This window comes from Listeria weihenstephanensis, from assembly GCF_003534205.1.
Taxonomy (GTDB): domain Bacteria; phylum Bacillota; class Bacilli; order Lactobacillales; family Listeriaceae; genus Listeria_A; species Listeria_A weihenstephanensis.
The window spans coordinates 1,819,177-1,876,847 of the sequence record NZ_CP011102.1 but is presented as its reverse complement, the minus strand read 5'-3'; the positions used below and the strand labels follow the sequence as shown (position 1 = coordinate 1,876,847).

Annotated in this window: 56 protein-coding genes and 1 riboswitch (2 of these 57 only partly in view); of the genes, 39 read left to right on the top strand and 17 right to left on the bottom strand. The window is 41.0% G+C overall.

Annotated elements, in window-relative coordinates; translation table 11 throughout:
* The 10 genes from recO to UE46_RS09050 all read left to right on the top strand — a co-directional run.
* Positions 1–6: the final stretch of a DNA repair protein RecO gene (gene recO, locus UE46_RS09095; RefSeq protein ID WP_036061873.1), read on the top strand. The gene continues 774 nt to the left of window position 1, outside the view; only the last 6 of its 780 coding nucleotides appear in the window; its start codon lies beyond the left edge, outside the window; the stop codon is at positions 4–6.
* Positions 7–508: 502 nt separating this feature from the next.
* Positions 509–1,399 (top strand): glycine--tRNA ligase subunit alpha, encoded by an 891-nt coding sequence (glyQ, locus tag UE46_RS09090; RefSeq protein ID WP_036062039.1) that lies wholly within the window; start codon positions 509–511, stop codon positions 1,397–1,399.
* Complete coding sequence (gene glyS, locus UE46_RS09085) at positions 1,392–3,458, top strand: glycine--tRNA ligase subunit beta (RefSeq protein WP_036061875.1); 2,067 nt, start codon at positions 1,392–1,394, stop codon at positions 3,456–3,458. Before glyQ ends, glyS begins: the two co-directional genes overlap by 8 nt.
* Positions 3,459–3,494: 36 nt before the next feature.
* Positions 3,495–4,319, top strand: coding sequence for a pyruvate, water dikinase regulatory protein (locus UE46_RS09080; RefSeq protein WP_036061877.1), 825 nt, complete (start codon positions 3,495–3,497; stop codon positions 4,317–4,319).
* A gap of 110 nt (positions 4,320–4,429) precedes the next feature.
* Positions 4,430–4,876, top strand: a complete 447-nt coding sequence (locus UE46_RS09075) for a YaiI/YqxD family protein (RefSeq protein ID WP_036061878.1) — start codon at positions 4,430–4,432, stop codon at positions 4,874–4,876.
* Positions 4,877–4,880: 4 nt separating this feature from the next.
* A complete protein-coding gene (gene dnaG, locus UE46_RS09070) occupies positions 4,881–6,755 on the top strand; it encodes a DNA primase (protein WP_118907562.1) in 1,875 nt (624 codons plus the stop codon).
* Between the two features lie 163 nt (positions 6,756–6,918).
* The gene (rpoD, locus tag UE46_RS09065) at positions 6,919–8,040 is read left to right on the top strand and encodes an RNA polymerase sigma factor RpoD (RefSeq protein WP_036061880.1); all 1,122 of its coding nucleotides are present in this window, start codon (positions 6,919–6,921) and stop codon (positions 8,038–8,040) included.
* Positions 8,041–8,101: 61 nt separating this feature from the next.
* On the top strand, positions 8,102–8,797 hold the full coding sequence (locus tag UE46_RS09060) for a tRNA (adenine(22)-N(1))-methyltransferase (protein ID WP_036061882.1): 696 nt from the start codon (positions 8,102–8,104) through the stop codon (positions 8,795–8,797).
* On the top strand, positions 8,794–9,915 hold the full coding sequence (locus UE46_RS09055; RefSeq protein ID WP_036061884.1) for a Nif3-like dinuclear metal center hexameric protein: 1,122 nt from the start codon (positions 8,794–8,796) through the stop codon (positions 9,913–9,915). Before UE46_RS09060 ends, UE46_RS09055 begins: the two co-directional genes overlap by 4 nt.
* 21 nt (positions 9,916–9,936) lie before the next feature.
* Positions 9,937–10,266: a hypothetical protein gene (locus tag UE46_RS09050; protein ID WP_199897187.1), complete on the top strand. Its 330-nt coding sequence runs from the start codon at positions 9,937–9,939 to the stop codon at positions 10,264–10,266.
* Between the two features lie 56 nt (positions 10,267–10,322).
* On the opposite strand, the gene UE46_RS09045 is transcribed toward UE46_RS09050, so the two are convergent.
* A complete protein-coding gene (locus UE46_RS09045) occupies positions 10,323–11,318 on the bottom strand; it encodes a 4-hydroxy-3-methylbut-2-enyl diphosphate reductase (protein WP_036061886.1) in 996 nt (331 codons plus the stop codon).
* A 203-nt stretch (positions 11,319–11,521) separates the two neighbouring features.
* Between UE46_RS09045 and UE46_RS09040 the strand changes: the two genes are divergently transcribed.
* The 4 genes from UE46_RS09040 to UE46_RS09025 all read left to right on the top strand — a co-directional run bounded on the left by UE46_RS09040 (position 11,522) and on the right by UE46_RS09025 (position 15,577).
* Positions 11,522–12,841 (top strand): DEAD/DEAH box helicase, encoded by a 1,320-nt coding sequence (locus UE46_RS09040; RefSeq protein WP_036061887.1) that lies wholly within the window; start codon positions 11,522–11,524, stop codon positions 12,839–12,841.
* Between the two features lie 5 nt (positions 12,842–12,846).
* A complete protein-coding gene (locus UE46_RS09035) occupies positions 12,847–13,743 on the top strand; it encodes a deoxyribonuclease IV (protein ID WP_036061888.1) in 897 nt (298 codons plus the stop codon).
* 24 nt (positions 13,744–13,767) lie between these two features.
* The gene (locus UE46_RS09030) at positions 13,768–14,694 is read left to right on the top strand and encodes a manganese-dependent inorganic pyrophosphatase (RefSeq protein ID WP_036061890.1); all 927 of its coding nucleotides are present in this window, start codon (positions 13,768–13,770) and stop codon (positions 14,692–14,694) included.
* Positions 14,695–14,758: 64 nt separating this feature from the next.
* Positions 14,759–15,577 (top strand): GNAT family N-acetyltransferase, encoded by an 819-nt coding sequence (locus UE46_RS09025; RefSeq protein ID WP_118907561.1) that lies wholly within the window; start codon positions 14,759–14,761, stop codon positions 15,575–15,577.
* Between the two features lie 48 nt (positions 15,578–15,625).
* On the opposite strand, the gene UE46_RS09020 is transcribed toward UE46_RS09025, so the two are convergent.
* Positions 15,626–16,351 (bottom strand): tryptophan-rich sensory protein, encoded by a 726-nt coding sequence (locus tag UE46_RS09020; RefSeq protein WP_036061892.1) that lies wholly within the window; start codon positions 16,349–16,351, stop codon positions 15,626–15,628.
* 165 nt (positions 16,352–16,516) lie between these two features.
* Here UE46_RS09020 and UE46_RS09015 point away from each other — a divergent pair, with 165 nt between their 5' ends.
* The 4 genes from UE46_RS09015 (at position 16,517) to UE46_RS09000 (ending at position 19,313) form a co-directional block, all read left to right on the top strand.
* Positions 16,517–17,281 carry a metal ABC transporter ATP-binding protein gene (locus UE46_RS09015; protein WP_036061894.1) on the top strand — a complete coding sequence of 255 codons (765 nt, stop codon included), beginning with the start codon at positions 16,517–16,519 and terminating at the stop codon, positions 17,279–17,281.
* Positions 17,262–18,140, top strand: coding sequence for a metal ABC transporter permease (locus UE46_RS09010; protein ID WP_036061896.1), 879 nt, complete (start codon positions 17,262–17,264; stop codon positions 18,138–18,140). The genes UE46_RS09015 and UE46_RS09010 overlap by 20 nt, the downstream gene beginning before the upstream one ends.
* Positions 18,121–18,549 (top strand): Fur family transcriptional regulator, encoded by a 429-nt coding sequence (locus UE46_RS09005; RefSeq protein ID WP_036061899.1) that lies wholly within the window; start codon positions 18,121–18,123, stop codon positions 18,547–18,549. Before UE46_RS09010 ends, UE46_RS09005 begins: the two co-directional genes overlap by 20 nt.
* 164 nt (positions 18,550–18,713) lie before the next feature.
* Positions 18,714–19,313: a YdeI/OmpD-associated family protein gene (locus UE46_RS09000; protein WP_036061902.1), complete on the top strand. Its 600-nt coding sequence runs from the start codon at positions 18,714–18,716 to the stop codon at positions 19,311–19,313.
* Positions 19,314–19,522: 209 nt separating this feature from the next.
* Here the strand turns inward: UE46_RS09000 and UE46_RS08995 are convergent, their stop codons facing one another.
* Together UE46_RS08995 and UE46_RS08990 are read right to left on the bottom strand one after the other, a co-directional pair.
* Positions 19,523–20,122, bottom strand: a complete 600-nt coding sequence (locus UE46_RS08995; protein ID WP_036061905.1) for a 3'-5' exonuclease — start codon at positions 20,120–20,122, stop codon at positions 19,523–19,525.
* Between the two features lie 32 nt (positions 20,123–20,154).
* Positions 20,155–21,696: a glycine betaine uptake BCCT transporter gene (locus UE46_RS08990; protein ID WP_036061907.1), complete on the bottom strand. Its 1,542-nt coding sequence runs from the start codon at positions 21,694–21,696 to the stop codon at positions 20,155–20,157.
* Between the two features lie 290 nt (positions 21,697–21,986).
* On the opposite strand from UE46_RS08990, the gene UE46_RS08985 reads away from it, so the two are divergent.
* On the top strand, positions 21,987–24,026 hold the full coding sequence (locus tag UE46_RS08985; protein ID WP_036061910.1) for a heavy metal translocating P-type ATPase: 2,040 nt from the start codon (positions 21,987–21,989) through the stop codon (positions 24,024–24,026).
* A gap of 49 nt (positions 24,027–24,075) precedes the next feature.
* On the opposite strand, the gene ispG is transcribed toward UE46_RS08985, so the two are convergent.
* Together ispG and UE46_RS08975 are read right to left on the bottom strand one after the other, a co-directional pair.
* Entirely contained in the window at positions 24,076–25,188 is a 1,113-nt protein-coding gene (gene ispG, locus UE46_RS08980; protein WP_036061912.1) for a flavodoxin-dependent (E)-4-hydroxy-3-methylbut-2-enyl-diphosphate synthase, read from the bottom strand.
* Positions 25,189–25,433: 245 nt separating this feature from the next.
* Positions 25,434–26,222 (bottom strand): DUF1189 domain-containing protein, encoded by a 789-nt coding sequence (locus UE46_RS08975; RefSeq protein ID WP_036061914.1) that lies wholly within the window; start codon positions 26,220–26,222, stop codon positions 25,434–25,436.
* Positions 26,223–26,388: 166 nt separating this feature from the next.
* On the opposite strand from UE46_RS08975, the gene UE46_RS08970 reads away from it, so the two are divergent.
* From UE46_RS08970 to UE46_RS08955, 4 genes are all read left to right on the top strand, one after another.
* Positions 26,389–26,568: a hypothetical protein gene (locus tag UE46_RS08970; protein ID WP_143812878.1), complete on the top strand. Its 180-nt coding sequence runs from the start codon at positions 26,389–26,391 to the stop codon at positions 26,566–26,568.
* Positions 26,569–26,766: 198 nt separating this feature from the next.
* On the top strand, positions 26,767–27,057 hold the full coding sequence (locus UE46_RS08965; protein WP_118907560.1) for a GNAT family N-acetyltransferase: 291 nt from the start codon (positions 26,767–26,769) through the stop codon (positions 27,055–27,057).
* A gap of 180 nt (positions 27,058–27,237) precedes the next feature.
* Positions 27,238–27,846, top strand: coding sequence for a superoxide dismutase (locus tag UE46_RS08960; RefSeq protein WP_036061920.1), 609 nt, complete (start codon positions 27,238–27,240; stop codon positions 27,844–27,846).
* A 186-nt stretch (positions 27,847–28,032) separates the two neighbouring features.
* Complete coding sequence (locus tag UE46_RS08955; RefSeq protein ID WP_036061923.1) at positions 28,033–30,192, top strand: peptidoglycan D,D-transpeptidase FtsI family protein; 2,160 nt, start codon at positions 28,033–28,035, stop codon at positions 30,190–30,192.
* A gap of 88 nt (positions 30,193–30,280) precedes the next feature.
* Here UE46_RS08955 and UE46_RS08950 read toward each other — a convergent pair whose 3' ends face one another.
* The 7 genes from UE46_RS08950 to UE46_RS16300 form a co-directional block, all read right to left on the bottom strand.
* Positions 30,281–30,691, bottom strand: a complete 411-nt coding sequence (locus UE46_RS08950) for a hypothetical protein (protein WP_143812877.1) — start codon at positions 30,689–30,691, stop codon at positions 30,281–30,283.
* 234 nt (positions 30,692–30,925) lie between these two features.
* Positions 30,926–31,321, bottom strand: a complete 396-nt coding sequence (locus tag UE46_RS08945) for a hypothetical protein (RefSeq protein WP_051493002.1) — start codon at positions 31,319–31,321, stop codon at positions 30,926–30,928.
* Positions 31,322–31,470: 149 nt separating this feature from the next.
* The gene (locus tag UE46_RS08940; RefSeq protein ID WP_036061927.1) at positions 31,471–31,917 is read right to left on the bottom strand and encodes a PEX28-32 family peroxisomal membrane protein; all 447 of its coding nucleotides are present in this window, start codon (positions 31,915–31,917) and stop codon (positions 31,471–31,473) included.
* Entirely contained in the window at positions 31,904–32,410 is a 507-nt protein-coding gene (locus UE46_RS08935) for a hypothetical protein (protein ID WP_036061929.1), read from the bottom strand. Before UE46_RS08935 ends, UE46_RS08940 begins: the two co-directional genes overlap by 14 nt.
* Positions 32,411–32,452: 42 nt before the next feature.
* Positions 32,453–32,884 carry a hypothetical protein gene (locus UE46_RS08930; protein WP_036061931.1) on the bottom strand — a complete coding sequence of 144 codons (432 nt, stop codon included), beginning with the start codon at positions 32,882–32,884 and terminating at the stop codon, positions 32,453–32,455.
* Between the two features lie 66 nt (positions 32,885–32,950).
* Complete coding sequence (locus UE46_RS08925) at positions 32,951–34,564, bottom strand: glycoside hydrolase domain-containing protein (protein WP_051493003.1); 1,614 nt, start codon at positions 34,562–34,564, stop codon at positions 32,951–32,953.
* An 84-nt stretch (positions 34,565–34,648) separates the two neighbouring features.
* Complete coding sequence (locus tag UE46_RS16300; protein WP_051493004.1) at positions 34,649–35,146, bottom strand: peptidoglycan-binding protein; 498 nt, start codon at positions 35,144–35,146, stop codon at positions 34,649–34,651.
* A gap of 362 nt (positions 35,147–35,508) precedes the next feature.
* Between UE46_RS16300 and UE46_RS08920 the strand changes: the two genes are divergently transcribed.
* The 6 genes from UE46_RS08920 (at position 35,509) to UE46_RS08895 (ending at position 42,292) form a co-directional block, all read left to right on the top strand.
* Entirely contained in the window at positions 35,509–36,549 is a 1,041-nt protein-coding gene (locus UE46_RS08920; RefSeq protein ID WP_036061933.1) for an aspartate-semialdehyde dehydrogenase, read from the top strand.
* 28 nt (positions 36,550–36,577) lie between these two features.
* On the top strand, positions 36,578–37,801 hold the full coding sequence (gene dapG / locus UE46_RS08915) for an aspartate kinase (protein ID WP_036061936.1): 1,224 nt from the start codon (positions 36,578–36,580) through the stop codon (positions 37,799–37,801).
* 4 nt (positions 37,802–37,805) lie between these two features.
* Positions 37,806–38,687, top strand: a complete 882-nt coding sequence (gene dapA / locus UE46_RS08910) for a 4-hydroxy-tetrahydrodipicolinate synthase (protein ID WP_036061939.1) — start codon at positions 37,806–37,808, stop codon at positions 38,685–38,687.
* 19 nt (positions 38,688–38,706) lie between these two features.
* A complete protein-coding gene (locus UE46_RS08905) occupies positions 38,707–40,377 on the top strand; it encodes a ribonuclease J (protein ID WP_036061942.1) in 1,671 nt (556 codons plus the stop codon).
* Positions 40,378–41,067: 690 nt separating this feature from the next.
* On the top strand, positions 41,068–41,718 hold the full coding sequence (locus UE46_RS08900) for a hypothetical protein (protein WP_036061944.1): 651 nt from the start codon (positions 41,068–41,070) through the stop codon (positions 41,716–41,718).
* A gap of 67 nt (positions 41,719–41,785) precedes the next feature.
* Entirely contained in the window at positions 41,786–42,292 is a 507-nt protein-coding gene (locus UE46_RS08895) for a GNAT family N-acetyltransferase (RefSeq protein WP_051493005.1), read from the top strand.
* Between the two features lie 47 nt (positions 42,293–42,339).
* On the opposite strand, the gene UE46_RS08890 is transcribed toward UE46_RS08895, so the two are convergent.
* Positions 42,340–43,941, bottom strand: a complete 1,602-nt coding sequence (locus tag UE46_RS08890) for an ABC-F family ATP-binding cassette domain-containing protein (protein ID WP_036061948.1) — start codon at positions 43,939–43,941, stop codon at positions 42,340–42,342.
* 356 nt (positions 43,942–44,297) lie between these two features.
* A riboswitch (TPP riboswitch) is annotated at positions 44,298–44,405 on the top strand.
* A 77-nt stretch (positions 44,406–44,482) separates the two neighbouring features.
* Between UE46_RS08890 and thiT the strand changes: the two genes are divergently transcribed.
* A complete protein-coding gene (gene thiT, locus UE46_RS08885) occupies positions 44,483–45,043 on the top strand; it encodes an energy-coupled thiamine transporter ThiT (protein WP_036061951.1) in 561 nt (186 codons plus the stop codon).
* A gap of 134 nt (positions 45,044–45,177) precedes the next feature.
* Here thiT and UE46_RS08880 read toward each other — a convergent pair whose 3' ends face one another.
* Complete coding sequence (locus UE46_RS08880; protein WP_118907559.1) at positions 45,178–45,285, bottom strand: type I toxin-antitoxin system Fst family toxin; 108 nt, start codon at positions 45,283–45,285, stop codon at positions 45,178–45,180.
* 627 nt (positions 45,286–45,912) lie between these two features.
* Here UE46_RS08880 and UE46_RS08875 point away from each other — a divergent pair.
* The 6 genes from UE46_RS08875 (at position 45,913) to UE46_RS08850 (ending at position 53,238) form a co-directional block, all read left to right on the top strand.
* Positions 45,913–47,097 carry a betaine/proline/choline family ABC transporter ATP-binding protein gene (locus UE46_RS08875; protein ID WP_036061953.1) on the top strand — a complete coding sequence of 395 codons (1,185 nt, stop codon included), beginning with the start codon at positions 45,913–45,915 and terminating at the stop codon, positions 47,095–47,097.
* Positions 47,098–47,115: 18 nt separating this feature from the next.
* Positions 47,116–47,769, top strand: coding sequence for an ABC transporter permease (locus tag UE46_RS08870; RefSeq protein ID WP_036061955.1), 654 nt, complete (start codon positions 47,116–47,118; stop codon positions 47,767–47,769).
* 15 nt (positions 47,770–47,784) lie between these two features.
* Entirely contained in the window at positions 47,785–48,705 is a 921-nt protein-coding gene (locus UE46_RS08865; protein WP_036061957.1) for an osmoprotectant ABC transporter substrate-binding protein, read from the top strand.
* Positions 48,706–48,720: 15 nt separating this feature from the next.
* On the top strand, positions 48,721–49,392 hold the full coding sequence (locus UE46_RS08860; RefSeq protein ID WP_036061959.1) for an ABC transporter permease: 672 nt from the start codon (positions 48,721–48,723) through the stop codon (positions 49,390–49,392).
* 75 nt (positions 49,393–49,467) lie between these two features.
* The gene (locus UE46_RS08855; RefSeq protein ID WP_036061962.1) at positions 49,468–49,974 is read left to right on the top strand and encodes a kinase; all 507 of its coding nucleotides are present in this window, start codon (positions 49,468–49,470) and stop codon (positions 49,972–49,974) included.
* 93 nt (positions 49,975–50,067) lie between these two features.
* Positions 50,068–53,238 carry an ATP-binding cassette domain-containing protein gene (locus UE46_RS08850; RefSeq protein WP_118907558.1) on the top strand — a complete coding sequence of 1,057 codons (3,171 nt, stop codon included), beginning with the start codon at positions 50,068–50,070 and terminating at the stop codon, positions 53,236–53,238.
* Between the two features lie 48 nt (positions 53,239–53,286).
* On the opposite strand, the gene UE46_RS08845 is transcribed toward UE46_RS08850, so the two are convergent.
* Both UE46_RS08845 and UE46_RS08840 read right to left on the bottom strand, forming a co-directional pair.
* Positions 53,287–53,574, bottom strand: coding sequence for a hypothetical protein (locus UE46_RS08845; RefSeq protein ID WP_036061964.1), 288 nt, complete (start codon positions 53,572–53,574; stop codon positions 53,287–53,289).
* 72 nt (positions 53,575–53,646) lie between these two features.
* Positions 53,647–55,434, bottom strand: coding sequence for a glycerophosphoryl diester phosphodiesterase membrane domain-containing protein (locus UE46_RS08840; RefSeq protein WP_036061966.1), 1,788 nt, complete (start codon positions 55,432–55,434; stop codon positions 53,647–53,649).
* Between the two features lie 197 nt (positions 55,435–55,631).
* Between UE46_RS08840 and pyrH the strand changes: the two genes are divergently transcribed.
* From pyrH to UE46_RS08825, 3 genes are all read left to right on the top strand, one after another.
* Positions 55,632–56,360 carry a UMP kinase gene (pyrH, locus tag UE46_RS08835; protein WP_118907557.1) on the top strand — a complete coding sequence of 243 codons (729 nt, stop codon included), beginning with the start codon at positions 55,632–55,634 and terminating at the stop codon, positions 56,358–56,360.
* 2 nt (positions 56,361–56,362) lie between these two features.
* Entirely contained in the window at positions 56,363–56,920 is a 558-nt protein-coding gene (gene frr, locus UE46_RS08830; RefSeq protein ID WP_036061969.1) for a ribosome recycling factor, read from the top strand.
* Between the two features lie 567 nt (positions 56,921–57,487).
* A protein-coding gene (locus UE46_RS08825; RefSeq protein ID WP_036061971.1) for an isoprenyl transferase crosses the window boundary here: on the top strand, positions 57,488–57,671 show its 5' end (the start). The gene runs 575 nt beyond the window's last position; 184 of the gene's 759 nt are visible here — the first part of the coding sequence; its start codon is at positions 57,488–57,490; its stop codon lies off the right edge, out of view.

Below are 57,671 nucleotides of genomic sequence, written 5' to 3'. Positions count from 1 at the left end.
GATTGACTTTTCACTCGAAATGCGGTAAATTTTAAGATATGAACAATAGGTGCAGTGACGGAAAACTAGTATTAAAAAGCTCTTTTCAAAGCGAGTTCGGAGATGGTGGAAGCCGAACGTGAATCTTTTTAAGAAGGCCCTCCCGAGCACGAACGAAATCAAGGTGGGATTTGAGAGTACCCTTTCGTGAGATGCAAGGCTATGAAACGCCCGACTGGTTTTTATTTTTTAAATGGGTAGGACGTAAAACATGGCTTTACACAAATCGAGCGAAAGCGTTTGTATTCCAACGATTCCGTGGAATCCGGAAGCGGAGTGTACGATTGTACATGAGAACCGGAAGTCCGCGGAATCGTTGGTATGCGAGCGCTTGTCGCCGATTTACACCGGGTATGATCTATCCAAGTAGGGTGGAACCGCGAGATACTCTCGTCCCTATGCTTTTCTTTTTTTAGGAGGCATAGAGACGAGGGTTTTTATATGCCTAAAATTTATGGAGGTGGATTTGATGAATTTACAAACGATGATCCGAACGTTACAAGATTATTGGTCTGAACAAGGTTGTATTATGTTGCAATCCTATGATGTGGAAAAAGGTGCGGGAACAATGAGCCCGTATACATTTTTAAAAGCGATTGGTCCGGAGCCGTGGAAAGCGGGTTATGTGGAGCCTTCTCGTCGTCCTGCTGATGGTCGTTATGGGGAAAATCCGAACCGTTTATTTCAGCATCACCAATTTCAAGTTGTTATGAAGCCGTCACCTGATAATATTCAGGAGTTGTATTTAGGATCGCTTGAAAAGCTTGGAATTAACGCGTTGGAGCATGATATTCGATTTGTTGAGGATAACTGGGAAAATCCATCGCTTGGTTGCGCGGGTCTTGGTTGGGAAGTTTGGCTGGATGGCATGGAAATCACGCAGTTTACGTACTTCCAGCAAGTCGGTGGATTGGAATGTTCGCCTGTTACTTCTGAAATCACATACGGTTTAGAGCGCTTAGCTTCTTATATTCAAGAAAAAGAAAATGTATTTGATTTGGAGTGGACAGAAGGCATTTCGTATCGCGATATTTTCTATCAAGCAGAGTATGAGAACTCGAAATATGCGTTTGAGACGTCGAATGGCGACATGTTGCTATCGCTTTTTGATACGTATGAGCGTGAAGCGGGTCGTCAAATGGAAGAGGGACTTGTTTTTCCAGCGTATGATTATGTGTTGAAATGCTCGCACACGTTTAACTTGCTCGATGCAAAAGGTGTGGTTTCAGTGACGGAACGCGCGCAGTATATTGCTCGAATTCGGAACTTGGCGCGTCGCATTGCGAAGACATTCTACAATGAGCGTGAAAAACTTGGATTCCCACTAATGAAAAATAAGGAGGGCGCAGATCATGAGTAAAGATTTTCTATTGGAAATTGGTTTAGAGGAGATGCCAGCGAAATACATTACTGCGTCTGTCAAACAACTACAAGAACGTATTGAAAAATGGCTTGCAGAAAATGATTTGGAATATAAAACGACAGAAGTCTATTCAAGCCCGCGTCGTTTATCAGTGATCGTGAAGGATTTAGCTGAAAAACAAGCAGACCGCGTGGAAGAATCGAAAGGCCCAGCTAAAAAGATCGCAAAAGATGCAGACGGTAACTGGTCAAAAGCGGCACAAGGTTTTGCGAGAGGTCAAGGTGTTGATCCTGAAACGCTGGAATTCCGGGAAATTAATGGTGTCGAATATATTTATTTGGAGAAAGAAGTAAAAGGTGCAGCGACGATGGACTTACTGCCAGAGATGCGCCAAATCATTACTTCGATGACGTTCCCTGTTAGCATGCACTGGGCAGACTATGATTTGAAATATATTCGTCCGATTAAATGGTTGATCGCGCTGTTCGGTGACCAAGTGATTCCATTTGAAATTACGAATGTAGCGACTGGAAATGAAACACGTGGACATCGATTCTTGGGTGGTTCTGTGACGATTACGAATCCGGCTGATTATGAAGAAACACTTTTGAGCCAGTTTGTTGTTGCGGATGCATCGAAACGAAAAGCGGCGATTGTGAGCCAAATTGAGGAAATCGAAGCGGTAGAGAACTGGAAGATTCCTGTTGACGCGGGTCTTTTGGAAGAGGTTAATAATTTAGTAGAATATCCGACGGTCCTGCACGCTACTTTTGATGAGGCGTATTTGGAGTTACCTGAGGAAGTTCTGATTACGACGATGAAGGAGCACCAACGTTATTTCCCTGTGGTTGACGAGGCTGGCAAATTGCGACCGTACTTTATCACCGTTCGAAATGGAAATCATGAACACCTAGAAACAGTTGCGAAAGGTAACGAAAAAGTATTGCGAGCGCGCTTATCTGATGCGGATTTCTTCTATCAAGAAGATCTGAAAATCACGATTGACGAAGCTGTTGCGAAATTGAATAATATCGTTTTCCACGAAAAATTAGGAACATTGACGGAAAAAATGATTCGTGTGAAGAAGGTAGCGCTGATTATTGCAGAACAATTGAACATGACCGATGCACAAAAAGGGAAGATTGCGCGCGCTGTGGATATTTATAAATTTGATTTAGTGACGAATTTAGTCGGTGAGTTTCCTGAATTACAAGGAATCATGGGTGAAAAATATGCATTACTACAAGGTGAAGATGCGGAAGTGGCGACGGCGATTCGGGAGCACTATATGCCAACATCGGCGGACGGTGAGTTGCCACAAAGTGACATCGGTGCTTTGCTTGCAGTTGCTGATAAATTGGAAACATTGACTGGATTTTTCTGTGTGAATATCGTGCCTACTGGTTCGGCGGATCCGTTTAGTTTACGTCGCAGTGCGCTAGGAATTATGCGTATTATTCAAGCGAAAAACTGGGATATAAGATTGCTTTCTGTATTAGCGGATACGGTCGAAATTGAGCGTGCTGAAGGCTTGAATACAATCCCAAGTGAAGAAGTTTTCGAGCAGGTAGAATTATTCTTGCAAAATCGATTACGTGCAATTCTTTCTGATCAGCAAATTCGCCATGATATTATTGATGCGGTGGTTAAGGCGGGCAGCAATGTTGTACCCGAGTTAATCGAACGTGCGGAGTTGCTGAATAAAAATCGCGATGCGGAGTGGTTCCGTCCAACAATGGAAGCTCTTGCGCGTGTTGTTAATATTTCTAAGAAGCATCAAGGTAATGTAACTATTGATCCCGGTCTTTTCGAAAATGAGTCAGAACAGCAGTTATTTGATGCCGTTCAGAAGTTGAAAAAAGAGTATCCAACCTTGATTATTGTCGATAGACTGCGAGCTTTTGCGGCGTTACGGACAGCGATCGATGCTTACTTTGAGAATACGCTTGTGATGAGTGATGACGAAGCCGTGCGAAATAATCGTCTGGCGTTATTGTTTGAACTGGCGAGTTTTATTAAGGAATTTGCTCAAATCGAAGAAATAAACGTGAAATAAGAACGAGAAACTTTTTAATTAAAGGAGCTAATTACTATGACACAACCAGCAGTATATGTTGTTTCGGATTCAACGGGAGAAACGGCAGAGTTAGTAACGCGAGCGGCTTTGATGCAATTTGGTAAGAGCCCGCAATTCATTCACCGGTTCCATCACGTCGATACACCGGATATGATTGAGGAAATTGTGGATTTAGTAGCTGTAAACAATGGAATTATCGTGCATACAATCGTGGTGGAGGAAGTGCGCAATGAGTTAAATAAAACTGCGAAAAGTTTCGGCGTACCGATTATTGATATTTTCGGGCCACTTCTAGCTCAACTGGAAGAAACGTATCAGATCAAGCCACTTTCAGAACCTGGAATGGTGCGTTCACTTGATGAGGCATATTTCCGTAAAGTCGCTGCGATTGAGTTTGCGGTGGAGAACGATGATGGACGTAATCCGCGCGGCTTGTTACAAGCAGACTACGTTCTGATCGGCATTTCGCGTACATCAAAGACGCCACTTTCGCAATACCTGGCACTAAAAGGCTTAAAAGTCGCGAATGTACCGATCGTTCCAGAAGCGCAAGTTCCAGAAGAACTGTTTGAAATCGATCCAAATAAAATTATCGGTCTCAAAATCAGCAAGGAAAAATTAAATCAAATTCGTGAAAAACGCTTAGCTTCGATTGGACTTAGCGGCGTTGGGAATTATGCGAGTCATGATCGGATTGACGCCGAGCTTGAGATTTTTACCAAACTGACAGATAAACTTGGATGTTATGTGTTAGATGTAACGAATAAGGCGATTGAAGAGACAGCAAACGATATTTTAATGCATATTGGTGAAATTGTTGATGAAAATTTAGAATTATAGAAGGAAAAACGAATTTTGTGGCGAATATATATATTATAGCGGTTAAAAAATAGGTACCGCTATAATATATTTTTGTGCACACCTGCTTTTGAAGGAGGCTCAGTAGCGACATGACTCAAATTGTTATCGATGCAGATGCTTGTCCTGTGAAGGATGAGGTGCGTCAACTTGCGAAGCGATATGCGATTCCTTTAACATTTGTGGCCTCATACAATCATTTTTCGGTGAATTTACCAGAAGGTGAGACATGGATTTTTGTCGATACGGATAAAGAGTCTGCGGATATGAGAATACTTAACTTGGTTAAAAGTGGAGATATCGTGGTAACACAAGATATTGGTCTTGCAAGTATACTTATCGCCAAGAAAGTAGCGACCTTCTCTAACCGAGGAGAAGAATATCGTGAGGCCGAGATCGCGATGATGCTTGACATGCGTTATCTTCATGCGAAAGAGCGCCGGCAAGGTAAGTATAGTAAAGGTCCAAGAGCGATGACTTCTCAAGATAATGATAATTTTTTAGAGAAGCTGGATACGTTTATTAAAGCGAGGTTATAAATAGATGCAACGGATTCCAGAAGAAAAGATTGATGAAATACGTTCTCAAGCGGACATTGTGGATGTAGTCGGTAATTATGTGCAATTGAAGAAGCAAGGGCGTAATTACTCGGGGCTTTGTCCTTTTCATGGCGAGAAAACACCATCTTTTACAGTATCACCAGAGAAGCAGATTTTTCACTGTTTTGGTTGTGGTAAAGGTGGCAATATTTTTTCCTTTTTAATGCAGATCGACGGGCTTTCCTTTGTTGAATCAGTGAAAAAAGTAGCTGATATGACGCATATTCCACTCGATATTGAAATTTCTTCGGGGGATGGATCGCCTGCCAGTAGGCCTGATAGTCAAGAAGGTAAGATGATTGAAATTCACCAGTTAACAAGTAAGCTATATCACTATTTGTTAATGGAGACCGAGGAAGGGCAAGAGGCATTGCAATATTTGCTCGAGCGTGGAATGTCTGAACAAGAACTAGATCATTTTGAAATTGGTTTTGCACCAGCTCATGCATCGACTGTTACGACTTTTTTAAAGAAACGAGAGGTTGATTTGTCGTTGGCCGTGGAATCGGGCTTGCTTACAGAGCGTGATGATGGTAATATAGTAGATCGGTTCCGCAATCGAATTATGTTTCCAATTAAGAATGATCGCGGTCAATTAGTAGGTTTTTCTGGTCGGCTTTTCAACCAAGAGGATGGGCCAAAGTATTTGAACAGCCCTGAAACGCCGATTTTTAATAAGCGCCAAATCCTATATCATTTTTCAGATGCACGACAAGAAATTCGTAAGAAAGAAGAAATCTTGTTGCTGGAAGGTTATATGGACGTTATTTCAAGTGTTTCAGCCGAATTTAACAATGCCGTCGCTTCTATGGGTACATCACTCACCGAAGAACATGTGCAGATGATTCGGCGCGTTACAAACCGAGCGATTATTTGTTACGATGGTGATCGTGCGGGTATTGAGGCGAGTTTTAAAGCGGGAACTTTATTGGCAGAGCAACACAAGTTAGAAGTATTTGTATTGCAACTGCCAAATGGTAAGGACCCAGATGATTTTATCCGTTCGGAAGGTGTCGAGAAATTTACCGAAGTATACATGCATCAACGATTAACATGGACGGCTTTTAAATTACAGTTTTTGAGACGAAACCGTAATCTCCAAAATGAAACGGATAAAATCGCGTATCTTGGAGAGGCACTTGCTGAAATAGGCAAGCTTGATCAAGCTGTAGAGCGCGAACTTTATTTGAAACAGTTGGGTTCTGAGTTTGAACTTTCGATGGAAGCTTTGAAGCAACAGTTGCAGCAGTCGTTAGTATCGGCGAAACCGAAACCACGCGATTATGGAGGACCACCACCCGAGGATTATGGGGAATATCCAGTTTATGATGGTGGCGGTGGACCAGCTTACGAAGAATTTAGTTTCCAACAACCAACGCAGACGCCATCAGCAGGATTGACATCAGAGAAGCGTTTACTAAAGTATATGTTGGAAGATCGCGATGCATTTATCCAGATTCGAAATATGATGCAAGAGCAAGAAATCGATTTTTATCACGATAACTATAAAGCTCTTTATACCTATTTAATTGGATTTTATGCGACTGGGAATGATGCGAATCCGCTTGTGTTAATGGATCAGCTTCCCGATGATATGACGCGAAATCTCGTGAGCGAGCTTGAAATGATGGTTTTAAACACAGAGGTTTCAACAGAAGAATATCAAGATTATGTTGCCAGCTTGAGAAAAGCGAGCATAGAACGAGATATTAAAGAAAAAGAGCAACAACTACAGATCGCATCACAGCAGGGGGAGATGACGCTGGCATTTGAACTTGCCAGGACGATCACTGCTATGCGAGCTGACTTGAAAAAATAGCAATTATCACAGCACACGATACAAAAAGTTTAAAAACAGCAAAAATATCTGTATGCCTGATTTTGGTATGCCACGATTGTCTATGGACACATGGTTTAGATCCTAAACAAAGAGGTAAATACTTAGGGTGACGGTTATTTTTGGAAGGAGGACATGGCAGACTATGGCTAAAAAAGCACAACAATCAAAACCAGAAGATTTGAATTTAGATAAAGCGAAAGAGCTGTTAATTGAAGAAGGTAAGAAGAAAGGGTCACTAACGTACGCCGAAATCGCTGCCAAACTTGCTCCGTTTACTTTAGATAGTGACCAAATGGATGAATTTTTGGAGTTGCTCACAGTATTAACAATTGAGGTATCGGATGATGAGGATGAAGATGATCCAAATGAAGCTGAGTTAATCAAAGAAGAAACAGCCGAAATCGATTTAAATGACCTAAGTGTACCACCAGGCGTTAAAATCAATGATCCAGTTCGGATGTATTTGAAGGAAATCGGTCGTGTAAATCTACTGTCTGCTGATGAAGAAATTGCACTTGCAAAACGTATCGAGCAAGGGGATGTCGAAGCAAAAGGGCGCCTAGCAGAAGCAAATTTACGTCTTGTTGTAAGTATTGCCAAACGCTATGTTGGTCGTGGTATGTTATTCCTTGATTTAATTCAAGAAGGTAATATGGGTCTTATGAAAGCCGTTGAGAAATTCGATTTCAATAAAGGTTTCAAGTTTAGTACGTATGCAACGTGGTGGATTCGTCAAGCGATTACCCGTGCTATTGCTGACCAAGCGCGTACGATCCGTATCCCTGTGCATATGGTTGAAACGATTAACAAATTAATTCGCGTGCAGCGCTCACTGTTACAAGATTTAGGACGAGATCCAACTCCAGAAGAGATTGGTGAAGAAATGGATCTGCCAACAGAAAAGGTACGTGAAATTTTAAAAATTGCACAAGAACCAGTTTCGCTTGAAACGCCAATTGGGGAAGAGGATGACTCGCACCTAGGTGATTTCATCGAGGATCAAGAAGCGACATCACCGTCAGATCACGCTGCCTATGAACTTTTAAAAGAGCAGTTAGAAGACGTTCTTGATACGCTGACAGACCGCGAAGAAAATGTGCTCCGTTTGCGCTTTGGGCTAGATGATGGCCGTACGCGCACTCTTGAGGAAGTTGGCCGTGTATTCGGCGTAACCCGCGAGCGTATCCGTCAAATCGAAGCAAAAGCACTGCGCAAATTAAGACATCCAAGTCGTAGTAAACAATTAAAAGATTTCTTAGAATAAAAATTTCAGAGGAGAGTGCGTAATAATCGCGCTCTCTTTTTTCAAAAGGAAGGTTTTACGGGTGAACGAACAACAACTATCAGAACGTTTAGAAAAAGTAGTATCTTATGTACAGCAAGGCGCACGTATCGCTGATATTGGTAGCGATCATGCTTATTTGCCGTGTTATGCCGTGCAAAAAGGTCAGGTTGAGTTTGCGATTGCAGGAGAAGTTGTGGAAGGTCCATTTCAATCAGCTACAAAACAAGTGAGAAGTTTGGATCTGTCTGAGAGAATTTCTGTTCGTAAAGGGGATGGGCTTGCTGTTATTGATAGCGAAGATCGGGTTGATACCGTCGTGATTGCTGGGATGGGTGGTGCCTTAATTCGATCTATTTTAGAGGCTGATCCTGAGAAATTAATGGGTGTTAAACGCCTAATTTTACAGCCAAACATTGGGGCACATCAGCTACGTGAATGGGGCGAGAAGAACCAATGGGGTCTAGTTGCCGAGTCAATTATAAAGGAAGATAGCAAGATTTATGAAATTCTAGTTTTGGAGCCGAGTGAAAAAGTGGTGCGTTATTCAAATGGCGAGCGTTTGTTAGGTCCTTTTTTGATGCAAGAGAGATCCATTGTTTTTCAAGAGAAATGGCAGAATGAGCTGGCAAATTGGACGCAAATTCAGGCTAAAATTGATGCTACAAGGGCAAAAAATGAAGAAAAACTTGCAGAATTAACCGCCAAAATAAAAATTATCAAGGATGTGTTAAAATGAAAGTTGCAAATGGCTATGAATACGTGGCAGTTCTAGAGGGAATAGCACCGAAGAAATATGCAATGGAAGGCGACCCGATTGGTTTGCAAATTGGCGATCTTGCTCGGAAAGTACGAAAAATCATGTTTACCTTAGACGTACTTGAGAATGTGGTGGACGAAGCGATTGAAAAGGGTGTAGACATGATCATTGCCCATCATCCGCTACTTTTTAGACCACTCAAAAATATTGATTTTGCAACGCCACAAGGGAGAATCGTGAAGAAATTGATTAAGCACGATATCATTGTTTACGCTGCACATACGAATTTAGATATTGCAGATGGTGGTGTAAATGATACTCTGAGTGAATTACTGGAACTCACAGATACAAAAGTAATTGTGCCTACATATTTCGAAAGTTACTGTAAAATGGCGGTTTATACGCCAGATTTTGCGGAGGAATCCATTCGTTTGGCGCTTGTTAACAATGGGGCCGGAAAAGTTTCTAATTTATATACGGAATGTACTTTCTCAATAGCGGGCAAGGGACGTTTTTTACCTGGGGATAATGCCACACCTGCCATTGGTGAAGCAGGGAAATTAGAGGAAGTCGAAGAAGTGAAGATCGAAGCTATTTTTCCACGCTCAAAAATGGATCAGATTATGAAAGCAGTGAAATTAGCGCATCCGTATGAGGTTCCTGTGATCGATATTTATCCTATCGAAAATGTGAAGTCGCAAATGGGGCTTGGAAGAATTGGAACTTTGCCAAAAGCAATGGAGATGGAGAGTTTTATTGGCTTTGTAAAAGAGAAGCTTTCGATTGGAAATGTGCGAGTTATCGGTGACACGACCAAAATAGTCCGCAAAGTTGGCATTATTGGCGGTGACGGGAACAAATTTATTCATGATGTGAAGAGTGCTGGAGCAGATGTGTATATTACTGGAGATATTTACTATCACACGGGGCATGATTTACTTGCGATCGATTTGCCAACGATTGATGCTGGACATTACATTGAAAAAGTCATGAAGTCAAGTTTGCTCTATCAATTCGAAACGATGAGTCTGATGAACACATATGAAGTAGAGTTAATAGTCTCAGAGCAGAATACAAATCCATTTAAATTCTATTAAAAGAGGCTGGTGAACGCCAAAATGATGATTTATTATATTTGCGCTGTCATGACGTTTATTAGTGCGTCGGTGAGTTTTGGGTTTTCGTTAGTGGCGTACAAACAAGCGACAACAGAATCGTTGACGAATGCAATGTATGCCATTTCGCGCAGTTTTGCTCTTTGGATTGGCGCAGTTATCCCATTCTTTTATCATACGGTGGCTTATTTGTATATGATAGCCATAGCCATGATTCTTGTGCCATTTTTTGATGGTCTTATTGGTGTTAAAATCAAAAATAGGCTCAAGACATTTGGGCCATTTGTTACGGTAGCGGCGAATTTAGTTTGTCTCATCTTACTTTTCCTATAAAAAAGACTAGAGTTAGTATTCCGCGTCAAAATCGGAAGTTAACTCTAGCCTTTATTTTATTTACCGCCGTTTTTCAAGTGTTCCAAGCGAGCGGCACGTTGTTTTTCGATATTTTTCTTGCGAGCACGTGGTAAAATGCTGACTGGATCAACATCGTGGACACGCTCCCATGTAGATGGATCTTCTGGGTCATATTCATCCAAGAAAACTAAAACTTCGCGGATAATCTGTGTTGGCGTACTTGCTCCAGCAGTTACCGCTACTTTCTTAGCATCTTTAATCCAGTCCAGATTAAGCTCTTCCACATTTGAAATCCGGTGCGCTGGAACGCCTGCTTTTTCTTCAGAAACTTGCGCGAGGCGATTGCTGTTATTACTTCTTGGATCACCAACAACGATTGTCACATCAGCGCCAACTGCTTGTTTCGCAACGGCTTCTTGACGAACTTGAGTGGCCATACAAATTTCCTGATGCTGCTCCGATTGCGGATAAACCGACTGAATATAGTCCATCAAATCCATGACGTCCCATTGACTCATCGTCGTTTGGTTGGTCACGAAAATTTTCTCACCAGTGAGCGACAAGGCATCGACATCTGCCATATTTTCAACGAGATGTACGATATCTGGCGCGACACCAACGGCACCCTCAGGTTCTGGATGGCCTTTTTTACCGATATAAATGACATGAAAACCTTCATGCTTCTTTTCTAAAATTAAATCATAGGTGCGTGTCACATCTGGGCACGTGGCATCAAGGGTTGTAAGGCCTTTTGCTTTCGCGCGTTCTTTCACGGCTGGCGAAACACCGTGTGCTGTGAAAATGACCGTACCGCTTTCGATTTGGTCTAAAATGGCTTCTCTATTTGGACCGTCAAGAGTAACAATCCCAACATCTTCAAAAGCTTCTGTGACATGCTGATTATGAACGATCATGCCGAGTATATGAATTGGGCGTGGGAGATTCGGATCAAGTGAAGCGTTTCGAGCAATCACCATCGCATCGACCACACCGTAACAATAACCACGAGGGGCAATCTTAATAATTTCCAATGTTAAACCTCCTATATTTCTCAAGGTGTAGCAAGAGTCGCGTGATACCAATAAAAATGCGGACTACTTTTCTATTATAAGCCAGTTTTGATGAGGTTTCAACTGGCGGAATTATGTAAATATGAAAAAGACGTGACTTTTCTTGCTGACCTGACCTATAAACTATGGTATAATAACGTTTAGGAACAGAACGGAGTGGAAAAATGAACAAAAAAACAAGGTTTGATCAATTTCATTTTCAACCTTTTATTCAGCTTGCTATTGATAAATTAGGTTTTTATGAACCAACAGAAGTACAACAGAAATTAATACCGGCGATTATGAAAGGCGAAAGCGTTGTGGGACAATCCCAAACGGGAACTGGGAAGACGCATACTTTCTTACTGCCAATCATCAACAAAATTAGAGCGGATAAAGATAGTGTGCAGGCAGTTATTACAGCACCAAGCCGTGAACTAGCGACGCAAATTCATAATGAAATCAAAAAACTCATCAAATACAGCGATGACGAAATTCGTTCGCTGCTCGTTATTGGTGGTACGGATAAACAAAGAACGATCGATCGTTTGAAGAAGCAACAGCCACATATTGTTGTTGGTACGCCTGGTCGAATTAATGATTTAATTCGTGAAACAGCGCTACTCGTTCACACAACGCAGGTCTTTGTTATCGATGAAGCAGATATGACGCTTGATATGGGATTCTTGATGGATGTCGATCAAATTGCGAGCAAAATGCCTGAAAGCTTGCAAATGCTTGTTTTCTCAGCGACAATCCCGCAAAAATTAAAACCTTTCTTGAAGAAATACATGGAAAATCCACGTTATGAACATATTCAGCCTCAAGCTCTTGCGAATACAGACGTGAAACATCAGTTGATCGCCCGTCGTAGTAAGGATAAGATGGATATTCTGAAAAACGCGCTCGTTGCTTACCAACCTTATTTGGCAGTTGTTTTCACAAACACGAAAGCTATGGCGGATGAAGTGGCAAAAGGCTTGACCGAACGCGGTTTGAAAGTAGCTAAAATTCATGGTGGCGTTGAGGCACGTGAGCGGAAACGTACAATGAAACAGCTAGAAAGCTTGGAGTATCAATATGTTGTAGCGACTGACTTAGCTGCGCGTGGTATTGATATTCAAGGAATCAGCCATATTATTAACTACGAATTGCCAAGCGATCTTGATTTTTACATTCATAGAACGGGTCGTACAGGGCGCGCAGGACATTCTGGTGTTGCACTGACGATTTATGAGCCATCTGATGAGGATGCACTAAATCAATTGGAAAAAATGAATATCGAATTCAAACACGTTGATCTTAAAAATGGCGAATTTGTTGATGCGGATGACCGTAATCGTCGTCAAAAACGTGAAGCGAAGCGCGAAGCAGCGGATCCACGCGAAATTGGTATGCGTAAAAAAGCCAAAGAAAAAGGCAAACCAAACTACAAAAAGAAATTGAATTATAAAATGAACGAGATTAAACGTCGCGAAAGAAAAATGAACAAACGCGGGAGGTAACTAGCATGTTGAAATTAGGCTCACATGTTTCGATGAGCGGTAAAGGCATGATGCTTGCTGCAAGTCAGGAAGCAGCGTCTTATGGATCGAATACGTTTATGATATACACAGGTGCGCCCCAAAATACGCGTCGTAAACCGATCGAAGACTTAAACATTGAAGCAGGACTCGCGCATATGAAAGAGCATGACATCACGGATATCGTGGTGCATGCGCCTTACATTATTAATATCGGAAACGCCGTAAAACCAGAAACATTTGAAATCGGTGTGACCTTTTTGCAGTCCGAAATAGAACGTACTGCGGCACTTGGCGCGAAACAGATCGTGCTTCACCCCGGAGCGCATGTTGGCGAAGGCGCAGAAATCGGCACGAAGCAAATCATTAAGGGCTTAAATGAATCTTTGAAACCTGGGCAAAACGTTCAAGTTGCGCTCGAAACGATGGCTGGAAAAGGTACGGAGATTGGGCGTACGTTTGAAGAAATCGCAGCGATCATGGATGGTGTTACGCATAATGAGCTGTTGTCGGTCACGTTTGATACATGTCACGTGCATGATGCTGGATATGATATTGTGAACGATTTTGATGGTGTTCTAAATGAATTTGATAGAATTATCGGTTTAGATCGCCTGAAAGTGTTGCATATTAATGATAGCAAGAATGAACGAGGTGCGCATAAAGATCGTCACGCGAATATTGGTTTCGGCCATATTGGCTTTGACGCGTTAAATTATATCGTGCATCATCCGCAACTGGATGACATTTCTAAGATTCTTGAAACGCCTTACGTTGGTGAAGACAAGAAGAATAAGAAGGCGCCGTATAAACATGAAATTGCGATGCTTCGTAGTCAAACATTTGATCCAGATCTTTTAACGAAAATCATGGCAGCTGAATAAGGCGCTAATAAAGGAGATAAAAACATGACAAAATCACTCGTTTTTGGACATCAAAACCCAGATACAGATACGATTTGTTCTGCGATTGCTTATGCAGAATTAAAGAAAGCGCAAGGGCAAGATATGGAAGCGGTTCGTCTTGGCGAAATCAATAGCGAGACGGCATTCGTGCTTGATTATTTTAAAGTAGAAGCACCACGTTTTGTCGAGACCGTTGCGAACGAAGTAAAAACGGTTAGCTTAGTAGATCACAATGAAAAACAACAAAGCGCAGCTGATATTGATGATGTTACCGTTGTAGAAGTCATCGATCATCATCGTATCGCTAATTTTGAAACGGCAGATCCTTTGTATTACCGCGCGGAGCCAGTTGGTTGTACAGCGACGATCCTTTTCAAAATGTTCCACGAAAAAGGTATCGAAATTTCGAAAACAACGGCAGGTTTGATGCTTTCGGCTATTATTTCCGATACGTTATTATACCAATCGCCAACCTGCACGCCTGAAGACAAAGAAATCGCAGAAAAATTAGCAGTAATCGCGGGTATCGAAACAGCTACATACGGCATGGAGATGTTAAAAGCTGGTGCAGACGTTTCTACTAAAACAGTACCAGATTTGTTACTTGATGCGAAAGAATTTGAAATGGGCGGTTCGAAAGTAGAAATCGCGCAAATCAATGTTGTCGATGAACAGGACGTTTTAGTACGTAAAGTGGAAGTAGAAGCGGAAATGAGCAAACGAATCGCTGATAAAGGTCTTGATTTGTACTTGTTCGTTATCACTAACATTTTGACGAATGATTCGGTAGCGATAGCACTTGGTAGCAAAACGGATAAAGTTGAAGCTGCTTATGGCGTTGTTTTTGCCGCGAATGTGGCACCGCTTGCTGGTGTTGTATCTCGAAAAAAACAAGTCGTGCCAATTTTGACGGAGATCTTTTCTAACTAATGGAATTTTAAGAAGCAGCTGCCTTGATGTGAGCTGTTTCTTTTTTATAGGAGGGGCTTTTGGAATGGAAATTTTACGATTGGAACAAATAGAGTTAACACAGCAAGTGGCGGTATGGAATGAAGCTTTTAGTGATTATTTAGTACCAGCTGGCATGGATGAGGCGAATTTCGTGGCAAGAATGGAGAAATTACAGTTATCATCGCATGCTTCGCTGGTTGTAAAGGTTGGCGAGGAACTTGGGGGAATTGCTTTAACTGGCAATCGAATATTGGGTGGAAAGCATGTGTCTTGGATCGGTGGAATTGCGGTTGTTCCCAAGTTTAGAAAGCAGGGGTTGTCACGCAAACTGATGAATGCATTACTTGAAAATGATAAAGCGAATGGCATTGAGCAAGCATGGTTAGAGGTTATCTCGGAAAATACACCAGCGCGCGATCTCTATCTGAAATTAGGCTATGGAGCGGTTAATGATCTGGTTTTTCTCAAGGGGAGCTTGAAAGATTATCGTAAGGTTGGCTATGTTTTAAAAGAGGTATTTGATCATGCGAAATACATAGATTCGGAAGACGCACTCACACCGTGGCAAAATAGAATTACATCGCATACCAATGTAGCGGCCGTATGGTACGATGAAAAAAAAGTTGGTTTTATTGCGTATAATCTAGCGAAGGACGACCAAGGATATAGTTTATCGTTATTACAAGTACAGATAGAAAAGCCACAGCATATTTTAGGTGTGCTACAGACATTTTACGATCTATATGGCGCAATTCCGTTTACACTTGTGAATCAAGATGCGAAAGCCAAGTATATTCCTGAACTTCTAACACAAGGATTTGAGACGATCGCCAATCAAATCCAAATGCGAAAAAATCTATAGTTGCCTACCAAAAAGACGTTTCCATAGCTGGAAACGTCTTTTAAATCCTTACTGAACCCGACTCCTTTTTTGGCGAACGGGAATGAAATTTGCCAGAAACAGTAAAACAGCTAGAATAAGGGCTGTATATGCCACGAGAGCACTCATATCTCCTACGCGAATATAAATACCGACAAACGCCCAAACGAACACGAGCGGGGCAATCCAGTCATTCTCTCGGATCCGGAATAAATAAGCGATCAGTGTCGCGACAATAAGTAAGATAATCGACCAAGCGACTTCTTTTAGTCCTAAGAATGACGTGAATTCTTTCCAAGTGGTGTAATAACAAATATTCGCAATCGTAGCGACAGAAATCCAACCTAAATATAAGCTGAGCGGCGCCCTCCAAAGAAGCGATGGCGTAATGATTTGTTGCGCCTTGTAAAGCGTTATTAGCCCAATCAGGAGTAATAACATGACGCCAACCGAAGTTAGAAAGTAACCATAATGCCAGCAAATGATCCATAATCCGTTCAGCAAAGAAGTGATACAGAAAAAGAATGCGAGCGCCCCAGTTACTTTTTCCCGATGAAAAGTTAGCGCAATTAGCCAAATGAATAAACTGACATAAATAACACCCCAAATAATAAATACATAGCCAGCGGGGGTAAAAAGGACATCAAGCCGATTCGATATTTCTCCAGTTGTAACACCGTTTAGCGGTAAGATATTGGCCAGCGCGTTTACCCCGATCATCACAATAAAACACAAATACATCCATAATAATCTCATTTTTATACACCTCCCTAGTTATCATTTCCCTAAATACTGTTCATTAATCATCTGATAAGCGAATAAAATATTAAATAAGAGTCATTACGATTTACAGCGCGGCTTTTTTTAGGTATACTAGATCAAGTAGAGATTTTAGAGTAGAAAAAGGAGTTTTTTCGAGGTATGGATGAGATAATAAAGGTAGCGAACATTTCCTACCATTATGATAGAGAAGAAGTGCTCCAAGATATCAACTTATCGATCAAAAAAGGCAGTTTCACAGGAATCATCGGGCCAAATGGATCAGGAAAATCAACATTAATTAAACTTATTTTAGGGCTTTTAAAAATACAACATGGTGAAATAATGGTTTTTGGCGAGCCACAAGCGCAGTTTAAAGATTGGTCGAAAGTCGGCTTCGTCTCCCAAAAATCAAATGCCTTTAACGGTGCGTTTCCAGCAACGGTGAAAGAGGTCGTTTCTAGTGGTCTTGTGAAGAAGAAAGGCCTGTTCCGACGCTTGAATCGCCATGATTTCGAAGCGGTGTACGAAGCGCTTGATATTGTTGATATGAGACGCTTTGCAGGGCGTAATATCGGAGAACTTTCTGGTGGTCAGCAACAGCGTGTGTTTATTGCGCGGGCCTTGGTAAGTAAGCCGGAAGTTCTTATTTTAGATGAGCCAACTGTGGGGATTGATGCGCAAAACGTAACGTCTTTTTACGAGCTATTGAAAGAGTTGAATGCGAATGAGGATATTACGATGTTGCTTGTGACGCATGATCTTTTAGCGGTTAATTCGTACGTGGATCATATTGTTAGCCTGAACACGAAGGTTTTGTTTGACGGGTCGACGATAGATTATCAATTGTACCTGGAAGAGCGCGAACTTGAAGCGCTTGAGAAACGTCGAATGGGGGTGGCACATTGTGATTGCGAACCTGTTTGAATATGATTTTATTAGAAATACGTTTATCGTTGGAATTGTGATAGGTATCGTAGCGCCACTTTTGGGAAGTTTTATCGTGGTTAGAAGGCTGTCTTTGATGGCGGATGCGCTCAGTCACGTTAGTTTGGCGGGGATTGCGGTGAGCCTGTACTTGAGCAAAATGTATTTGCCGCTTGTTGCTTTGAACCCACTGTATCTGGGCTTTGGCTTTGCCGTTGGTGGTTCACTGTTGATGGAGAAACTGCGCAATGTGTATAAACAGTTTCAAGAGCTCGCGATACCAATCATTATGTCAGCGGGAATGGGTTTCAGTGTTATTTTTATTTCGCTCGCCAACGGATTTAATACGGATTTATTCAGTTATTTATTTGGAAGCGTCAGCGCCGTGAGTCGGTCGGATATGTGGACGATTTTAGCGACGGCGTTTGTGGTTTTAGTTACCGTATTTTTCTTGTACAAAGAGCTATTTTTGCTATCGTTTGATGAGGAATACGCGAATGCTTCAGGAATCCCCGCAAAAGTGGTCGACGTGATTTTCATGTTACTCGTTGCCCTTGTTATCGCGTCAAGTATGCGTATCGTTGGAATTCTGCTTGTATCTTCACTTATGACGTTACCAGTGGCCGCGGCGATCCGTATTGCAAAAGGATTCAAACAAACGATCGCCTACTCGATTCTGTTCGGTGAGATATCCGTTATTGGTGGCTTAGTCAGTGCCTTTTACCTCGATCTAGCGCCAGGTGGTTCGATTGTTATCATTTCCGTTATTATTTTAGTAGCTACAATTTCAGTTCAAAAAATCAAGCAAAAAATAGCGATTGCCGGGAGGAGTGATTCGAATGTCTCTAACAGCCAATGAAGCATTGCAATTAATGAAGCGAAAAGGATATAAACATACGGATAAACGCGAATTCCTGATTAATTTATTTGCGCGAAAAAATCGTTACATGACTGCAAAAGAAGTTTTAGAATCGATGAAAGAGGATTTTCCGGGAATTAGTTTTGATACGATTTACCGGAATTTATCTCTGTTTGTCGAGTTGGATTTATTTGAAGAAACCGAGTTATCGAGTGAAAAACATTTCCGTTTGTCATGCGCGCACGAAGAGCATCACCATCATTTTATTTGTATGGAATGTGGGAAAACGCGTGAAATCAGGATGTGTCCGATGGATTTTCTAGAAGAAGCATTACCGGGCTATCAAGTAGAAGGACATAAGTTCGAAGTATACGGTAAATGTCCAGAGTGTCTCGCAAAAGTAGGATAGAATAGCAGAAACCTTCAGAGATCAGATCTGGAGGTTTTTTTAGTAGGATTTAAATTGTTAAAATAAAGCTTGCAGATCAATATTGCCAGCATTATTAAATTGAGTTAAAATGATGTTATGCAAGACGTATTGTAATAGCGAAATTTGATGTGAGGTGTTCATGCATGACAGAGAGTAAAATTAATCCTAAGGTAGATGAATATTTAAGTAAGCCAAGAACATGGCAAGAAGAATTTATAGCATTAACCAAAATGGCACGGGCATCAGGCCTCACCGAAGAATTTAAATGGGGGAAACCTTGCTATGCCTTTGAGGGGAATAACGTATTTTTGATACATGGATTTAAGGAATATTGCGCGATTCTTTTCATGAAAGGTGCTTTATTGAAGGACCCGAAAGGTATTTTAGTGCAGCAAACGGAGAATGTGCAGTCCTCTCGTCAAATCAGATTTACTAATTTGGAAGAGATTGTGGGAATGGAGCCGTTTATTAAGGCTTATATCGACGAAGCAATCGAGGTTGAAAAATCTGGTGTGGAAGTGGAATTTAAGAAGCATGAAGAATTTGCTATTCCTGTGGAGCTTCAAAATAAATTTGAGGAGATTCCTAATTTGCAAGAGGCATTTGAGAAATTAACGCCTGGACGTCAACGTGGATATATTCTTTATTTTTCTGCGCCGAAGCAGTCTAAGACACGGGATTCGAGGATTGATAAGTATGTGGATCGGATTATTGACGGGATAGGCCTCAACGACCGCTACTGATCTCTCAGCGGGTCGACAAACGCTCATTTTCGTCGTTAAAAGCTGTGCTCCGATGCTCACGTATACATATACGCTCTGCTTCGGTGCTCGCTTTTGCCTAGAAACTGAGCATTTGTCGACCCGCTGAGGTTTGGTGGTTTCGTCGAGTTCAAAAAAACAAATAATAAAAGACGGTGAGGAATCCAAATTTAGATTTCTCACCGTCTTTTTTATGCGCGTTTTTTGTTTGTTTTTTTTGTTATGAAGTTGGTGCCGTTGATTTGGCCGAATTGGTAGCCTATAGAGTCAACTAGGTCGGAGATTGTGTCGGTTCTTTGGATGTTGGCTAGTTCGCGCACGATGTTGGCGGCAACGATGGAGTCTTCTAGGGCGTGATGGTGCTCGAATGTTAGGCCGAAGTAGTCTGCCACGATGTTGAGTTTATGTGATGGTAATGGTAATATTTTTTTTGATAGAATGCAGGAACAGAAGTAGAGGTTTGTGGGTAATGTGATGTCGTATTTTTCTGTTGTTGCTCGGAAAACGTTGATGTCAAAGGTTGCAAAATGGGCTGCGACGGGTAAGTCTCCGATAAATTGCATCACGCTTGGGTAAACTTGGCCCCATGTTGGCTGGTCCCAGACGTCTTCGGGATATATGCCATGAATGCGTATATTCGATTGGTAGAAGTCTTCCTCGGGATTAATTAGTTGGTAATACTCGGAATGCTTCTCGCCGTTGATGTATTTTACCATCCCGATGGAGCAGGGGCTTGTACGCGAGCCGTTTGCTGTTTCAAAATCAAGGACTACATAGTTTAAATTTTTCATCTAGTTTCAACTCCTTGTCTCTAATGATACCCCTAGGAATTCGTTTTGCGCAAGGATTTCGGTTTGATATAAAGGCCAAGGTCGCGACGCTCTTTGTGCAGTGCTTTGGAGAGCGAGAGCAACATCAGCAACATAATGAAGGAGAACGGCAAAGCAACGATGATAAGCATGTTTTGCAGTCCTTCTAAACCGCCACTGAAAAGGAGAATTCCTGCGATCAGTGATTGAATAATTCCCCAAATAAATTTCACGCGATTGGCAGGATTCATCACGCCGTTCATCGTTTGCATGCCAAGTACATAGGTCGCTGAATCGGCGGATGTGATAAAGAATACACCAACAAGGAAAATCGCGATAACGGAAAGTAGGGAGCCGAGCGGCATGTGATTAAACGTACCGAACAAAACTTCCTCCGTTTTCAGGTTGGTTAAGTCAAAACCAGCGCGTTGAACAGAAGTCGAAGCTGTTCCAAAAATGGCAAACCAAACCATACTAAGTAGCGTTGGAAGCAAGATGACACCAGCTAAAAATTCGCGAATACGGCGCCCTTTAGAGACACGTGCGATAAAAATACCGACAAATGGAGACCAAGAGATAAACCATGCCCAGTAGAAGATCGTCCAATTATTAATCCACTCACGGCCAGCCGCATTCACAGGATCGGTTCGGAAACTCATACTGATAAAGTTCTGCGCGTAAGTTCCGGTTGCGTCGGTCAACATGTTTAATGTAAGAAGCGTCGGACCAACAATAATAACGATAAGCATTAATAAAACGGCCAGCACCATGTTCGTATTACTAAGCCACTTCATTCCGCGACCCAGACCACTCATAGCGGAGGTCAAAAAGAGAACGGTAACGACAGCGATAATGATCAGTTGCACTTTAAAATCAACAGGAATATCGAATAAAAATGACAAACCACCATTGATTTGCGTCGCACCGAAACCGAGCGTTGTTGCCACACCTACAATTGTCGCGAAAACGGCGATAACGTCGATAGTGACACGTACAGAAGGGCGCATCCATTTTCCAAGAAGCGGATCAAGCGTCGCGCTAATTAGGCCAGGTTTATCATGTCTAAATTGGAAATAAGCAAGCGTTAAACCTACAAAGGCATAAATGGCCCAAGCATGAATTCCCCAATGGAAAAAGGAGAAACGAAAGGCATCCATTAAAGCTTGATTGGATCCAGGCGCGGCTTCAGGACTTGAAATTGCATAATGGGAAAGAGGTTCTGTTGCCCCCCAGAATACAAGTCCTACGCCCATTCCTGCGCTGAATAGCATTCCGAACCAAGAAATAGTTGAATATTTCGGCTTTTCTCCAGCTTTCCCTAACTTGATAGATCCGATTGGACTAAAAATAAGATAGAAGCAGAAAATAACGATGACAGATACAAAAATCAAGTAGTACCAACCAAATGTTGTTGTAATAAAATCCTTAATATTCGCCGTTACATCGGCTAACCCTTTTGGCGTTAGAATCCCTAGAGTCACAAATACAAGCGTAATCGCTAGCGTGATCCAAAAGACATTTGTAATTTTGTTTGAACTTTCCTTTTTTGTTTTCATAATTCCTCACTTTCGTTGTTAGGCAAGCTATCTATGTACCCCTAACAAATAAACAAGCGAAACAGCAAGTAGCTTTTCACAAGTTTGTATTATAGTTGACCCTAACTATGGTAACAAAGATTACGATTGAAAGCAAATGAGCTATTTATACGTAAATTATTCTATATGCCTAGTGGGGGTACCTAGATAAAATGGACCTCGGAATCACAATACTTGATATACCTATAGGGGGTATGATAATATAAAATAGAAGTAAGGCAGTGGAAGATAATTTAAAAGGAGTGATAGTAATGACTACACATACACATCACGCACACGGGGAAGATCATGAAAAAATGGATCATTCGGAGCATGAGGGGATGGACCACTCGATGCACATGGGTAATCTCAAACAAAAATTCTTTGTTTCGCTTATTTTAGCCATCCCAATTATTCTTTTATCACCAATGATGGGAATGAGCTTACCGTTTCAATTTACGTTCCCAGGATCAGATTGGCTCGTCCTTGTGCTAGCGACAATTCTATTTTTCTATGGGGGTATGCCGTTTTTAAAAGGCGCTAAGATGGAATTGCAAATGCGGAATCCAGCGATGATGACATTGATTTCGCTAGGGATTACGGTGGCTTACGTTTATAGTTTATACGCTTTTGTCGCCAATAACCTCTTGCACTCGAATACGCATGTCATGGATTTTTTCTGGGAGCTGGCCACTTTGATCATCATTATGCTGCTCGGTCACTGGGTGGAAATGAACGCCGTTAGCAATGCTGGAAACGCGCTACAAAAAATGGCCGAGCTACTACCTGGAACCGCGACAATCATGGATAAAGATGATGAAACGGGCGAAGTAAACTTGCAAGACGTTCATATTGGAGACCGTGTTTTAGTGACGGCTGGGGCCAAAATACCAACAGACGGGAAAATTCTAAGTGGAACAACAACTGTGAACGAATCGATGGTGACCGGAGAAGCAAAAGATGTCATCAAAGAAGTAAACGATACCGTCATCGGTGGGGCAGTAAATGGATCGGGGACAATCGTTGTTGAAGTAACGGGGACCGGCGAATCGGGCTATTTATCACAAGTTATGACGCTCGTTAAAAGCGCGCAACAAGAAAAATCGAGAGTAGAATCGCTATCAGATAAAGTAGCAAAAGCGCTGTTTTACGTCGCACTTATTGTCGGAATCATCGCGTTCATCGTGTGGGCGATCATTACGAAAGAACTAAATACACCACTTGAACGCATGGTAACCGTCCTAATCATCGCTTGTCCACACGCACTAGGACTCGCCATTCCACTTGTAACCGCAAGATCAACGTCACTTGGCGCCAAAAACGGTTTACTCATTAAAAATAGACAAGCACTCGAAATCGCGAAAAAAGTTACCGTCGTTATGATGGATAAAACAGGAACGCTAACAGAAGGTAATTTTGCAGTGAATAAAGTGGGGTCTTTTGTTACTGGATATTCTGAAGACCAAATTTTAGCATACATGGCAGCTCTTGAGAAAAATGCCAGCCATCCGTTAGCGCAGGGGATTATGAAGAAAGCGAAAGAGCTCGATGTGAGCATTCCAAGGGTGGAAAATACGCAAAATATACCCGGAGTCGGTATTGAAGGAGACGTAGAAGGGCTGAATATCAAGATCGTAAGTGCGAGCTACCTTGATAAACAGCAGATTTTCTACGATAAAGCGTTATTTCATGAATTATCGGCGAGAGGGAATTCGATTAGCTTCTTATTAATAGATAACGAAAATATTGGATTAGTGGCACAAGGAGATCAAATAAAAGCAGAATCCAAAACAATGATTGATCAGTTGAAGAAACATGGAATTACACCAGTCATGCTAACCGGAGATAACAAACAATCCGCTCAGGTTGTGGCAAAAGCGCTTGGTATTGATGAAGTACGCGCGGAATTATTGCCAGAAGACAAAGAACAAATTATTCGCGAGTACAAAGATCGTGGCGAGGTCGTGATGATGGTTGGAGACGGTATCAATGACGCGCCAAGCCTTGTTCGCGCAAACGTCGGAGTTGCAATTGGCGCAGGAACCGATGTGGCCGTGGATTCCGCGGACGTTATTCTTGTTAAAAGTAACCCTTCGGACATTCTCCATTTCCTATCGCTCGCTAAAAATACATCTAGAAAAATGGTAGAGAATTTATGGTGGGGAGCTGGTTATAATATCATTGCAATTCCACTTGCAGCAGGGGTTCTGGCGTTTGCAGGCATTATATTGACACCAGCAGTCGGGGCCGTGTTGATGTCATTAAGTACGATTATCGTTGCGATTAATGCGATGATGTTGAAGATAAAATAAGTATTAAAAAAACGTCGATGCCCAAATTTCAGCATCGACGTTTTCCTATTTATTTTGCAGCTTCTGCTTCTTCCGCGGCTTTCTTTGCGAAATATTCTTCTGCTAAAATATCAATTTCTTTCTTCAATTCCTCAACCATTGTTTCTTCGGGAACTTTACGAACAATTTTACCATGACGGAAGAGAAGGCCTTCTCCGCGAGCGCCAGCAATTCCGATATCGGCTTCACGCGCTTCACCTGGACCATTTACGGCACAGCCAAGCACAGCGACTTTTATCGGTGCTTTGATGGTAGAAATATATTCTTCTACTTCATTCGCGATACTAATTAGATCAATTTCGATACGGCCACATGTTGGACACGAGATAAGCGTCGCAGCATTGGACGAAAGACCGAATGATTTCAACACTTCACGCGCCACTTTAATTTCCTCTACAGGATCGGCGGAAAGGGAGACACGTAGCGTATTTCCAATGCCTTTGCTAAGAATCGCACCAAGACCGACCGCACTTTTAATACCACCGGCGAATTGCGTACCAGATTCTGTTATTCCTAAATGTAGCGGGTAATCAAATGCTTTGGATGCTAAATCATACGCTTCGATAGCCAAGTTTACATCGGATGCCTTTAGGGACACAATGATATCATGGAAATCAAGATCTTCTAAAATTTTGATATGATCGAGCGCACTTTCTACCATACCTTCTGCGGTTGGATAGCCATATTTCTCGATAAATTTCTTCTCAAGACTACCAGCGTTAACCCCGATACGAATCGGAATTCCTTTTGCTTTCGCTGCGTTAACCACTTTAACAACACGATCGCGACGACCGATATTACCTGGGTTAATCCGAATTTTGTCGACACCAGCTTCAATCGCTTTTAACGCCAAACGATAATCGAAATGGATATCAGCTACGAGTGGAATCGAAATTCTGCTTTTAATTTCAGCAAGGGCATCTGCTGCGCGCTCATCAGGGACGGCGACACGAACAATTTGGCACCCAGCTTCCTCAAGGCGATGAATTTCAGCAACCGTGGCTTCTACATCATGCGTTTTCGTCGTTGCCATACTTTGGATAAATAGTTCATTACTACCGCCAATGGTCAGATTTCCAACCTTCACGGGACGGGTATTGGATCTATGTGTTCTTTCTGTCAAAGCGATTCGCTCCTTATAAATCCTAACTTGCGGGATTTGTTATTATTAATGCATTACCAATCATACCACTATTCATGTAAAAAATCACCCATATTGATTATTAAAAATTGGTGAGAAATCGGCTTTGTGTGGCTGTTAGCAGAAATTGAATAGGCTAAAAAAGGCTTGAAAACTACCAAGAAGTGTAAAGAAAGACCATATCAAGTCGCAAAATAATGCGCAAGATATAGTCTCTAATTTTTAAATTATTTTGTAGGTTGCTTCAAATCCGTTGGTGGAATTGTTCGAATCACGAGATAAATGATGATAAAGCTGACGGCCATGTTGATTGATGAGAGATATGGAACCGTGATTTGGAACCAATACATAATAATCGTAAACACAGCGGCAAGCGTCATACTATACGCCGCGATATTCCAGTTGTTGAAATAACTGATACCCATACGGCCAAATCCGCTCATAATGAAACCAAATAGGGCGTATAAGGCAACTTTGAAGAAAGTCACGAACATCATTGCGAGTAAAATGATACCAAGTAAAATCGGGATAAAGTATTTCGACATGTCTTCCATGGATTGATAGAAGTTCACGAGATCCTCTTTGGATTTAATCCCCGCCGTCGCATAACTAACCGATTGGTCTACGCCAGGCGCTTTAATATAAATTTTATCAGATAAAAAAGCAATCGCGCTATCGGCCGAACCGAGCTGGTTATCGATTTGATCTGTCGTCAAGCTATCGGTCGAGTCAAAGTAGAAATAAACGCTACCTTGATCAATCGTGATTGGCTTTTTCGCATCCGAAACTAATTTGCCATCCTCCACAGTAAAGTCTGGGATGTCATTTTTAATCGTATCCGCGCCAACTTTCATCGCGTCATTTGCGGCTGTTGCGGTATGATAACCGATCGGTAAAAAGATAAGAATCGAAATTAGAATTATGTAAATGATCGATTTCCATATTTTATCCGCGCGGTACGTGGCGATATCTTCCGGAGAGTAGATACTTTTTGCAAAACGTTTGAAAATATTCATTTGGTTGTGATGCACCTCATTTTTCGTTTTATTATATAGTAGGAAACGTAAATCTAAGTTGGGCTTTACTTTCTTTATAATAGCTTGAAATTAGATAGATTGCAATGGTTGAGGATGTTAAATGTATAGAAATTATGCTATAATAGTCGAGAAGGAAGGTGATTATATGGCAATATACACGCAAGAAATTCCAAAAGTGACTGGTAAAGACGCAGAAATGTTTTTAGCTAAGATGGCACACTCGGAGAAAAGGAAACAACGTGCTTTGGAACGTAAATATCTTCAAGACGTTGCCGTATGTGGCGTTCATGTGGCAAGAGAGCTTAACAACAAAGCTGATAACTGATTTTAACGCTAAAGATATAAGAGAGAACTTCTGTAGTTTTAATTGTGATAATTCTTCGTTATCCAGTTATCTATATAGAAGTTCTTATTTCGATTCTTTAGACTTTGTTAATTCTACTTCAGTGCTTGTTAATGGGACAGGGACTATCAGGGGTTACTTCACTCTCAGGCAGGATAAACTTAAAGTGAATGATTTAGAATATGGGCACTCCGAATTGAAAGATTTGCTGTCTGTAAAACAATTCAACTTAAAGGTACAGGTACAAGAATGATGAAAGAAGTTGAAACTTATGCAAGAGCAACGGGTTTGCGATTCTTAATATTAGAAACTCTATTTGAAAGTAGGGATTTTTACTTTAAGACAGGTTTTTCAAAACTTTTTGATGAGCCGTTAAGTGCAGATGTTGAACATAGGGAAGCAATACTCATTTTGTACAAAGACCTCGAGTATTCGGGGAAAATAGAAGAAGCTTATCCTGATGATGATTGAAATTAGACACCCCTACCCTCTCAAGTAGGCATTTAAATTGCATCCCCTCCGCTCTAATGATAGTCTTATAAGTGTAGGAAGAAGTTATACTTTCTAAATAATTCCCTCGCATGGATCGGGGTTATTGTTTGAAAGTGCTGGCTTTTTCAAATAAAGATATATCAAGGAGGAGTTTTTATTATGACATATGAATTACCTAAATTAGCTTACACATACGATGCTTTGGAGCCGAATTTCGATAAAGAAACAATGGAGATTCATTACTCGAAACATCATCAAACTTACGTAACGAAATTAAATGATGCATTGAAAGGACATGACGATTTAGCTGCTAAATCTATCGAGGACTTAGTTGCTGATTTAAATAGTGTTCCTGAAGATATTCGTACTGCTGTTCGTAACAACGGTGGCGGACATGCGAACCACACATTCTTCTGGGAAATTCTTAGCCCTCAAGGTGGCGGCGAACCATCTGGAGCTTTGGCTGATGCGATTAACTCGACATTCGGTAGCTTCGATGAATTCAAAACAGCTTTTGCTAATGCGGGCGTGGCTCGTTTCGGTTCAGGTTGGGCGTGGCTAGTAGTGAAAGATGGCAAATTGTCTATCATTTCTACAGCAAACCAAGATTCACCTTTAACAGAAGGTTACACTCCAGTTATCGGTCTTGACGTTTGGGAACATGCTTACTACTTGAAATTCCAAAACGTTCGTCCAGATTATATCAAAACTTTCTGGAACGTAGTAGATTGGAATAAAGCTGGCGAAAACTACAACGCAGCAAAATAATTTAAAATTCGAGCCGTGTGCATAATCTGCATGCGGCTTTATTTTGCTTAAAAAGAGAATTCGGCAATTCTAAAGACGTCTTTAACTTTTCTTAATGATTTTCTCATCAAACTATAGTGGTAATCTCGCCAAAATTCGGATACAATAGAGTATAGATGAGTGCTGAAAAAGGAAGGATTGTGACGAGTGAAAAATAGATTTATTAAAAAGACAGACAAACCGAAGAAGAAAAGGCAAGTCATTCCGTTGCGCTTGAACATCTTATTTTTCGTGATATTTATACTATTCTCCGCCTTGATTTTGCGCCTAGGTGTCGTTCAGATCGTTCAAGGGGAAACTTATAAACGCCAATTAGAGGAAACAGATGATGTCAGTGTAACTAAGAATGTACCACGTGGCGTTATTTATGACCGAAATTATAACCTGTTAGTAGGGAATTCTGCGATTAAATCGATCACGTATACACGCAGCCAAAAAACACAAGCAACCGAGATGATTTCCGTCGCGAAGAAATTGGATAAATTGGTCGCGATCACGCCGGAGAAATTGACGGAACGCGATTTACAGGATTATTGGATTTTGACGCATGAGAAAGAATCATTAGCACGTTTAAGCAAAGCCGACCAAGCTTTGGACGGTGCAAAAGTGTACAAGAAACAAATTGCAGGCGTGACAAAAGATGATTTGGCGGGTCTGACTGACGATGACAAACGTATCGCGACGATTTATAAGAAAATGACGGCTGGTTATGCGTTATCTCAAGTTGCGCTGAAAAGTAAAGGCGTGACGGATGAGGAAATCGCGAAGGTAAGCGAGAATTTGGAAAGTTTGCCAGGCGTTGATACGACGACGGACTGGAATCGTTTTTATACGTATGACGAAACATTGCGTTCGATTTTAGGAAGTGTGTCGACGGAGAAACAAGGTATTCCGAGTGATAAAGTGGATTATTACTTAGCACAAGGTTACAGCCGGAATGACCGCGTTGGCCGGAGTTATTTAGAAGCACAGTATGAATCTGTGTTAGCTGGTCAGAAATCGAAGTCGAATAGTGTTCTGGATAGTAGCGGAAATATTATTGAGACTGTTGAGAAATATGAAGGATCTAAAGGTAAGGATTTAGTCTTGTCTGTGGATGTTGAATTTCAGAAGAAGATTGAGGAGATACTGAAGAAGAATATGCAGATTGGTAAAGCTTCAGGTGGATCTGATTTGTTTGACCGTGCATTTGCGGTTGCGATGGATCCATATACTGGGCAAGTCTTGGCGTTAGCTGGGCAAAAGATAGATGATAAGGGCGAGTATGAAGATTATTCGTTGGGTAACTTTACGACTGCTTACAACATGGGCTCGACCGTAAAGGGTGCTACAGTTCTTGCAGGGATAATGGATGGTGCAATTTCAGAAAATCAAACTTTCTTTGATCAACCCATTAAATTTAAAGGAACAAAAGCAAAAAGTTCATGGTTTAATAGAAATGGTGAAGGCGGGCGTACTCTAGATCCAGTTGGCGCTCTTGAAATTTCATCTAACTCTTATATGTACCAAGTTTCAATGAAGATGGCTGGTGCAAAATATGTTTATGACGGACCATTCCGTGCTTCGGCAGAAACTTTCGATAAAATGAGATATTATTATAATCAGTTTGGCTTAGGAGTTAAGACGGGTATCGATCTCCCAGGAGAACAAATTGGGTTTAAAGGTGATGATAAGACAATGGGTAAAATTCTCGATTTTTCCATTGGCCAGTACGATTCGTATACGCCTTTACAATTAGCACAGTATGGAGCGACCATTGCAAATGGTGGTTCTCGAGTTGAGCCAACAATGCTAAAAGAAATTCGTGATCCAAGTACAAACGGAGATACGGTTGGGAAAGTAGCAACAGAAATTGAACCGAAGATCTTAAATCAGGTGGGTGCACCAAGTTCAGCGATTAAAGAGGTTCAAAAAGGTTTCTATGAGGTGACTCATGGTGGAAGTGGGACAGGTGCAAGGTATTTTAATGACGTCCCAGTACCTGTCGCTGGAAAAACTGGTACTGCTCAGGCATATTATGATGGGCCAAATAAAGATGCTGCGATGACAGTAGTTTGGAACACAACTTTCGTGGGCTATGCACCTGCTGAAAAACCAGAAATATCCATCGCGGTTGTAGTTCCATGGGGATATAGAGAAACAAGTACAGATCCTAAAGTTAACATGAAGATATCTGAGGAGATATTTGAAGCTTATTATGATTTAAAAGAAGAGAGAGCAAAAGCTGGTAAGGATACATCGAAAGTGGATCAGCCAATTAATAATAAAGCAGCAGCTGCAGCTGCGCAAAGTAAATTAAATGATTAGTAATTTATAAAAAAGTAGGAATTTAGCTTGCTGAATTATATCGTAAAAAAACCGCAAACCCATTTATGGATTTGCGGTCTTTTTGGTGTTAACGTTGAACAGTTAGATAATGTTGCAAGACAGCCCTGTAAGAACGATCAGCCCAACCGCCATTTACCCAGACATCATATTGGCCAGCTTTCAAGCCTTTTAAAGAAAAGGATACTTTATAAGCTCCTGATTTATAAAGATCAATTCTTTTATAAAACTTAGAATCCCCTTTTTTATATAATTCGATAGATATTGCCTCTGAATGGTCATTTCTTCCGATCACGTCAATTGTAGTTGCATTTTTTGAGTACGTGTTAGCATCTGTGTGAAAAGCTACTTGAGATGATCCTTTCGAATTCATTGCAAATGCTTTCGTCGATGAAACCCCCAATACCCCTGCAAATACAAACCCTATAATCAATAAAAATGGTAAAACTCTCTTTCTAAAACTCATTTCATTCTCTCCCATCAATAATTTTTTGAACTACTCCCTTTTAACAGTATTAATATGTATCTAGAAAATAGAACTATACATATCATACTTTTAAATGGTGATAATTACAACTTTAATCTATATAAGACCTATATTATTTCCAGAGATAATATGGGTGGATTTGTTAATATTATATACATGCGCTATTTTTATTCATCAATTTAGTAAATTGTTACTGTGTTCTACAAATTATTTTTATTTTGAATTTGCTTAATTCCACTCGCCCAATTCGCTCGCGATCATATGAACAATACGGTTTTGCATATTATATGCGGTACGCCTGCTCACGTGTATCGTTTGCGCAATTCCTTCCATCGTTGAATTACTGTTTGTATACCAATAACGAAGCTTAATAAATTCTTGATAGGGGTCACCGAGCGAATTCAGAGTTTGAATAACACTTTCAATACATTTTACTACTGTTGTGAGGCGTTCAATTCTAATGTCCAGATGTAGCGTGTCGTAGGGAGCGGTTTGCGGATTCTTTTCACGTGTCAGGTGTTGATTTAGTTCGTTAATTCGCTCTAACATGCGTGGGTAATTCATAATTTCATGCTCAATATAACGATAAATTTCTTTGGGCATATTTTTAGTTGCTATTGCCATAATAATGACCTCCATTCATTTCTAATATAGGCTTATTATACAACGAATTTTAGACCTCAACCTGTCTCAAATCGCCCATTTTGAAAAACTTTTAGACAGCAAAAAAGCATCGCAGAAGGGAGGCTTTATCCCGTTTTGCGATGCTTTTATTAGAAACCGATGATTGCGTTTTGTAATTCTTTTAAGTAGCGTTTTTTTAGGATGGTTTCGATGACTTGAACAATTCGATCATATTTTCGTCTACGGTGGGCTAATATCACGTGGGTGTGAACTGGCGGTTTATATGCAATGTGAAATAGCTTAATTTCGATGAATAAAAGAATAAGTAAGGCTATAAAAGAGAAGAAAATATTTGCTTGATGTAGAAATAAAAAATAGATGATAGGTGTTCCTACAAATGAGCACATGATTATTGACTTAATATGGTGATAGGGAGTCAAATATATTGTGCCTGAAAGATAGGCTTTCAGATGTTCTAAGTTTTCTAATGATAGTGCATTTAAAGTTTGGTTTAGGTTTTTTTCGTCATTTGCATAGGCTTCGATGTTGGAAAACAGTTGAGAGAATTTCACATGTTCAGATTTAGATATTTTCAAGAAGATGCGCCTCCTGTGATTTCTTTTCCGAGCTGTCGGTGGGAGCGAATTTATCAACAGTATTTTGCAATTCTTTTTCATAGCGTTTGGTTAGAATAATATCAGCAATAGAAACAATCCGGTCGAATTTAGCTCTATTATAAGCAAGTTGTGTGTGTTGGCGAATAGGCTTTCTTGCAATAAATAAACGGATAATACTCAAAAGACAAATTACGAAGAAGAATTCTAAAAGAAAGGATATGAAGAAGTTAGATCGAAACATATTATAAAGAAAAATCAGCGTACCTGAGAAAAAGGTCCCTATAATTATTTCACTTTGTCTGAGAGCTACAACGCGTGTGCCACTTCCAGAAAAATAGGTCTTCACTTTTTCTAGTTCTGCTAAAGTGAGCCTGTTTAGTGCATAACAAATCGCTTCAATATTATCTGCTTGTTCGATTAAACCCGTTAAAAGCTTTGTGAAGTTGTCTAATTCTGCTTTGGGTGTCTTCATTTATGTACCTCCTAGGTTGTGTAGTTAAATCCAAGCTTCAGCCTATTTTTTTCGTACTTCTGCATAACGTTCAGCTAAGATTATATCAATGAGGTTAACAACTCGGTCATATTTCCCTCGAGCAATGGCCACCGCCAAATTAGGTCTAACAGGAGATGTAAGTACTGGTCGAACCAATTCGATAACGCAAATCAATAAGAATGCAACTGCAATAACCGCTACAAAGAAATGATTTTTAAACATATTGAGAAGAAAAATCATCATGCCTGCGATAAAAGAGCCAATAACTATTGTTCGTAGTTGCTGAAATGAAGTTCTTTTACCTGTTCCAGAAAAGTAGGCTCTGGTTCTTTCTAGCTCCTCGAGTGTCAGGGATTCTAAGGTTGCATTTAATACTGTAATATCATTAGCTTGTTCCATAATGCTTGAAATTAACTTGGAAAATGGTTCTAAGTCTTTTTTTGTTATTATCAAGTGGTCGACCTCCATATATAAAATAAACTCTACACCCATTATATAGCAGATGTAGAGTTTTGAATACTATTTTTGTGTTACTTTATCTAAAACACTTTTAATGCCAATTAAAAGTAACGCTGCTGAACCAATAAGCAGTTCTATACCAATTGCTCCAATAATACATGCAACTGCTCCAAGTACTATAGTTCCACCAAGAGCATACACACCAAGAGTTTGCATTTGTGAAGTCAATTCTTTATTTTGATTATCAAATATGAATGTTACTTTCATCGAAGCGCTTGTTTTATATTTGTCAGTCACTTCGATTTCAGGTACATTGGCTGTGAGTGTGATAGTTAGTTTATTTGCCACTGGTAGCCATTTTACGATAATATTTCCAACGACGATTTTTGCGGCTAAATCGGCAACTATTTTTTTTGTGTTGGCTGCATCCTCCGTTGAGAGGGTTCCGGTCCAATTGGCCAGTTCTTCTTCAAACGATGCATTTATTTTTCCGTCTTTTACTGTAATAGTCGTATCACCATCACCAGGATTTGTTAGTTTAGCGCTTGCAGTAAATAGAACGCTGAGATTTGGTGAAATGACGCGGGTATTCGTTTTTTCTAGTTCTAAATCAAAACTTACTTTATCATCTATTAACGTGGCTAAACTCGAATTTCCATATACAATGTCACGAAGTCGAAGTATACGTGCGCGGTTAATCGCGGCGGAACTCGGCGTCGTGCTGGCTGGTGGTGGCGTTACCGCTGAAACGGCTTTGTCTACGCCAGAATACGTTACTTTGTCGATATCCAACTTGCCATTTCCAGTACCAATCGACATTTCGAAATATTGATCGAATGCCCAGTCGTCAGGCATTGGGAAGCCGAGGTTTCCGCTGAATCCTGTGGACATATCGGCTACGAAAACGTTATCCACGATGCCAGCGTTTTTCAAGCGACTGCAGACGTTACGGGCGCCGTATACGCCAATTTTGTAGTCTCGCAGGGCTTTATTTTGATTGAATGCGGCTCTTACTTTTTTGAAATAAGGGATGATTAAATCTGTGATCTGGTAGTCGTAAGCGTCGAGGTCAACGGCGAAATAGATCGTTGTTCCTGCTGGGAATCCGAGATTATACGCGGCATCGATGGCTTTATATCCGTCGTCAATTCCTTGTAAGGAGACTTCAAAATATGGGATTTCATAGCCGCCATCTTGATAGATCGGGAAAATTTTCAGGCCTTTTTTCAGGATTGCTGCGATTTCAGTTGGATTCATTGCTTTTGGCACACGAGCGCCGCCGCGGATCACGTTTCCTGTTAAATAACGGCCGACGTAGCGGTAACCAGCATTCCAAAGGGTGTCAATTTGTTCGGTATTTAAGACGAATGAGGTGTCGCAAGCTGTTGCGCTTCGGTTTGTATCGCCAGAGCTTGAAAGTAGCGCTTTGAACGTACCCATATTAATCGCGCCGGTTGCTACGCTCATTTTCATAAATTCTTGGTAGCGTTTCACGAGATTTGTCGTCTCCGCGTCGTATTTACCGCCAAACTGATTGATTGGCAGGCCATTACAGGCAAGGCTATATTGCAAAAGTAGAACGAGGGCTGTATTCGATGTAAAAGTGGGGATCAGGCTTGTTAGACTTGTCGTTGTTCCAGGTCCGAAATTTCCATTTGCCGTCGTGCGTGCCATTCCTTCTTCTTTCTGCAGGGCGTAAATAAGCGCGGTATTCGTATCGCGACCGTATAAGCCATCACAAGGAACGAGTTTGCCGATCTAAGCACTGTAATCGCGATTTAGATTTTGCTGCACTGTTCGAACGGCGAAAATACCACCGCTCACCGTCTGAAACGCACTCATATCAAGTAACGCCTTCATAATAATCGTCGAAATAATCCCGTCTTGCGTCGCGAGTCCTGCGTCTTTTTGAAACATTTTAACCGCGATTTGCGTTTGTCCGCCGAATGTTCCAGTAAAACCGCCTGGGCTGTAGCCTTTACAATAGAACGCGCCTTGCAGAATATAGTTGATATTGCTCGGTTTTGCGTCGGTTGCTCCCATCGTTAACGGCTTGAATGCTTTCTCTGTTCCCGGTCCGAAATTATCCGCGGTAGGTGAGATGCCGAGTTCGATTTGAAGGGCGCGAGTTAAAGCGTAAATCGTTGTCCATCCTGTTTTACCGTTTTCAGGAATCGTTTGATAATCGCCTTTCGCGACATATTTTTGATACGTTTTGTTTAACCAACTTTGTCCTGTTTTTACCATTTCATCCATGTGTGTCAACTCCATTTCTCTATTTTGCGTGTCTTACAAGAGCTATCTTACAATGAAAAAGGGCGCTGAAAATGCAGAAAAAGTGCAGGCGAATTTTCGTGCGCTGTCTCACAACCAAAAAAATTTCAATTTCTCCTCAAAATCCCATGCAAAAACCTGATAAATGCGTCCTTTTGTGGTATGATAAGTTAAATGTGAAAAACAGAGTAGAAGTAAATCGGCGACAAGCGCTCGATTTTGCGTAAAGCAGAAATTAAGTCTTACTCGGAAACAATCAGTTTGGCGATAGATCTAAATTTATAGGTGTATCTTCTGTATTCGATTTTTCCGACAAAATACAACAAAACCAAGGAGGAAATAGAATGACAAAAAGTTATCATGTAGCCGTTGTTGGTGCAACTGGCGCTGTAGGGACTCAAATGATTCAATTACTGGAAGATGTGACGTTTCCAATAAAGGAAGTTTCGTTCTTATCTTCGGCGCGTTCTGCTGGTAAAAAATTGACGTTCCGCGGGGAGGAAGTCGTGATCAAAGAAGCGACGCCTGAAAGTTTTGCGGGTGTGGATATTGCTTTGTTCAGTGCTGGCGGTTCTATTTCTGAGCGATTTGCGAAAGATGCTGTGGCGCATGGTGCGATTGTGATCGATAACACGAGTGCGTTCCGGATGCATCCTGATGTACCGCTTGTTGTTCCTGAGGTGAATCCAGAGGCGCTTCGTGACCACAAAGGCATTATCGCTAATCCAAACTGTTCGACGATCCAAATGGTTGCGGCGCTTCAACCGATTCGTGCGGCGTATGGCCTGAATCGGATTATTGTTTCGACGTATCAAGCGGTTTCGGGATCTGGTATTCAAGCGATTGATGAGCTCCAAACGCAATCTCAAGCAATTTTGAATGGGGAAGAATTCACGCCTGCTGTCATGCCTGTGAAAGGTGACAAAAAACATTTCCAAATCGCGTTTAATGCTTTGCCTCAGATTGATGTTTTCACGGATAATGACTATACATACGAAGAGATGAAGATGGTCAATGAAACGAAAAAGATCATGAGTGATGCGTCAATAAAAGTATCGGCAACGTGTGTGCGTATTCCAGTTATCACGGGCCATTCGGAGTCTGTTTATATTGAAATCGAGCAAGATAACGTGAAGGTTTCTGAAATTCAAGAGCTTCTGCGTAATGCTCCTGGTGTCATTTTAGAGGATGACACAGCGAACCAAGTGTATCCGCATGCGGCAAGTTCGGCTGGTAAAAAAGAGGTTTTCGTTGGGCGTGTTCGTCATGACCTCGACGATTCGAAAGGGTTCCACATGTGGATTGTATCGGATAACCTGCTAAAAGGCGCTGCTTGGAACTCGATTCAAATTGCTGAATCATTAATTGAACAAGAAATCATCTGAAAAACGTGAAATAATTGAGGTGTAACAAATGAAAATTATCGTGCAAAAATTTGGTGGGACATCCGTGCAAAACGAGGAATCCCGCCAGCTTGCATTTAATCATTTACAGAATTCGATTGATCAAGGCTATAAAGTTGTCGTTGTTGTTTCGGCGATTGGCAGGTTGGGAGATCCATACGCGACAGATACGTTGCTCGAACTCATCGGCGCCAAGGAAACGCGACTATCGTTACGCGAACAAGATATGTTGCTTTCTGTTGGGGAGACGATTTCGACAGCTGTGTTCACGAATATGCTTTTGGAGGCTGGAATCAAAGCGACCGCGTTTTCTGGCGCGCAAGCAGGTATTCGAACAACGGGTGAATATACGGCTGGCAAAATTTCAGAGGTCGATGTGACGCGTTTACGAGAGACATTGGAAACGGTGGACATTGTTGTTGTCGCAGGATTCCAAGGTAGCGCACCAAATGGCGATATTACAACGCTTGGCCGTGGAGGTAGTGATACATCTGCCGCAGCGCTTGGCGTCGCACTTGCTGCCGATCGGATCGATATTTTTACCGACGTTGATGGGATGTTTACCGCCGATCCACGAATCGTTAAAAATGCGCGATCCCTGCCAACTGTGAGTTATAATGAAGTTAGCAACATGGCATATCAAGGCGCCAAAGTGATTCATCCGCGCGCCGTTGAGATCGCGATGCAGGCCAAGATTCCGCTCCGCATTCGCTCGACTTATTTAGAAGGAGAGGGCACACTGGTTACATCGCAAACCGATGTCAGTGGCCGTTTTGACGTGAAAGAACGACTCGTTACGGGAATCGCTCATGTTACCAATTTGACGCAGCTGCGAGTGAAGACGGATAGCGTCCATACCCAACAAAAAGCTTTCTCGATTTTGGCTGAGGCAAGTATTAGCTTAGATTTTATCAATATTTCGACTAACGAGATCGTGTTCACCGTGCCTGAACGAAAGCGCGAGCACGTATTGACACTTTTAAAAGAAGCATCATTTATTGCTGAAACTACCGAGAATTGCGCGAAGGTTTCGATCGTAGGCGCTGGTATCGCTGGAGTTCCTGGTGTTACTGCCAAAATCGTTTCTGCTTTATCCGCGAAAAATATTGCCATCTTGCAGTCCGCAGATAGCCATACAACCGTCTGGATTCTAGTCGGAGAAACGGATCTAATCGCAGCAGTTAACGCACTTCATGACGAATTTTGTATTGAAAATGAGTTGGAGGAGGAATAACATAATGGATTTTGGAAAAGTAGTGACAGCCATGGTGACGCCATACAATTCCGAGAAAGATAAAGTGTGTAAGAAACGGATTCATCGCTTGGTGAACCACCTGATTGAAAATGGTTCGGATGGTCTTGTAGTGGCTGGAACGACAGGGGAGTCGCCAACGATTTCGCATGAAGAAAAAATCAAGTTATTCAAACAAGTCGTGGAAACAAACCAAGGTCGCGCGAAAATTATTGCGGGAACGGGTTCTAATAATACTGCTGAAACGATCGAATTCACGAAAGAAGTCGAGAAAATCGATGGTATTGACGCTGTTCTGATCGTGGCGCCATATTACAATAAGCCGAACCAAGCGGGCCTTTACGCGCATTTTGCGGCGATTGCTAAAGCTACGACGCTACCAGTGATTATTTATAACATACCAAGTCGTTCGGTTGTGAACATTGAGCCAGAAACAATCATTGAGCTGGCGAAAATTGATAACATTGTCGCGGTCAAAGAATCCAGTGGTAATTTTGATAATATCACGAAAATCATTGCTGAAACGGGTGATGATTTTGCGGTGTATAGTGGTGATGATACGTTTACATTGCCGATTTATGCGCTAGGTGGAAATGGCGTTATCTCGGTTGCGAGTCACGTTATTGGGCCTGAAATGCAAACGATGATTCGCGCTTTTGACGAAGGCGATACGAAAAAAGCCGCAGAGATTCATGGCAAACTCGTTCCGTTGATGAATGCGTTATTTATCGCGCCAAATCCAGCTCCAGTGAAACATATGGTCAATAGACTCGGCGTCGACGTTGGGCATTTACGATTGCCACTCGCGCCGTTAACAGAAACAGAAATAGAAACAATTGAAACAGCATTCCAAAATTATTTGAAATAAGAGGAAGGAGGAATAACCTTTGACAATTAAAAAAGCAAAACACATTAAGATTATCCCACTTGGCGGAGTAGACGAAAGTGGAAAGAATTTATACGTGGCAGAAGTAGACGAGTCTATTTATATCATGGATACAGGTTTGATGTTCCCAGAAGACGAATTATTGGGCATCGACGTCGTTATTCCTGATATTAAATATTTAGAAGACAATCAAGAGCGGATCGAGGCTATTTTTCTAACGCACGGTCACGAAGATGCAATTGGAGCCCTACCGTACGTGCTTGCGAAAATTAAAGCACCTGTTTACGGCACAGAATTAACGATTGCTCTTGCTAAAGCGGCACTCAAAGAACATAAAAAAATTCGTTTCAACGATTTCCATATTGTTGATGAAAAAACAAAATTATCATTCCCGAATGTGGACGCGGAGTTCTTCCGTACAACCCACTCGATTCCTGATTCTGTAGGGATTGTTCTGAATACAAGCGAAGGCGCGATCGTTTACACAGGCGATTTCAAATTCGACCAATCAGCAAAATTAGGATATGAAACAAGTCTAGGTCGTATCGCTGAAATTGGCGAACAAGGCGTTCTGGTCTTACTTTCCGACAGTTCAGAAGCAGAACATGCTGGCGCAACTTCAAGTGATAGCCTTATCGATGAAGAAATCCGCCATGCTTTTCGTTCCGCAGAAGGCCGCGTTATCGTAGCGTGCGTTGCATCAAATCTTGTTCGTATACAACAAGTACTGGACGCATCATTCGCGACAAACCGCAAAGTAGCCATCGTTGGGAAAGAATTAGAGCGTGTTTTTGACATCTCGAAGAAATTAAACAAGATCCAACTACAAAGCGACGATCTCGTTATTCCTTTAAAAGAAGCGAAAACATTACCAGCTGATAAAATCGTAATCATTGAAACAGGTAATCTCGGCGAACCAATTCAATCATTACAATTGATGACACAAGGCAAGCACCCGAAAGTCAACATTGAAAAAGGCGATACAATTTACCTTACAACGACACCATCACCATCATCAGAAACCATTTTGGCAAAAACGATTGATATGCTGTATAAAGCGGACGCAACCGTGTTAACAATGAGCCGCGATCTATTCGTATCTGGCCACGGTAGTCAAGATGATTTGAAATTAATGTTAAACTTAATGAAACCAAAATACTTCATCCCAGTTCACGGCGAATACCGGATGTTGATTTCTCATGCAAAACTAGCATATCAAGTTGGCATGCCTAAATCAAACGTCTTCGTAGCAGGAAAAGGCGAATTAATCGAATATAAAAATGGTCGCATGACCGCAGGAAACCGCGTGTTTGCTGGTAATACATTGATTGACGGACTAGGCGTTGGTGACGTAGGAAATATCGTATTACGCGATCGTAAATTACTATCAGAAGACGGTATTTTCATCGTAGTAGTAACATTAAACCGCAAATCCAAAGCGATCATTTCAGGTCCAGACATCACATCACGCGGATTTATCTACATGCGCGAATCAGAACATTTGATTGAGAAATCATCAGAAGTTGTGACGAAAATTGTAGAGAAGAACCTACAAGACAAAGAATTCGAGTGGGCGAAATTAAAACAAGACATCCGCGACCAGCTGAACCGCTATCTGTTTGAACAGACGAAGCGTAGACCGATGATATTGCCGATAATCATGGAAGTATAGAAAACCGCAGACAGCCCGTTAGCCTCGACAGAATTTGTTAGAGGGCGCAGTGAAAACTCTCTTCTGGTTTTTGCGGAGGCACCGAAAATTCCGAGAGGCTGGCCGAAGAAGCTGGATCCCCTGAAAAGCTGAAACGGCCCGTTAGACCCGAAAAAATTTGTTAGGGGGCGCAGTAAAAGTCCTCTTTCGACTTTTATGGAGGCACCGAAAATTCCGAGAGGCTGGCCGAAGAAGCTGGATCCCCTGAAAAGCTGAAACGGCCCGTTAGACCCGAAAAAATTTGTTAGGGGGCGCAGTAAAAGTCCTCTTTCGACTTTTATGGAGGCACCGAAAATTTCGAGGGGCTGGCCGAAGAAGCTGGATCCGAAGGCACCAGACATCAAAACCCACAAAACCCAAGACAAAAGCTCCCCAAGATACCAAACTTCTCTAGAAACAACGATCCATCTCCAAACAAGATGAACCGCTCTAATAAAAAAACCATCGCTTTAACTCCAGCTTGATTTGGAGTTAAAGCGATATTTTTAACTAATCCTATAAGTATCTAAACGCACCTAAAGTTTCTAAATTAGCGGAATATACTACACTCCAATCCACATGACAGCTCTAACCCAACAAAAGATACTTCATAAAACCTTCAACATATGTTATAGTAAACAATATCATTCAAGCAAGGAGAGTTAAAAAAACATGGCTATTTGGTTTACACTAATGGGTTTTGCATTTCTAGCGTTTATCGTTGGACTTATCATGCTATTCACCAAATCCAAACGCACAATTGGAATTTATGTCGTGAGTGGCGCAAGTGTCCTTATCATTGCATCTGTTATCGGCGTATTCATTTCATTTGCAAACTACAATAAACTGCAAGAACAAGTCGCGAGTTATAGCTCTGATAGCAGAACAGGCAGCACAAAGTCAGAAGGAAAAGAAACATATAATGTAAACTGGCACAATAATGCGGACGGAATGGATAAAAAAATATCAACCGTCGCTGTTGAGAAAAAAGTCGTCCACTCGACAATGGAAGACAAAGATATGCCAGGAACATTGACAATAACTATCGAAATTAAAAATAATACTAAAAATGAACTACTAACGTATCCGCTTCAAGGCGAGCTAGTAACCATCAACGGTCAACAATTAGCCGCAGATATTATTCTCTCTGATCTAGTAGATGGTAAAATGAAACCTGGTGCAACAATCAAAGGCACGATCACATTTCCACTTGAAAAATTGGATAAAGTATCAGACATTGATTGGTTCCAATTTTCATGGTCGACGTATAACAAAGATAAATTAATTAAGAGTGATACAGGACGAATTAATTTGAAAAAATAACAAATAGCGCTTTCTTATCTGGGAAACTTGATGGGAAGTGCTTTTTTGTTTGACGGAGGGGAATGCTATGTATATACGACTAGCCAAAATAGAAGATGCGAAACGATTAGCCGAAATTCGCCTACAGATTGACGGAGAAACGGAAAATATGGATAGAGAACGAGGGGAGGACTTCCTTGATGAAGTTGCTTTTCAAGAAATCATAAAAATAGATACGACTTCGGTGAACAACTTATTTTTAGTAGCAGAAATCACTGGGGAGCTCGTCGGTTTTTCAAGATGTGAAGGTACTAATCTTAATCGATCTAAGCATAAAGTAATGCTTGGAGTTGCCGTCGTAAAAGATCACTGGGGGAAGGGCGTTGGACCTGAGTTACTCAGAAAATCGATACACTGGGCAGACCGAAATAGTATCCGAAAAATCACGTTAACAGTCTTAGAAACGAACCGGAAAGCTATCGAGATGTACACGAAATTTGGTTTTGAAATCGAAGGCCGCTTGAAAGCTGATAAAAAACTGGCAGATGGAAATTACTATGATACCTATGTGATGAGTAGAAACAAAAAGCAGTAGAAGAGCCATTTTAAAGGCCATTCTACTGCTTTTTAGCGTTCGTTATCTTACTCCGTCACATGCAATGCTTCAGCAAGATACTCATCATATGAAATTTCTTTATTATAGAATTGATCTTTCGAAAGGTTAACAATACGAGTCGCAACACTTTGTAAGAACTGGTGATCATGTGAAGCGAAAATCATCGCGCCTTTAAATTGGATCATACCGTTATTTAATGCGGTAATAGATTCTAAGTCCAGATGGTTGGTAGGTTCGTCCATCAATAGAACATTCGCACCGGAAAGCATGTTTTTCGATAGCATACAACGAACTTTCTCACCACCGGAAAGGACACGAACTTTCTTCAATACTTCATCGCCACTAAATAGCATACGTCCTAAGAAACCGCGCAAAAATGCTTCGCTATCATCTTGAGGGGAGTATTGGCGTAACCACTCCACAAGGTTCATATCGTTCTCTTCAAAGAACTCGGAATTATCTTTCGGGAAATAGCTTTGGGTTGTTGTTACGCCCCATTTATATTCGCCTTCATCTGGTTCCATTTCGCCAGCAAGGATTTGGAAGAATACTGTTTTTGCAACTTCATCGTCACCGACAAGGGCAACTTTATCGTTACGATTAATGATAAAACTTACGTCATCTAGCACTTTTACGCCATCAATTGTTTTCGATAAATTCGTTACAGTTAGCAAATCGTTCCCAACTTCACGGTCAGGATGGAATTGTACGAACGGGTAGCGACGACTAGAAGGTTGAATATCTTCCAGCGTGATTTTATCGAGCATTTTCTTACGGCTGGTTGCTTGTTTTGATTTCGAAGCATTGGCCGAGAAACGTGCGATAAAGGCTTCCAATTCCTTGATTTTCTCTTCTTTTTTCTTGTTACGATCGCCCATCATAGATTGTGCTAACTGGCTAGATTCATACCAGAAATCATAGTTACCAACGTAAAGCTTGATTTTGCTGAAATCAAGATCGGCAATATGTGTACATACTTTATTTAAGAAATGACGATCATGGGAAACAACGATAACGGTATTTTCAAAGTTAATTAGGAACTCTTCCAACCAGTGGATTGCTTTGATGTCCAGGTGATTGGTAGGCTCATCCAGAAGTAAAATATCAGGTTTACCGAATAGCGCTTGAGCAAGTAAAACTTTGACTTTATCGCCACCCGTAAGGTCTTTCATTAATTTATCATGCAAATCAGTCGTAATACCAAGACCACTTAGCAAAACAGCAGCTTCTGGCTCTGCGTCCCAACCATCAAGCTCTGCAAATTCACCTTCAAGTTCCGCAGCACGAATACCGTCTGCATCACTAAAATCTTCTTTTGCATAGATCGCATCTTTTTCTTCCATGATTTTAAACAGTTGATCATGTCCGCGAATAACGGTTTTTAGAACAACTTCCTCATCGTATTGGAAATGATCTTGCTTCAAAACGGTCAAACGTTCGCCAGCAGGAATATGCACGTTACCACTTTGCGAATCAAGCTCACCAGAAAGTACTTTTAAGAAAGTAGATTTACCAGCACCGTTCGCACCAATCAAGCCGTAGCAATTCCCAGGTGTAAATTTAATAGAAACATCTTCAAATAATTTTTTATCGCCAAAACGTAAAGATACATTATTTACAGTTAACATTTTCGTCCTCCCAAATTCACGCGTTTCCAACTGAAATTTTCATATTGAATGTCAAAAACGCAATTACTCCTATTCTATCATGTTTAGGTGCGCATTGAAAGAGCAGGGGACTGGACTTTCTAAAAAATGCTGTTATAATGAAAACCAGATAAACAAATAAGTCGCCTAGATTACAAACTCTAGAGGGGTTATTTGGATATTCGATAGTGAAACTAACTCTTTGATCGATAGACTATGAAGCTTATCTTTGGGATAGGCTGTAGATATCGTTTTACACAAATTGAGCGAAAGCGTTTGTATCTGTTGGATGCGAGCGCTTGTCGCTAATTTACACTGAGTAAGCATCTATCTTGAGACGTTACCACAGGGGGGGCCTTGGCTGAGATTGATTCCTGATTTTTAGGATTCTGACCCTTTGAACCTGTTCGTTAATACGAGCGTAGGGATTGTGGCGAATGAAGTGGTATCTGATACATAGTTAGATGATATGACTCCTTTCTTCTGCGGTACGTTTTTACCAAAAAAAGAAGGGGGTATTTTTATGCGTAATACGCGATTATTGACGTTGCTTGAATGTGCTATTTTTGCAGCAATCGCAATGGTTCTCAGTTTTATTCCACTGGATTTTGGATCGTCATTGTCCATCTCACTCGGCATGATTCCGATGTATATCATTGCTATCAGACGTGGCTTTTGGGCTGCTGGCTTTTCAGGTTTATTGTGGGGGATTCTTCATTTTGTGACAGGTAAAGCCTATATTTTGAGTCCGTTACAGGGTTTTCTTGAGTACATTGTTGCTTTTCTTTTTATCGCTTTTGCTGGTGTATTTGCAGTGCAGGTGCGGGGTTATTTGAAAGAAGGTAAACTTAATAAGGCAATCGGATGGGCGTGGGCTACGATGATTATCGGTGGCGTAGCGCGGTATTTCTGGCATTATCTTGCTGGTGTATTATTTTGGGGCGCTTATGCTTTTAAAGGATGGTCCGCGCAACTATTCTCGCTTGTGATGAATGGGGCTAGTTGTATTTTGACTATTGTTGTAGCTGGGATTATTGTCAGTATTTTGATGAAGATTTCACCAAAGCTATTTTTGCCTAAGTGATCGTATTAGCGGAAATATATTTACGGATATTCCTTTCCATGGTACAATGAATGTAGGAAAAGAATGATCATGGTACTATCCAAAATGTAAAGCCCTATCTCTGGCGGGAGATAAGGGCTTTTTTTTGGTTAGACTTACCGTCTGCGTTTGTAGTGCTTACGCCGTGTCTCCAACCAGTGGCTGAAAAGTGCAAGGACACAACCAACAACGATCGGCGCAATGACAGCGGAAAAAATAATCATGATACTACCCTCCCTTCTCTAGATGCTAAAACTCGTCTCTAGAGGCAGACGGCTTATTAATTATACCACATAGGGCTCATTTTCTGGTTAAATAATCCCAATAATTTTTCATGTTTTGTGGTCTATTTTTGCTGCTAGTTGATAAGTGTATTTTAAGCTCAGAAGTACATTTTTAACCCCTTATTAGACATCAAAATCAAGAAATCCGAAAATTCCCTAATTGCCTATGAGTAGTGCATTTGGAGGGGGTTTTTTAGGTTAAAATAGGCATAAATGAGGCATGGAGACTCGCTTTTTGATTTTAGTTACGTTATAATACTTATTGAAAGGGCTGTGTTATTCGGAATAGAATCAACTTTTTGATCTTCTACTCACTATAACTGTGTTCCCAATATGTAACCAGTTAAAAGTTGAGGAGCGCCAATTTCCCAACTTTTATTTCTTTTTATTGATAAGTTTTTCCATCGTTTTTCGGCGGTATATGAAATGTTTCATTATCATTCGAGATGGGAATACATATTTCGTGGGTAAGTAGGATTGAAAATGTTTATTCCTTTTTCAGCTACTTTTCTCAGAACTAAACTAGTAGATAATTTTGCTAGTTAAATAAACTCGGAGGTGTCTAGATTGCTAAGATTTGAGCATGTTTCAAAAATTTACAAGGGCGGTAAAACGGCGGTCAAAGATCTAAACTTAGATATTGATCGCGGCGAATTTATTTGTTTTATCGGACCAAGTGGTTGCGGGAAGACAACAACGATGAAAATGATTAACCGCTTGATTGAGCCTACAGAAGGTCAAATCTTTATTGATGACAAAGATATTATGAAGGAAGATGCGGTGAAATTGCGTCGTTCGATTGGGTATGTTATTCAGCAAATTGGGCTGATGCCACATATGACGATCCGCGAAAACATCGTGCTTGTTCCTAAGCTTCTAAAATGGTCAGAGGAAAAGAAAAATGAACGGGCGCTCGAGTTGATTAAACTTGTTGATTTGCCTGAAGAATATTTAGACCGTTATCCATATGAATTAAGTGGTGGTCAACAACAGCGTATTGGGGTATTGCGTGCGCTTGCGGCAGAGCAGAACTTGATTTTAATGGATGAGCCTTTTGGTGCGCTTGATCCAATTACGCGTGATTCTTTGCAAGAGGAATTCAAGAATTTGCAGCGGGAACTTGGAAAGACGATTATTTTTGTAACGCATGACATGGATGAGGCTATCAAACTTGCGGATCGGATTGTGATCATGCGAGGTGGAGAGGTCGTTCAGTTTGATACGCCAGATGAAATTTTACGAAATCCTGCTGACAAATTCGTGGAGGACTTTATCGGGAAAGATCGCTTAATCGAGGCGCGCCCGAATGTGACGACTGTTGAGCAGATTATGAATAACACGCCAGTTTCGATTACGGCGGATAAATCATTGCAAGCGGCGATCCAACTGATGAAGGAACGTCGAGTGGATACGTTACTTGTGACGGATGACCAGAATGTGCTGAAAGGGATAATTGATGTAGAAGCGATCGAGCATAACCGCCGAACTGCGACATCTGTTATTGATATTTTGGATAAAAATGTATTTTACGTTCGCAAAGATACGTTACTGCGCGATACGATGCAGCGGATTCTAAAACGTGGGTTCAAGTATGTCCCAGTTGTGGATGAGAAAAACCGCTTAGTCGGGATCGTGACACGTGCGAGTCTTGTTGATATCGTCTATGATTCGATTTGGGGCGATGTAGAAGAAGTTGCCGCAGAGCAAGCGGAAGCAACGAAAGAACTTGAAAAAGAGGAAGTACACGAATAAAATAGGAGGTTATTTTTAATGGACGCGATTACGCAATTTTTCCAAGACAACGGCCATGACCTGCTAGTGAAAACGTGGGAACATCTCTATATTTCGCTTTCTGCGGTAATATTGGGGATCGTTGTGGCTGTACCTGTGGGAATTCTTTTGACACGCTCGCCGAAAATCGCTAATTTTGTGATTGGGATTGTTAGTGTTTTACAAACAGTACCATCGCTAGCGATCTTGGCTTTTATTATTCCAATTCTAGGCGTTGGTAAAATACCAGCGATTGTAGCATTATTTATTTACTCTGTGCTACCGATTATGCGAAATACGTTTATCGGGGTTCGCGGAGTTGACAAAAACTTGATCGAATCAGGTCGAGGCATGGGGATGACTTCTTGGCAACTTGTCAAAAACGTCGAACTTCCCAACTCGATTTCCGTGATTATGGCGGGTATTCGTTTATCGGCTGTATACATCATTGCCTGGGCAACACTTGCTTCATACATTGGTGCAGGCGGACTCGGTGACTTTATCTTTAACGGATTGAACTTATATCGCCCAGATTTAATTCTCGGTGGGGCGATTCCAGTTACGATTTTAGCGCTATTAGTTGAATTTTTCCTAGGTAAATTGGAAGTTCGGATTACACCAAAAGCAATTCGTGCAGCAAAAGAGAATATGTAAGGAGGGACAGTAGAAATGATGAAGAAAAAACTCAAGCTTACAGCTGTCATCCTGCTTGGCGTATCTCTTTTATCGGCGTGTGCGTTGCCAGGACTCGGCGGCAGTACAGACGGCACGATTAAAATCGGGACTATGTCCACGACAGAATCACAGATTGTAGGCAATATTGTTAGACAAATGATTGAACATGATACAGATTTAAAAGTAGAAATGGTGAATAATCTCGGTTCATCCGTTGTGCAACACCAAGCGATGGTGAATGGTGATATCGACATTTCTGCGACGCGTTATACAGGAACAGATCTTGTTGGACCACTCGGCGAAGAGCCAATTAAAGATCCTAAAAAAGCATTAGAAGCCGTTCAAAAAGGTTTTTCTGAGCGTTTTGATCAACACTGGTTCGGTTCGTATGGATTTGCGAACACGTATGCTTTCATGGTGCGTCAAGATACAGCGAAGAAATATAATTTAAAAACAATCAGCGATATGCGTGCGGTAGAAGATAAGCTTGTTGCAGGTGTCGATAACTCTTGGATGGAACGTGCTGGTGATGGTTATAAAGCCTTTTCAAAAGACTATGACATCGAATTTAAGAAAATTTTCCCGATGCAGATTGGCTTGATTTATACGGCTCTGAAAAATAATCAAATGGACGTTGCGCTTGGTTATTCTACGGATGGTCGGATTCCAACGTATAATTTGGTCGTTTTGAAGGATGATAAGCAATTCTTCCCGCCATACGATGCGTCACCAATGGCAACGGATGCTATTTTGAAAGAACATCCGGAGCTGAAAACAACGATTAAAAAGCTTGTAGGAACAATTTCAACGGAAGAAATGCAAAAGCTGAACTATGAAGCCGATGGGGAATTGAAAGAACCGTCGATCGTTGCAGAAGAATTTTTGAAGAAACACAATTACTTTGAAGATAAATAAGGAGGTGTCGACAAAATGGATACATTTTCACAACTCATTGACTATTATCAAACCAACGCAACATACGTGATGGAAGCATTCTGGCGGCATTTCTTAATGAGTGCTTACGGGGTTATTTTCGCAGCGATTGTGGCAATCCCACTAGGTATTTATATTGCTCGCAAGAAAAAATTAGCAGGATGGGTTATCCAAACAGCGAACGTGATTCAAACGATTCCGGCGCTGGCCTTACTCGCGATGCTAATGCTTGTCATGGGACTCGGCACGAACACGGTTGTCCTGTCGCTATTCCTTTATTCGATCCTACCCATTCTAAAAAACACCTATACGGGTATTCAAAACGTCGATGGTGCCTTACTTGAATCGGGAAAAGCGATGGGAATGACGAAGTGGCAAGTATTACGCATGATTGAAATACCACTAGCGTTATCCGTGATTATGGCAGGGATTAGAAATGCCCTTGTTATCGCGATCGGTGTTGCCGCAATTGGTACATTCGTTGGTGCAGGCGGACTCGGTGATATTATCGTCCGTGGAACAAATGCAACAAATGGAACGGCGATTATTCTAGCTGGTGCAATTCCGACCGCGCTTATGGCTGTTATGGCAGATGTATTGCTTGGTTGGGTCGAACGCAAACTCAATCCAGTGAAAAATAAGAAGAAAAAAATGGTAGAAGTTTTATAATGATTAAAGCGAACTATTGCAGCCAATTTGGAGCAGTAGTTCGCTTTTGTTCGTAAATAGAATGGAGGATATCTGATGGAATCGAAGTTAATTATTATTCGTGGAAATTCTGGAAGTGGGAAAACGACAGTTGCTAGACGATTGCAGGAAAAATTAGGAGATGGGACATTACTCGTTTCTCAAGATATAGTTCGCCGCGATATGCTTCGTGTGAGAGATCGTTGCGGGAATCTAAGCGTGGAACTCATTCAAACTATTGCTGAATATGGTAATGGTAAGTGTGCCTATGTCATCGTAGAAGGAATTTTGGGCAAGGCTAATTATCAAAACATGCTTCAATCGCTCCTGCATTCTTTCGATAACAACGCGGACGTTTATTATTTTGATATTCCTTTTTCTGAGACGGTAAAAAGGCATGAAACGAGAGAAAATGCGCATGAATTTGGCGTGGAAAAGCTGAAAGAATGGTGGCTTGCAAATGATTCATTGGGGATAGAAGATGAAATAATGCTAGCGTCTGACCTAACAAAAGACGAGATTGTAAACATCATGTTGGAAAAGAGTACAAATTCGAAAGCGTAAGCGTTTGAGAATGGTGTTACATAGCAAGTTATGCGATAATAATATTTCGGCAATCATTATTTGACTACTTTGAAGAATGGGGAAGATACTATAATGAAAATAAATCAATTAATCGCAAACAATATTCACCGATTAGATACCGAACTACCCGCAGATAAATCGCTTGGAATCGCGGGATTATCAGGTTCAGGGAAAACAACTTTTTGCCAAACGATTGGGGAAGAGTCTAAGAAGCGCCTCGTTTCTCTATTGCCAAAAGCGGAATATCAATATTTATTTCCTGAGGTGATGGAAACAAATTTCAGCGCGATCAAAATGGAAGACATGCCACTCGTTCTTTTTCTTGGCAAATCGTCTATCTCATCCAACCCACGCTCCACAATTGGCACTCATACAGGTGTTTTTAAAGAAATTCGTGTTGCCATGGCGGAAAAATTCAACTTATCGCCCGAATTATTTTCGTTTAATAATGAACTCGGCTGGTGCAAAGGCTGTAAAGGGCGCGGTTCTAACAGCAATGTCACCTGTAAAAAGTGTGGCGGGAAACGTTTTAATCCAGAGGTAGAAGAATATAAAATCGATATATTGGGACGGGAGCAAAGTATTTCGGACCTCAATAATTTAAGTCTGGAAACGTTGCTGTCTCTTAAAGATGAATTGCAACTTAGCGAGGCGAAACAGCATATCTTACAAAATATTATCAATATGAATATCGGCTATTTAACGCTGAATCGGATCATGGGAACTCTTTCAGGTGGCGAATTAACGCGACTTTATTTGGCAGAATTCATGGCGACAAGTGAAAATACCGTGATCATTATTGACGAAATTTCTGTAGGGCTTGATCACCAGACGCTATTGAAAATTTTAGAGCAAATTAAAAAATTGGGCTATAAAAACCAAATTTGGCTGATTGATCACTCGGATACGGTGCTTAATACGACAGATAAAGAGCTTTTCTTCGGGCCTGGTAGTGGGAAATACGGTGGAAAAATCGTCGAAGAATCGCCACGACCTGCGCCAATTCTTGTAGGGCTGAATCAAGAAACACCAACGGAATATTATCAATTTAAAGAGCTGCATTGTCGTAACATCCAAATGGCGGAAATCGAGATTCCTAAAAATAGATTGGTGACGTTTACTGGTGAATCTGGATGTGGTAAATCGACGCTTGTAAACGAATGCATCGCGACTGATTTCCTGAAACGTTACCCGAAAGACAAGCTTGTTATGGTTGGTCAAAATCGAAATCAATCGATCACAAGCCGTTCAACCGTGGCAACTTTCCTTGATATTAAGCAAAAACTGACGAAATATAGTGATGATATCGATAACTTATTTGAGCGCTCGATTGAAGATATTTTGGAGGAGTTGCCGAAGCAGGATATCGCGCATAAACGCTTGAGCCTATTGATCAAACTTGGACTTGGATATTTGACGTTAGAAAGAAAAACGCAGACGTTATCTACTGGTGAATTCCAGTGCGTACACTTAGTCTCGGAACTTTTTTCAGGATTGAAAAACCCGCACACGCTCTTCATTTTTGACGAGCCTTCCAAAGGGTTATCGCAAAATATTTTAAACCAGTTTATTGATAGTATTCGGGTGATTTTGGAAGACGAAACGGTTTCGATCGTGATGATTGAACATAATGATTATATGCTAGAAAGTTCGGATTTCATTGTTGATTTTGGGAAACGGCAGCAGGAGCCAGTGGAGAAACTTGATATTTTGAGCCATGAAGATTTTTACCGTTTGAAAAAAGGAGAAGGTAGCGCGAAGGCAACGACGATTTCATCCAAACTCCAAAAGCAAGAAGGCATTCATTATTTAGAGGAAGATCCTATTGCTTATTTCAAAAATGCGGAGAACATCTATAAAGGCGGTATTTTGAAAAGCTTATCGTCAATGGCTCGCTTGATTTACGGGGAATATGAGTCCGAAATGATTGCGCCGGTTGTCGCGATTGATCTAGAACGCCATCTTTATAGTCAGTATAGTTTCCTCTTCGAAATGGGTGGTCTGATTAACCATATCGTGGCATCTCATCCGACGAACAAGGATACGAGAAGCTTTGATTTTTATTCTGCGGATAACCATTGCCCAAGTTGTTCTGGACGCCGATTTATCGAGGAATTTGATTTTGATTTGGTGATTCAAGATAAGAACGCGCCATTTTGGGAAGGTATGCTACACCCTGATATCATGAAAGTTTTAGAATTTTTCCAGTTCCAGAAGATAGAATTCTTGTTTGAAGAAATTAAGCAAGAGCTCGGTCATGATTTGAGCAAGAGCTATAACGAGATGACAGATGCGGAAAAACATACTTTCTTATACGGGTATTGGGAAAAATCATTTTATGATAAAGCTGGTAAGTCCAGAAGAATTTGGCAAGGTTTTAACATGATTATCGGGCGCTATATTGTGATTTCAAAATCGATTATTAAAGAGCAAATGAAGGCATCGAAAGAAATGATTGTTTGTCCAATTTGTGAGGGAACGGTACTCGGTCACCATCGAAAACTGGAATTTGGCGGGACGGATATTCGCGAAATTATTGGTCAGCCAATCGATGACGTTATTAAAACAGTTGGTCCGCTACCAGAACTCGAGAAATTAAAGACCATTGTAGGTGGAGATATGCTACTTACAGAAGATGTTTCGTTGCTTTCGAGAGACAAACAAGTTGCGCTGAAAATGCTGGAGCTGGAGCAGGCGAGCTTTGTCGGTTATGAAATGGTGTTGCAAAACGCGGTGCCATTCTGGGATCAGATAAAGGGCAGTATGGAAGCAATAAGTCGCAAAAATCATGTTACTATCTGTGATTTCGATAAAATTACCGAAACACGCGAAACAATTATTGATGCGTATTTCGTCAATGGTAAATATAAAAAACTGACCTATGTTTACGAAGCATTTGGGTATAAAAAAATCGTGACGCAAATTAACAAAGTCAAAAAAAATCACCCATGCCCATTCTGTAAAGGGAAGAAAGTGATCTCAGAAGATGGCCTCCATGATGGCGTACAAAAGCTATCTATACCGTGTGTAACATGTTCTGCGACTGGTCTCGATAATGAAGGCCTAAAAGAAGTCATCGAGGGTACAGACGTGCGTACGTGGCTAACAGGTAAAGTAAGCGATATTGTTCCAGAAAATGAAAGAACAGAAAACGTTGCGGATATTCCCATTTTTAATCGGATTCGCGAACTGAACAAACGAGAAATGATGGCAGTTTATGAATGCTTAGAGCAAAATAATTAAAAAAAGCCCGGTGCCTCCAAAATTGCGGAGACATCGGGCTTTTGATCGTTAAAATAACGTAATGACATAGATGATGAAATAAATAATGCCAATAATTGCAGGGATAATCGAGGCCATCATCAGGAAAATCTGATACATTGGTTTGCGCTTCATTTGCATCCCTTTAATGCTTAGATAAAATCCGAAACAACCAGCAACTCCCATTAAAATAGCGACAATAAATAGAAGGCTTTCTGGCCAATTACCGCTATACATCACATATAAACAAATGTAGCCGAATAGAATAAACAAAATATTAACATCGACTAGCGCTTTCCATTTTTCATTTTTAGGCATGTACGTTCCACTCCTTACAAAAGTAAGTATAGCTAAAACAGGAGGCTTATGCAAGTGGCTGCCTCGTCTGTATTAATTACCAGTAAATAAATCAATAGCATCAGATAATTTCGTACTAACAGCTTGATCCTCACGCAGGTCGCTTTGCACTTTCATCGTTTCTGCTGGTATCTCCGTGATAATTCCGTCAACACCAGCAAGCATATATTTCCGCGCGGCTTCTGGTGTCGTAATCGTCCAAACGAGCAGATCCATATTACGCGCATGCGCTTGTTCTTGCATACTTGCGCTATAAGAGAACTCCTCGATGACGATAAAATCGGCGTTGATATTAACGAGATTTCCAAAATTAAGCGGTACAATGAAGCCGATACGCATCGCAGGATAATTTTTCTTAATGGTCTCGACGATAGGTCGGTCAAGCGTCTGATAAATATAACTGGATTCAACGCCATGATCTTTCACGATCTTCTCGAAATTAGCGATGAAACCTTTGGATTCACCACCATGTGTCTTGATTTCGATATTTAGGTTCACGTTCCATTTTTTCGCATGATCGATGTACGTTTCAAGGGAGGGGATAGTCGACGTGAAGCCATCTTGCCTAATCGTTACTTTTTCAAGTTCCGCAAGCGTCATATCAGCAACATTTCGATTAATCCCAGCTAGCCTTCTTAAGTTCGTATCATGAAACACGACGAATTGGTGATCTTTTGTTTCAAGTATATCCATTTCCACAAAATCAACGCCGATTTTCGCAGCACCGTGGAGCGCTTCAAGTGAATTTTCCACACCGGTACTTTTTAATCCGCGATGGGCGATGATCTGCGTGTTATCGCTATATGTGACTTCGTTTAAATAGACACCGTTAATCGTTACGAGCGCTGCGATTCCAAGCGTAATAACGACATAAAATGACTTGCGATGTTTCCGCTTAGCGCCTCTCGTTTCCGTTTTGGCCACGACTTTATTTTCCCGTGTTAAAAACATAAAAATGACAGCATGAGCAATAAAAATTGGCGTAATCGTAAAGGCAACAACAAAGAAAATCTGGCTTAACGTCAAGGATATCCCAGCTACAACTGGAGCGGCCGGGGCCCATAATTGCTCTGTTAGAATCGTCGGAAATAGGAAAATGAAAGCCGTGATGAATAGCAAAATTGCGCCAATAAGAGAGAATAATAAGAAATTCGCCACAATGCGCCAAGTTTGCCAACGCGTCGTCACCCAACTGCGCTTAATCGCTTGAAAAATGGTATGATCGCCAGTAAGGAAGATGGCGAGCGAGAAGAGTAAACGAATATTAATATAGATCACAACGGCGATAAAACTAAAGTAAAGAATCGAGCCAGATGTGGATTTAAGTAATTCGTTCACGATGAAATTTGGAATATAAATCCCATCCGTCAATTCGGAATGAAGTCCCATGCCAGCAATCGGTACAATGAGAACGAAATATAATAGAAAGAAAACAAATTGGAAAGATAATAAATATTTCGATTGTCGCATAATTTTGCGAAGAATCATTCGGATCGTGAATGGTATTTGTTGTTGATGATAGTAAGCAACAAGAATTAATACAGATAATTCAAGATAGATAAAAAAGAGCGCGAATAACCCAAATAGGAGAGCAAATATAAGGCCAAGCGGATTGCGCAAAAATTCAAGTATATTTTGATCGGTGATGCTGTCATATCCAAGCGATGTCGTCATGACTTGAAAAAATAACGCTAGAAATGGAAGTGCGAGTAAAAGTATGATAGCTTGTAAAATAAAGACGAACTTTATGTAGTACCACGAATTAAAACGGGTATAAAAGAAAGAAGTCTTTAATGTTTGGAATATTTTGATGGCGTTCATGAAATCCCCCCTAATAGTTGCTCTTTATTATACGATAGAGTGGTAAGAAATAGTAGCTAAATTAGGCTGGAAAAATATTATTTTTGAAATTTACACGAAAATGCTTTTGCTTCATGCTTTTTTTTAGTATTATAGAATATGATGGAGTTGTTCCAAGTATTAGGAATGAGCCAAATAGAAAGTAGATGGAGGTCAATATGGATACCCCAGAATATAAACGAGTAGTATTGAAACTTAGTGGTGAAGCTTTAGCAGGAACGGAAGGGTTTGGAATTAACCCCCGCGTTGTAAACTCCATTTCGCAACAAGTAAAAGAGGTTGTAGAGCTTGGTGTGGAGGTCGCTATCGTTGTCGGTGGTGGCAATATTTGGCGAGGTAAGCTTGGCAGTGAGATGGGAATGGACCGGGCTGCGGCAGATTATATGGGAATGCTTGCAACAGTTATGAACTCCTTGTCCTTACAAGATTCACTAGAGAACGTTGGTGTAGCTACACGTGTTCAAACTTCCATTGATATGCGTCAGATAGCTGAACCGTATATTCGACGTAAAGCGATTCGTCACTTGGAAAAAGGTCGCGTTGTTATTTTTGCAGCGGGAACTGGGAATCCTTATTTCTCAACTGATACAACGGCAGCATTACGTGCAGCTGAAATCGAGGCAGAAGTTATTTTGATGGCTAAAAATAATGTCGATGGCGTTTACAGTGCCGATCCAAAATTGGATGACACAGCCGTAAAATATGATGAACTTTCTTATCTTGATGTGATTAAAGACAATTTACAGGTTATGGATACGACGGCATCATCTTTAAGCATGGACAACGATATTCCATTAGTCGTCTTCTCGTTTGAAGAAACAGAAAACAATATCAAACGCGTTATCCTAGGCGAAAAAATTGGAACAATAGTAAGAGGGAGGAAATAAGAATGAGTAAAGAAGTTTTAGCTCAAGCAAAAGACAAAATGACAAAATCGGAGCAAGCGCTACAACATCAATTAGGATCTATCCGCGCAGGTCGTGCGAACGCGTCTCTACTTGACCGCGTATCTGTAGATTACTACGGCGCTCCAACACCAATCAACCAAGTAGCAGGAGTGAGCGTTCCAGAAGCACGTTTACTAATGATCTCACCTTACGACAAAACAGCGCTGGGCGATATCGAAAAAGCGATTTTAAAAGCAGATCTTGGAATTATGCCAAATAACGACGGCGAAGTAATCCGTATTGCGATTCCACAATTAACAGAAGAACGTCGTAAAGAACTAGTAAAAGAAGTGAAAAAAGAAGCAGAAGACGCAAAAGTAGCCATCCGTAACGTACGTCGCGATGCAAATGATGACTTGAAGAAATTAGAGAAATCCGGCGATATTACCGAAGATGATTTGCGTAATTTCACAGAAGACGTGCAAAAACTGACCGATGCGAGTATTAAGAAATTGGATGAGATTGCGAAGAGTAAAGAAGAAGAGATCATGGAAGTATAGAAGAGCGGAAACAGCCCGTTAGCCTCGACAGAAATTGTTAGAGGGCGCAGTAAAAGTCCTCTTTTGACTTTTACGAGGAGCTACTAAAAGGAAGGCATTTTCATTACATTCAACTGCATATTGAGGTTCTAAAAAAGCAAACGACGCTTTTCAAGAACCACAACAGAGCTGGATCCGAAGGCGCTAAAATCTCAACCAACAAAAAATGTTGAGATACCACCCCTTTCAGATCCCCAACTTCAATAAAAACTAAGAGCTAATTCAAAACTCAGCGGTATAATCCCCGCTGACAGATTACAAACTCACACGACTCTCATGCATATTAAGACTTCAATCAATTAATGATACGAGTCCAAAAGTTCTACAGAGAGGCATTTTCTTCAAATAAGGAAGTGCCTCTCTGATTTATAGAAATAAGGCCATTTTGAAATAGGAAAATCAAGAAATATCTCGAATCTCATTAATTTCTTATTTAACTTGAGCAAGTTATAGTACATAATTGCTGTTATTTTTGTTATTATAGGTATAGACGTGCCGACTCTTGGTAATTCTATTGGAGGAAAGAACATGTTTAAGAAAATATTTCGTCAAGACGAGAATATGATAAATAGTGAAATTTCAGCGGAACTTCCTTTGCCAAGCCACGTTGCGATTATTATGGATGGTAACGGTAGATGGGCGAAGAAGCGTTTCTTACCTCGCGTTGCTGGGCATCGTGAAGGTATGCAAGTGGTGAAGCGGATGACGCGTT

Coding starts and splice junctions, on each gene's coding strand:
- glyS (WP_036061875.1), top strand. CDS start 1,392: ATGAGTAAAGATTTTCTATTGGAAATTGGTTTAGAGGAGATGCCAGCG.
- UE46_RS08975 (WP_036061914.1), bottom strand. CDS start 26,222: ATGAATATTTTCAAACGTTTTGCAAAAAGTATCTACTCTCCGGAAGAT.
- UE46_RS08860 (WP_036061959.1), top strand. CDS start 48,721: ATGGATACATTTTCACAACTCATTGACTATTATCAAACCAACGCAACA.
- UE46_RS09080 (WP_036061877.1), top strand. CDS start 3,495: ATGACACAACCAGCAGTATATGTTGTTTCGGATTCAACGGGAGAAACG.
- UE46_RS08855 (WP_036061962.1), top strand. CDS start 49,468: ATGGAATCGAAGTTAATTATTATTCGTGGAAATTCTGGAAGTGGGAAA.
- UE46_RS08845 (WP_036061964.1), bottom strand. CDS start 53,574: ATGCCTAAAAATGAAAAATGGAAAGCGCTAGTCGATGTTAATATTTTG.
- UE46_RS08960 (WP_036061920.1), top strand. CDS start 27,238: ATGACATATGAATTACCTAAATTAGCTTACACATACGATGCTTTGGAG.
- UE46_RS08920 (WP_036061933.1), top strand. CDS start 35,509: ATGACAAAAAGTTATCATGTAGCCGTTGTTGGTGCAACTGGCGCTGTA.
- UE46_RS08895 (WP_051493005.1), top strand. CDS start 41,786: ATGTATATACGACTAGCCAAAATAGAAGATGCGAAACGATTAGCCGAA.
- UE46_RS08900 (WP_036061944.1), top strand. CDS start 41,068: ATGGCTATTTGGTTTACACTAATGGGTTTTGCATTTCTAGCGTTTATC.
- dnaG (WP_118907562.1), top strand. CDS start 4,881: ATGCAACGGATTCCAGAAGAAAAGATTGATGAAATACGTTCTCAAGCG.
- UE46_RS08840 (WP_036061966.1), bottom strand. CDS start 55,434: ATGAACGCCATCAAAATATTCCAAACATTAAAGACTTCTTTCTTTTAT.
- glyQ (WP_036062039.1), top strand. CDS start 509: ATGAATTTACAAACGATGATCCGAACGTTACAAGATTATTGGTCTGAA.
- pyrH (WP_118907557.1), top strand. CDS start 55,632: ATGGATACCCCAGAATATAAACGAGTAGTATTGAAACTTAGTGGTGAA.
- UE46_RS09040 (WP_036061887.1), top strand. CDS start 11,522: ATGAACAAAAAAACAAGGTTTGATCAATTTCATTTTCAACCTTTTATT.
- UE46_RS09020 (WP_036061892.1), bottom strand. CDS start 16,351: ATGAGATTATTATGGATGTATTTGTGTTTTATTGTGATGATCGGGGTA.
- UE46_RS08970 (WP_143812878.1), top strand. CDS start 26,389: ATGGCAATATACACGCAAGAAATTCCAAAAGTGACTGGTAAAGACGCA.
- thiT (WP_036061951.1), top strand. CDS start 44,483: ATGCGTAATACGCGATTATTGACGTTGCTTGAATGTGCTATTTTTGCA.
- UE46_RS08870 (WP_036061955.1), top strand. CDS start 47,116: ATGGACGCGATTACGCAATTTTTCCAAGACAACGGCCATGACCTGCTA.
- UE46_RS09005 (WP_036061899.1), top strand. CDS start 18,121: ATGTCTCTAACAGCCAATGAAGCATTGCAATTAATGAAGCGAAAAGGA.
- dapG (WP_036061936.1), top strand. CDS start 36,578: ATGAAAATTATCGTGCAAAAATTTGGTGGGACATCCGTGCAAAACGAG.
- UE46_RS16300 (WP_051493004.1), bottom strand. CDS start 35,146: ATGGATGAAATGGTAAAAACAGGACAAAGTTGGTTAAACAAAACGTAT.
- UE46_RS08950 (WP_143812877.1), bottom strand. CDS start 30,691: ATGGGAGAGAATGAAATGAGTTTTAGAAAGAGAGTTTTACCATTTTTA.
- UE46_RS09025 (WP_118907561.1), top strand. CDS start 14,759: ATGGAAATTTTACGATTGGAACAAATAGAGTTAACACAGCAAGTGGCG.
- UE46_RS09055 (WP_036061884.1), top strand. CDS start 8,794: ATGAAAGTTGCAAATGGCTATGAATACGTGGCAGTTCTAGAGGGAATA.
- UE46_RS08990 (WP_036061907.1), bottom strand. CDS start 21,696: ATGAAAACAAAAAAGGAAAGTTCAAACAAAATTACAAATGTCTTTTGG.
- UE46_RS09030 (WP_036061890.1), top strand. CDS start 13,768: ATGACAAAATCACTCGTTTTTGGACATCAAAACCCAGATACAGATACG.
- UE46_RS08865 (WP_036061957.1), top strand. CDS start 47,785: ATGATGAAGAAAAAACTCAAGCTTACAGCTGTCATCCTGCTTGGCGTA.
- UE46_RS08995 (WP_036061905.1), bottom strand. CDS start 20,122: ATGAAAAATTTAAACTATGTAGTCCTTGATTTTGAAACAGCAAACGGC.
- UE46_RS08945 (WP_051493002.1), bottom strand. CDS start 31,321: ATGGCAATAGCAACTAAAAATATGCCCAAAGAAATTTATCGTTATATT.
- dapA (WP_036061939.1), top strand. CDS start 37,806: ATGGATTTTGGAAAAGTAGTGACAGCCATGGTGACGCCATACAATTCC.
- UE46_RS09015 (WP_036061894.1), top strand. CDS start 16,517: ATGGATGAGATAATAAAGGTAGCGAACATTTCCTACCATTATGATAGA.
- UE46_RS08925 (WP_051493003.1), bottom strand. CDS start 34,564: ATGGCACGCACGACGGCAAATGGAAATTTCGGACCTGGAACAACGACA.
- UE46_RS08935 (WP_036061929.1), bottom strand. CDS start 32,410: ATGAAGACACCCAAAGCAGAATTAGACAACTTCACAAAGCTTTTAACG.
- UE46_RS09035 (WP_036061888.1), top strand. CDS start 12,847: ATGTTGAAATTAGGCTCACATGTTTCGATGAGCGGTAAAGGCATGATG.
- rpoD (WP_036061880.1), top strand. CDS start 6,919: ATGGCTAAAAAAGCACAACAATCAAAACCAGAAGATTTGAATTTAGAT.
- frr (WP_036061969.1), top strand. CDS start 56,363: ATGAGTAAAGAAGTTTTAGCTCAAGCAAAAGACAAAATGACAAAATCG.
- UE46_RS09050 (WP_199897187.1), top strand. CDS start 9,937: ATGATGATTTATTATATTTGCGCTGTCATGACGTTTATTAGTGCGTCG.
- UE46_RS08985 (WP_036061910.1), top strand. CDS start 21,987: ATGACTACACATACACATCACGCACACGGGGAAGATCATGAAAAAATG.
- UE46_RS09000 (WP_036061902.1), top strand. CDS start 18,714: ATGACAGAGAGTAAAATTAATCCTAAGGTAGATGAATATTTAAGTAAG.
- UE46_RS08890 (WP_036061948.1), bottom strand. CDS start 43,941: ATGTTAACTGTAAATAATGTATCTTTACGTTTTGGCGATAAAAAATTA.
- UE46_RS08850 (WP_118907558.1), top strand. CDS start 50,068: ATGAAAATAAATCAATTAATCGCAAACAATATTCACCGATTAGATACC.
- UE46_RS09075 (WP_036061878.1), top strand. CDS start 4,430: ATGACTCAAATTGTTATCGATGCAGATGCTTGTCCTGTGAAGGATGAG.
- UE46_RS08880 (WP_118907559.1), bottom strand. CDS start 45,285: ATGATTATTTTTTCCGCTGTCATTGCGCCGATCGTTGTTGGTTGTGTC.